43 protein-coding genes, 1 tRNA gene and 1 riboswitch (2 of these 45 cut by a window edge) are annotated in these 57671 nt (G+C 41.5%); of the genes, 33 read left to right on the forward strand and 11 right to left on the reverse strand.

Annotated features, from left to right (window positions below; translation table 11 throughout):
- The 4 genes from HFD85_RS01695 to HFD85_RS01710 all read left to right on the forward strand — a co-directional run.
- Window positions 1-290, forward strand: partial view of a DEAD/DEAH box helicase gene (locus tag HFD85_RS01695; RefSeq protein ID WP_167604872.1) — the final stretch only. The gene continues 1381 nt to the left of window position 1, outside the view; 290 of the gene's 1671 nt are visible here — the last part of the coding sequence; its start codon lies off the left edge, out of view; the stop codon is at window positions 288-290.
- Window positions 291-592: 302 nt separating this feature from the next.
- Window positions 593-1411, forward strand: a complete 819-nt coding sequence (locus HFD85_RS01700) for a hypothetical protein (protein WP_167604873.1) — start codon at window positions 593-595, stop codon at window positions 1409-1411.
- Between the two features lie 125 nt (window positions 1412-1536).
- Complete coding sequence (locus HFD85_RS01705; RefSeq protein ID WP_167604874.1) at window positions 1537-2604, forward strand: sensor histidine kinase; 1068 nt, start codon at window positions 1537-1539, stop codon at window positions 2602-2604.
- The gene (locus HFD85_RS01710; protein WP_167604875.1) at window positions 2585-3334 is read left to right on the forward strand and encodes a LytR/AlgR family response regulator transcription factor; all 750 of its coding nucleotides are present in this window, start codon (window positions 2585-2587) and stop codon (window positions 3332-3334) included. The genes HFD85_RS01705 and HFD85_RS01710 overlap by 20 nt, the downstream gene beginning before the upstream one ends.
- A 271-nt stretch (window positions 3335-3605) precedes the next feature.
- Here HFD85_RS01710 and HFD85_RS01715 read toward each other — a convergent pair whose 3' ends face one another.
- Window positions 3606-4031, reverse strand: coding sequence for an OsmC family peroxiredoxin (locus HFD85_RS01715; protein ID WP_167604876.1), 426 nt, complete (start codon window positions 4029-4031; stop codon window positions 3606-3608).
- A 12-nt stretch (window positions 4032-4043) separates the two neighbouring features.
- Entirely contained in the window at window positions 4044-4577 is a 534-nt protein-coding gene (locus tag HFD85_RS01720) for a peroxiredoxin (protein ID WP_167604877.1), read from the reverse strand.
- A 310-nt stretch (window positions 4578-4887) separates the two neighbouring features.
- Between HFD85_RS01720 and HFD85_RS01725 the strand changes: the two genes are divergently transcribed.
- Both HFD85_RS01725 and HFD85_RS01730 read left to right on the forward strand, forming a co-directional pair.
- On the forward strand, window positions 4888-6384 hold the full coding sequence (locus HFD85_RS01725) for a Gfo/Idh/MocA family oxidoreductase (RefSeq protein WP_167604878.1): 1497 nt from the start codon (window positions 4888-4890) through the stop codon (window positions 6382-6384).
- 274 nt (window positions 6385-6658) lie between these two features.
- Window positions 6659-6732 (forward strand) — tRNA-Ile (locus HFD85_RS01730).
- 690 nt (window positions 6733-7422) lie between these two features.
- On the opposite strand, the gene HFD85_RS01735 is transcribed toward HFD85_RS01730, so the two are convergent.
- On the reverse strand, window positions 7423-8130 hold the full coding sequence (locus tag HFD85_RS01735; RefSeq protein WP_167604880.1) for a FadR/GntR family transcriptional regulator: 708 nt from the start codon (window positions 8128-8130) through the stop codon (window positions 7423-7425).
- A 124-nt stretch (window positions 8131-8254) separates the two neighbouring features.
- Here HFD85_RS01735 and HFD85_RS01740 point away from each other — a divergent pair, with 124 nt between their 5' ends.
- From HFD85_RS01740 to HFD85_RS01785, 10 genes are all read left to right on the forward strand, one after another.
- Window positions 8255-11491 carry a SusC/RagA family TonB-linked outer membrane protein gene (locus HFD85_RS01740; RefSeq protein WP_167604882.1) on the forward strand — a complete coding sequence of 1079 codons (3237 nt, stop codon included), beginning with the start codon at window positions 8255-8257 and terminating at the stop codon, window positions 11489-11491.
- Window positions 11492-11504: 13 nt separating this feature from the next.
- Window positions 11505-12989 carry a RagB/SusD family nutrient uptake outer membrane protein gene (locus HFD85_RS01745; RefSeq protein WP_167604883.1) on the forward strand — a complete coding sequence of 495 codons (1485 nt, stop codon included), beginning with the start codon at window positions 11505-11507 and terminating at the stop codon, window positions 12987-12989.
- Between the two features lie 251 nt (window positions 12990-13240).
- The gene (locus tag HFD85_RS01750) at window positions 13241-14368 is read left to right on the forward strand and encodes a sialidase family protein (protein ID WP_167604885.1); all 1128 of its coding nucleotides are present in this window, start codon (window positions 13241-13243) and stop codon (window positions 14366-14368) included.
- 200 nt (window positions 14369-14568) lie between these two features.
- Window positions 14569-16395: a family 20 glycosylhydrolase gene (locus HFD85_RS01755; RefSeq protein ID WP_167604886.1), complete on the forward strand. Its 1827-nt coding sequence runs from the start codon at window positions 14569-14571 to the stop codon at window positions 16393-16395.
- A gap of 1 nt (window position 16396) precedes the next feature.
- Complete coding sequence (locus tag HFD85_RS01760) at window positions 16397-17314, forward strand: dihydrodipicolinate synthase family protein (protein ID WP_240924997.1); 918 nt, start codon at window positions 16397-16399, stop codon at window positions 17312-17314.
- A 79-nt stretch (window positions 17315-17393) separates the two neighbouring features.
- Window positions 17394-18482, forward strand: coding sequence for a Kelch repeat-containing protein (locus tag HFD85_RS01765; RefSeq protein ID WP_167604888.1), 1089 nt, complete (start codon window positions 17394-17396; stop codon window positions 18480-18482).
- 24 nt (window positions 18483-18506) lie between these two features.
- Window positions 18507-19676 (forward strand): n-acyl-d-glucosamine 2-epimerase, encoded by a 1170-nt coding sequence (locus tag HFD85_RS01770; RefSeq protein WP_167604890.1) that lies wholly within the window; start codon window positions 18507-18509, stop codon window positions 19674-19676.
- Between the two features lie 29 nt (window positions 19677-19705).
- Window positions 19706-20965: an MFS transporter gene (locus tag HFD85_RS01775; RefSeq protein WP_167604892.1), complete on the forward strand. Its 1260-nt coding sequence runs from the start codon at window positions 19706-19708 to the stop codon at window positions 20963-20965.
- A 51-nt stretch (window positions 20966-21016) separates the two neighbouring features.
- Window positions 21017-21679: a GDSL-type esterase/lipase family protein gene (locus HFD85_RS01780; protein WP_167604894.1), complete on the forward strand. Its 663-nt coding sequence runs from the start codon at window positions 21017-21019 to the stop codon at window positions 21677-21679.
- A 306-nt stretch (window positions 21680-21985) separates the two neighbouring features.
- Window positions 21986-23251: a DUF4861 domain-containing protein gene (locus tag HFD85_RS01785; protein ID WP_167604896.1), complete on the forward strand. Its 1266-nt coding sequence runs from the start codon at window positions 21986-21988 to the stop codon at window positions 23249-23251.
- A gap of 13 nt (window positions 23252-23264) precedes the next feature.
- Here the strand turns inward: HFD85_RS01785 and HFD85_RS01790 are convergent, their stop codons facing one another.
- Window positions 23265-23537 (reverse strand): DUF493 family protein, encoded by a 273-nt coding sequence (locus HFD85_RS01790; protein WP_167604898.1) that lies wholly within the window; start codon window positions 23535-23537, stop codon window positions 23265-23267.
- A 198-nt stretch (window positions 23538-23735) separates the two neighbouring features.
- Between HFD85_RS01790 and HFD85_RS01795 the strand changes: the two genes are divergently transcribed.
- From HFD85_RS01795 to metF, 15 genes are all read left to right on the forward strand, one after another.
- The gene (locus HFD85_RS01795) at window positions 23736-26603 is read left to right on the forward strand and encodes a ligand-binding sensor domain-containing protein (RefSeq protein ID WP_167604900.1); all 2868 of its coding nucleotides are present in this window, start codon (window positions 23736-23738) and stop codon (window positions 26601-26603) included.
- Between the two features lie 416 nt (window positions 26604-27019).
- Window positions 27020-30250, forward strand: coding sequence for a SusC/RagA family TonB-linked outer membrane protein (locus HFD85_RS01800; protein WP_240924998.1), 3231 nt, complete (start codon window positions 27020-27022; stop codon window positions 30248-30250).
- 18 nt (window positions 30251-30268) lie between these two features.
- Window positions 30269-31981 (forward strand): RagB/SusD family nutrient uptake outer membrane protein, encoded by a 1713-nt coding sequence (locus tag HFD85_RS01805; RefSeq protein WP_167604902.1) that lies wholly within the window; start codon window positions 30269-30271, stop codon window positions 31979-31981.
- Between the two features lie 26 nt (window positions 31982-32007).
- Window positions 32008-32796, forward strand: coding sequence for a hypothetical protein (locus HFD85_RS01810; RefSeq protein ID WP_167604903.1), 789 nt, complete (start codon window positions 32008-32010; stop codon window positions 32794-32796).
- Between the two features lie 208 nt (window positions 32797-33004).
- Window positions 33005-34291: a T9SS type A sorting domain-containing protein gene (locus tag HFD85_RS01815; RefSeq protein ID WP_206081832.1), complete on the forward strand. Its 1287-nt coding sequence runs from the start codon at window positions 33005-33007 to the stop codon at window positions 34289-34291.
- 154 nt (window positions 34292-34445) lie between these two features.
- Window positions 34446-35774, forward strand: a complete 1329-nt coding sequence (locus tag HFD85_RS01820; RefSeq protein WP_206081833.1) for a family 16 glycosylhydrolase — start codon at window positions 34446-34448, stop codon at window positions 35772-35774.
- 19 nt (window positions 35775-35793) lie between these two features.
- Window positions 35794-38034 carry a glycoside hydrolase family 3 N-terminal domain-containing protein gene (locus HFD85_RS01825; protein WP_167604904.1) on the forward strand — a complete coding sequence of 747 codons (2241 nt, stop codon included), beginning with the start codon at window positions 35794-35796 and terminating at the stop codon, window positions 38032-38034.
- Window positions 38035-38260: 226 nt separating this feature from the next.
- Window positions 38261-38371, forward strand: a riboswitch (SAM riboswitch).
- A 205-nt stretch (window positions 38372-38576) separates the two neighbouring features.
- The gene (locus tag HFD85_RS01830) at window positions 38577-39740 is read left to right on the forward strand and encodes a homocysteine biosynthesis protein (protein ID WP_167604905.1); all 1164 of its coding nucleotides are present in this window, start codon (window positions 38577-38579) and stop codon (window positions 39738-39740) included.
- A complete protein-coding gene (locus HFD85_RS01835) occupies window positions 39733-40143 on the forward strand; it encodes an NIL domain-containing protein (protein ID WP_167604906.1) in 411 nt (136 codons plus the stop codon). Before HFD85_RS01830 ends, HFD85_RS01835 begins: the two co-directional genes overlap by 8 nt.
- Entirely contained in the window at window positions 40143-40895 is a 753-nt protein-coding gene (locus HFD85_RS01840) for a UPF0280 family protein (protein ID WP_167604907.1), read from the forward strand. The genes HFD85_RS01835 and HFD85_RS01840 overlap by 1 nt, the downstream gene beginning before the upstream one ends.
- A 64-nt stretch (window positions 40896-40959) precedes the next feature.
- Window positions 40960-41370: an endonuclease domain-containing protein gene (locus tag HFD85_RS01845; RefSeq protein WP_206081834.1), complete on the forward strand. Its 411-nt coding sequence runs from the start codon at window positions 40960-40962 to the stop codon at window positions 41368-41370.
- 58 nt (window positions 41371-41428) lie between these two features.
- A complete protein-coding gene (gene metH, locus HFD85_RS01850; protein WP_167604908.1) occupies window positions 41429-45097 on the forward strand; it encodes a methionine synthase in 3669 nt (1222 codons plus the stop codon).
- Between the two features lie 179 nt (window positions 45098-45276).
- Window positions 45277-46485, forward strand: coding sequence for an MFS transporter (locus HFD85_RS01855; protein ID WP_167604909.1), 1209 nt, complete (start codon window positions 45277-45279; stop codon window positions 46483-46485).
- A 232-nt stretch (window positions 46486-46717) separates the two neighbouring features.
- Complete coding sequence (locus HFD85_RS01860) at window positions 46718-47020, forward strand: hypothetical protein (protein WP_167604910.1); 303 nt, start codon at window positions 46718-46720, stop codon at window positions 47018-47020.
- Between the two features lie 142 nt (window positions 47021-47162).
- Window positions 47163-48116: a methylenetetrahydrofolate reductase [NAD(P)H] gene (gene metF / locus HFD85_RS01865; RefSeq protein ID WP_167604911.1), complete on the forward strand. Its 954-nt coding sequence runs from the start codon at window positions 47163-47165 to the stop codon at window positions 48114-48116.
- A gap of 84 nt (window positions 48117-48200) precedes the next feature.
- On the opposite strand, the gene HFD85_RS01870 is transcribed toward metF, so the two are convergent.
- The 5 genes from HFD85_RS01870 to HFD85_RS01890 form a co-directional block, all read right to left on the reverse strand.
- A complete protein-coding gene (locus HFD85_RS01870) occupies window positions 48201-49253 on the reverse strand; it encodes a DUF4837 family protein (RefSeq protein ID WP_167604912.1) in 1053 nt (350 codons plus the stop codon).
- Window positions 49254-49514: 261 nt separating this feature from the next.
- Window positions 49515-49715 (reverse strand): twin-arginine translocase TatA/TatE family subunit, encoded by a 201-nt coding sequence (gene tatA, locus HFD85_RS01875; protein WP_167604913.1) that lies wholly within the window; start codon window positions 49713-49715, stop codon window positions 49515-49517.
- Window positions 49716-49756: 41 nt separating this feature from the next.
- Window positions 49757-51094: an RIP metalloprotease RseP gene (gene rseP, locus HFD85_RS01880; protein WP_167604914.1), complete on the reverse strand. Its 1338-nt coding sequence runs from the start codon at window positions 51092-51094 to the stop codon at window positions 49757-49759.
- 15 nt (window positions 51095-51109) lie between these two features.
- A complete protein-coding gene (locus tag HFD85_RS01885) occupies window positions 51110-52270 on the reverse strand; it encodes a 1-deoxy-D-xylulose-5-phosphate reductoisomerase (protein WP_167604915.1) in 1161 nt (386 codons plus the stop codon).
- Between the two features lie 33 nt (window positions 52271-52303).
- A complete protein-coding gene (locus HFD85_RS01890; RefSeq protein WP_206081835.1) occupies window positions 52304-53155 on the reverse strand; it encodes a M23 family metallopeptidase in 852 nt (283 codons plus the stop codon).
- A gap of 220 nt (window positions 53156-53375) precedes the next feature.
- Here HFD85_RS01890 and pepE point away from each other — a divergent pair, with 220 nt between their 5' ends.
- On the forward strand, window positions 53376-54083 hold the full coding sequence (gene pepE, locus HFD85_RS01895) for a dipeptidase PepE (protein WP_167604916.1): 708 nt from the start codon (window positions 53376-53378) through the stop codon (window positions 54081-54083).
- Window positions 54084-54120: 37 nt separating this feature from the next.
- Here the strand turns inward: pepE and HFD85_RS01900 are convergent, their stop codons facing one another.
- Both HFD85_RS01900 and HFD85_RS01905 read right to left on the reverse strand, forming a co-directional pair.
- Window positions 54121-54603 carry a thioredoxin family protein gene (locus tag HFD85_RS01900; RefSeq protein WP_167604917.1) on the reverse strand — a complete coding sequence of 161 codons (483 nt, stop codon included), beginning with the start codon at window positions 54601-54603 and terminating at the stop codon, window positions 54121-54123.
- Window positions 54604-54669: 66 nt separating this feature from the next.
- Complete coding sequence (locus tag HFD85_RS01905; RefSeq protein ID WP_167604918.1) at window positions 54670-56115, reverse strand: glycoside hydrolase family 32 protein; 1446 nt, start codon at window positions 56113-56115, stop codon at window positions 54670-54672.
- A 594-nt stretch (window positions 56116-56709) separates the two neighbouring features.
- Here HFD85_RS01905 and HFD85_RS01910 point away from each other — a divergent pair.
- Window positions 56710-57671 carry the start of a T9SS type A sorting domain-containing protein gene (locus HFD85_RS01910; protein ID WP_167604919.1) on the forward strand. 1480 nt of this gene lie beyond the right edge of the window, so 962 of the gene's 2442 nt are visible here — the first part of the coding sequence; the start codon lies at window positions 56710-56712; its stop codon lies beyond the right edge, outside the window.

Raw genomic sequence — 57671 nt, forward strand, 5'->3', positions numbered from 1 at the left:
AAGATCGCATGCGTGGCGACCGTGGCAGAGGAAGAGGTGGCAACTACAATTACTCACGTTTTTTCTTTAGCCTGGGCAAGAAAAATGGTGTGAGCAAGCGTACCATCATCGACCTTATCAATCAGAACATGCCTGGTAAAAGTGTGGAAATCGGAAGCATCGAGGTGTTGAAAGGGTTTTCATTCTTTGAAGTCGATCAGCGTTACGAGAAGGAGCTGACAAAGGCATTTAAAAATGCCCGCTACAAGGGACAACGCGTTGGTATTGAATTAGCCAATAAGAAAAAGTAAAATACTTCAAAAAGCTGTCTGAGATTTCAGGCAGCTTTTTTTTTGCTTTCAGCTTTTCCAAAGTTCCACACTTTGGAAAAGTTCCCGATTCGAAGAACTCATTTCCCACTCGTACCCCAAAACATCCCACTCAGCAAATCTTTCTTTTTAATGTTTTTGTGAATTTGGAAATTTGGATCAGTATTCAATCCAAAAAAGAAGAAATCATGAAATGAGCATGAGGATGGAATTCGTATCAAGCAAGAATGATTGAATATCATGCGAATTCCATACGATGCCGTAAAACAAACAATTTTAATCGTATGAAAACAATTTATCTGTTCATCGCAATGCTAGTAGCAACAAATGTAAGTGCACAGCAAAGAGCGAAGTTTGATATTCCAGTAAAATTGCCTCAAAGCCTTGAATTGAACGACGAAATCCAGCACTTTCAGGTGACGACCACACATTATAATGGCGATATTTTTGGGAACTTTTACAACAAACAGCAGGTTTGTGGCGAATACACCCGCGGCCTTCCGGGTGGTAAAGTCAAATGGAACAATGTAAGTTTTGCACAATCGAATTCAAACAATCGAAACGCTGAATTTCCAAAAGCAACTCCTGTTTACTACATGGAAGATTTTACATATCAGCCGAACGAAGAAATGCTAAAAGCCGAAAAATTCGAAACGTTTACCGAGTATGCCGATTTCACCAAAAACCTGGTTTGGGACATGCTCGGAATTGAAGGATTTGCCTGGGCTTATTTCGACAAGCTGCAACTGAATGTTCCATATGCAGTTGAAGAAATGAACGGTAAAGTGGATCTTGCCGGACAGGGTTATTTCGAGAACAAAGACATTCAACTTACCTGGACAGGAATTTCGGAGCAAAACAATGAAAACTGTGCAGTTATTGAATACCGTACAATGAATAATCCATTGGAGGTAAAGTCGGAAGTAGTTGAAATGAAAGGGCGCAGCCACTATTGGGGAACCATTTGGGTATCGCTTGAAGACAAACAGATTGAACACGCGGTATTATTCGAAGATGTAATGATGGAATTATTATTCCCGGGGGCCACTCAAAAACAACTAATGGATGCTACACGTGAAATTACGTATAAGCGCATTTTCTAAATAGAGTTGATATTAGATTTGGGTGTCGGCGGATCGTCGCCGGCACTCGTTTTACGGCCGGTCAAATATTCTGCATTGCCTTAACGGCAGAAACAATTAGTTTTAGTATTTTCAAAAACGAAATCATGAAACATCCAACCGCAAATAAAACCCTTCGGCAAAAGGTAGTCTGGCACCTGCTGATTTTAGCCGGCGCCGTAGTTATCAGTTCCTTGTTCAGCCTGGCAATAGCCCAAAAACTCATTCACCCGGGAACGCTAAGTATGCTCGTTCTTACTTTCCTTCAACTGGAATTGTTTTTATGGATCGGTTATTTATTCTTTTATGGCGTAAAACCCGATGCGCCCGGAGTTGTAAAGAGCACTTTAATAAGATTCGTACTTTTTTACTTGTCTGTAATGGTTATTGCCGTGATCGTATTTTTGGCACTTTTTACATACCATTTCTCGCGCACAGGAGCCGGTTTTTCTGAATTTATTCCCAGTCTTATTCACTCCGATTTTAAATCGTTTTTAACGGCTGCCGGTATTGGTTTTGCCATTGGAGCTTTGTTTTTCTTCTATACTCAGTGGTACGATGCCGTAAAACGCACGCAAAAACTAAAACAGGAAAAGCTCATTTTTCAGTACGAAACTTTAAAGAGCCAGGTAAATCCGCATTTTCTTTTTAACAGTTTGAATACGCTCTCGTCGTTAATTCGAAAGGATGTTGAGCTGTCAGAGCAATTCATTCTGAAATTATCGTCGGTTTATCGTTACGTACTCGAAAATCAGGATAAAGACCTGGTGCCTGTTGAAAATGAACTGGCATTTGTAAAAGATTTTTTTTCCCTGCAGCAGGTAAGAGATCAGGAAAAGATCGAACTTCAAATTGATTCAAACGGGGCAGGTTCAGAAAAGATCATTCCTGTTTCGTTGCAAATGCTGGTCGAAAATGCGCTCAAACACAACAAAGCTTCACGGAACGAACCACTTCGGATTACCATTCATTACGAAGGTTTGGATAAAATGGTCGTTCGTAATAATTTACAGGAGAAAGATCAATTAGGGCCTAAATCGGGAATTGGTTTGAAGAATCTCGATGAGCGTTGTAAACTCATACTAGACAGGGGGATCGAGCTAATGAAAAACGAAGACGAATTTGTAGTGAAATTACCTGTTCAAGCTGAAAAAAATGAAGATAGTAATTGTTGAAGACGAACAACTGGCTGCCGAAAAACTGGCAGATCAATTGACAAGGATTACTGCCGATATTGAAGTGGTGAAAGTTCTTGAGTCGGTTGAGTCGGCTGTTAACTGGTTTAGCCTTAATCCGTCACCTGACCTGGTTTTTATGGATATTCAGCTGGAAGACGGAATATCATTCGAGATTTTTGATGCCATCAAACTTCATGCTCCGGTGATTTTTACAACAGCATACGACGAATATGCTATTCGTGCTTTTAAAGTAAACAGTGTTGATTATCTTCTGAAACCGATCGGTGAAAATGATCTGAAACAGGCGCTGCAAAAGTTCAGAAAAATATTCGACGAATCGGATTTTGCCAGCAAAGTTACCCGGGTTATTGAGCAGGTTTCCAAAAGGTACAAAACAAGGTTTTTTATGAAAGTCGGTACACGTTTCCAATCGATAAAAGTGGCCGATATTTGTTGCTTTTTTGTTGAGGAGCGAAATACTTTCCTAAAAACCACCGGAGGAAAAACCTACGATATCGATCACTCGCTCGATCAGTTGCAGGGGATGGTCGATCCGGAGCAGTTTTTCAGAATAAACCGAAATTACCTCGTAAACATTAATTGCATTTCTGAAATTATAAGTTATTCAACCACACGTTTAAAGCTGAAATTGGAAGTGAATTTCCAGGAGGACCTGATCGTCAGCCGCGACCGGGTTACCGAATTCAAACACTGGATGGATAAATGAAACAGACATGATCCCCGACAATCACCAACGGTAATGAAAGTAAAGAAATAGACTCCTGTCTGGGATTAGTTTTAATTTTAAAGTCAGAATAATCAATACACAATTTCGAATATCCAATTTCCTGCTTTTGTTGGATATTTTACATTCAAAATTGAGTATTGAATATTTTTACGTTACATAAAAAAAGGAGCCCGAAAGCTCCTTTATTCCTCTTCTAACAAGTTAATTACATTAACTTTTCCCTTCTCTCACTCACTATTTTGTGTGAACCTTAAACCAGTGTGGCGTCAAGTTCAATTGTTGCTGTTCCTCCGGCATACAGTCTCGAAATCGGACATTTTACTTTGGCGGCCTGCGCGAGTTCTTCAAATTTTTCTTGCGACAAACCTTCACATTTTACTACACTGGTCAGTTTAATGTTGGTAATAGCCGGGCCACCGTCGAGTTCACCCAGTGTAACTGCAGCTTCTGTTTCAATGCTTTCAGGAGTAAGCTCTTCTCCGCTTATCAGAGCTGACAGAAACATGGAATAACATCCGGCTTGTGCTGCGCCAACAAGTTCTTCCGGGTTTGTTCCTTTTCCGTTTTCAAAACGCGACGCAAATGTAAACGGGCCGGTGTAGCCTGTAATATTCATTTCGCCTGTACCTCCTTTCAAGGTTCCGTTCCATACCGATTTTACTTTTCTTACTGTCATAATTTCAATTTTTTAGTTTACTGATATTAAAGTGTCGCCGGGCTGCCAGTCACATCCGGTTAATCCCGGGTTTTGAGTGGCTTCTAAAGCTCTCAGAACTTCCTGTACGTTTCGTCCGGTTGTATCATTATTACAATTAACCCACTGAATTGTTCCTTCCGGATCGACAATAAAAGTAGCTCGGTAGGCAACACTTCCTGGTTGTAAGATACCTAATTTCTTACACAATGACTTGGAAGTATCTTCAATTAATGGGAACCTCAGATTCGATAAACGCGGATCGTTTGCTTTCCATGCCAGGTGTACTTCCTGTGTGTCGGTTGATACTCCGTACAGGGTGGCATTTAAGGCATTAAACTTGTCGAAGTTATTGTTAAACTCAACAATTTCGGTCGGGCAAACAAAAGTAAAGTCTTTTGGATAGAAAAAAATGACCATCCATTTTCCTTCTTTTTTATGATCTTCATTCGTAATAGTATCAAACTGATTGTTGGCCAGTACTGCCTCCTTTTTAAACTTGGGAAACTTTTCTCCTACTGATTTCATGATTTTTTGTTTTTATAAGATGTTAAATAGTTCGCATTTTTAATGTCACAAAAGTAGATTGAAAAATTTCCTGCATCAAATCGATTTTTTTTAAGGAGAATAGACGAAAATTATATCGTTGTATCTAATGTGTTGATAGCTAGAATTAAATTCTAATTGTGAAATTCACAGTAACAATTGGGGGATTTAGCTTATGATATCGACCAACATTAGTTTAACAACATTTGATGCTGTTTTGCGCGTCAATATCATTATATTTATGAGCTTTTTAGCAAATTGTAAATACCTATCCGATTAAACAAATATTAGTATGGAGAAAAAATCAAACAAAAGTACAGTATCAAGAAGAGCATTTATTGGTACTTCGGCAGCTGTTGCTGCCGGAATCACAATTGTACCCAGTCATGCGGTCGCAGGTTTGGGACATAAGGCGCCCAGCGATAAACTCAACATTGCAGGTGTTGGGGTTGGTGGAATGGGATTCGCTAACCTGAAGAACCTGAAGTCGGAAAACATTATTGGTCTTTGTGATGTGGATTGGAAATACACCGGAGGTAATGGTGTTTTCGATGCTTTCCCCAATGCCAGAAAGTATAAAGACTGGCGCCGTATGTACGATGAAATTGGTAAAGAAATTGACGGGGTAGTTGTGGCAACTGCCGACCATACCCACGCGATTGTCGCAGCCACTGCAATGACAATGGGTAAACACGTTTATGTGCAGAAACCTTTGACTCACTCGGTATACGAGTCACGCCTGTTAACCAAACTTGCCAAAAAGTACAACGTGGCTACTCAAATGGGTAACCAGGGGTCTTCGGGTGAAGGGGTAAATCTTACCTGCGAGTGGTTAGCAAATGGCGAAATTGGTGACGTTACAAAAGTAGAAGCTTTTACCGACCGTCCGATTTGGCCTCAAGGTTTAAATACGCCGGAACAGGGACAGTGGGTTCCTGAAACCCTGGATTGGGATTTATTCATTGGTCCTGCAAAAATGCGTCCGTATAACGAAATTTACCACCCATGGAACTGGCGTGGCTGGTGGGATTACGGTACAGGAGCTCTTGGCGATATGGCTTGTCATATTCTTCACCCGGTATTCGTTGGCCTTGAATTAGGTTATCCGACTCATGCACAGGGTAATTCAAGCTTATTGCTGAATGATTGCGCACCTGTATCACAATCTGTAAAATTGACTTTCCCTGAAAGGAAGGCCAAGAAAAAAATGAAAATGAAACTTCCTGAAGTGGATGTTCACTGGTACGATGGTGGTATAAAACCTATGTTGCCGGAAGGTTGGCCAGATGGAAGAGATCCAAATGATGCTGGTGGTGGTGTATTGTTCCACGGAACCAAAGATACCTTAGTTTGCGGATGTTATGGAAAAGATCCATGGTTGCTTTCAGGTCGCACACCAAATGCACCTAAATTCCGCCGCCGTGTAGAAACCAGCCACGAAATGGATTGGGTTCGCGCATGTAAGGAAAATCCTGAAAACCGTATTCCTACTGCATCTGATTTTAGTGAAGCCGGTCCTTTCAACGAAATGGTAGTAATGGGCGTTCTTGCTGTTCGTTTGCAGTCGTTGAATAAAGTACTGGATTGGGACGGAGAAAACATGCAGTTCACCAACCTCACAGATGATGAAACGATCAAAACTGTTGTAAGAGATGGTTTCAAAATCCACGATGGTCACCCAACATTTGCCAAAACCTGGACAGATCCAATTTCTGCCAAGGAATTTGCAGCTGAACTGATTAAGCATACCTACCGTAAACCATGGAGTTTACCTGATATGCCTGCATAATCAGCATAAAATATATGATAAAGGGTGTCGCGGAGTGGCACCCTTTTTTTTGTGCTTAGCGAAAACAAGTTAAATATACCGATTGGAAGTTGTAATAAGCCTTTGGAGCGTGCGCCCTCAAAGCCTTTTCAATTTGCTGCCGGCATTAACGATTGTAATCTCAAAGTTTCGCATAATGCTTACTTTGAAAAACAATTCGTATTACTTGCGTAATTTCATTCAAATTCGTAAACTTGCACGCCGAAAATCATAATTATGTATTGATTTTCATCCCGGGCCTATAGCTCAGTTGGTTAGAGCACCTGACTCATAATCAGGGGGTCCCTGGTTCAAGCCCAGGTGGGCCCACGGATTTAAAATGAAGCACTTAGATATATTCTTTAAGTTGCTTCATTTTTTTTATTTGCACACAATTTGCACACAGAATTTGGATGTGATCGCTCTTGAGAGTGGAAATGGAATTCTAAAGTATCGGGCTGTGCTTAAACCAAGAGAATGACATTCTTCTATTTACGGCTGGATTCTTCTGAAGTTCCGAGACAATAACTTCATAAACTGACGTTTGCCTGGCTGTTATTTTGTATTGCTTGCGGCGGGGCTTATAACTTGTTTTTTGTCTAAGAATATCTAGTTTATCTATTATTTGACATCTCAATTCCCTCTTATTTAACACTCTAGCGACTCAAGAATATCTAAGTCTATCTAAAAGTTTATCTAAATCTATCTTGCATTTTCATTTTTAGATAAACTTAAGATCCAAATCGGATAACGATTTGTCCCAATATTGATTATGGTTTTATCTTTCTTTGACATTGCATATAGAATGTTCCTTCCTTTATTCTCTTTTTGTTTAACTTCCAATACTGAGGGGAAGATATCAAGGACCAAATTATCATTGTCCTTTTTAGTGGCTTCCGAGCGTTTTATACGTATCCTATATTCAAGGATTTTTTGGAAACAAGAGCATAATACAGTACTACCTTTCCAATGCATTTGTATTAAAGCAGGACGTTTTCTGTAGGTTTATAATGCGATGGGTTATTCGTACAATCGATTAAAATGATTTTCGAGATGCTTACGCATACCTTCCCTGAATTTTTTTGCACTACCGTTTTTTAATATTTGAACAAGCTCTTTATGCGAAACATGTTTCTTCTTCTTGATCGGCTTGTTTATTAAACCACTGTCGTAGGCAAAGTTAAATACCGGAAGCAGGATGGTTTGAAAATTCTTGAGTGTATTATTCCTTGTTATTTCATAAAGTTTACCGTGAAACTGTATTTCATGTTCAATGTCGAAAAGAACATTACCGGTCGATTCGGGTTCAGAATTGACAATATTTTCCAGTTCTGCAATGTCGTCATCAGTAATGTGTTGAAATATGGAATCGGCCATTCCTATCTCGAGGATTAGTCGAATTTCAAATATATTTCTTAGTGTTTCGTCATCAAGGACTTTAGGAATCATTGATTTCTGAAGAATCTGTGCCAGGTTTGGACTCGTGAGCACCGTTCCTTTGTGTTTAATGGAGTCTACTAATCCCATTGCCTTCAACCTGGTAAGTGACTCCCGAATCACAGTTCGGCTTACGCCCATGGCGCTGGCCAATTCCAGTTCTTTAGGTATTGTATCACCGGTCTTCAATCCTTTATTAATAAAAATCTCCAGCAACTGCATTTCTACGCGATCAACTAAACTGCTTGTGTCGATTGTAGATATCTGATTTAACAAGTTATTTTCTGCCATATTGTAAGTATAACACTATAAAAATTAAAAACATACAAATTTTAAAAAACATTTTGAATTAAAAAACTAATCCCTATATTTGTCGCATTATGTCATACATAAAACATTAATTAATATCAAATTTATGGAAAAAGTTCTAACTAAAAAAGCTATCATTTTACTTTTCCTACTCTTTATGGGCATAGTAAATGGTATGTCACAAATTGTGATAGAGGGCAAAGTCTTGGATGCCTCGCAAAATACCCCGCTGCCCGGTGTTAACGTAATTCTTCTTGGCACCACAACTGGTGTTTCTACAGATGTTGACGGAGCATTCTCTATTGAAGTACCTTCTGAAGAATCACAGTTGATGTTCTCTATGATCGGTTTCACATCGCGAACGATCACGGTTGGTACATCACGGTATTTCGATGTAGTATTAGAGGTTGAAACCACGGCTTTGGATGAAGTAGTTGTCACAGGTTATTCAACGCAATCTCGTGCAGAGATGACTACATCAATTTCGAAACTTGATACAAAAGTATTGCAAAGTGTTCCCCGTTCGAATGCGGCGACAGCCTTGCAGGGAACCATTGCAGGTTTGAAAGTTACACAAACAACAGGTCAGCCTGGAACTACTCCTTCTCTGGTGGTTCGTGGAGGTACAAGCTTCGATGGAAGCGGTTCTCCGCTGATTCTTGTGGATGGAGTCCCCAGTTCGTTTTATGCACTCAATTCCGACGACATAGAGTCGATGGAAGTGCTGAAAGATGCAGCCTCGACTGCTATTTACGGAGCAAGGGCAGCCAATGGTGTTATTCTTATTACCACGAAAAAAGGAAAGGTTGGAAAATCAAACATCAATTTCAGGGCGAAATTTACTTCAAATCAAAAACGCGATGATCCTATGGAATATTTAGGGGCAGCCGATTACGTAAAATATAATCGTTTGGGTGTGCGTGCAGCACAGGATGTTATGGGGTATCCGTGGCTTGATGTGTTTTTAACAGGCGGTCATGCAGCAGCGACAGGTAATAATACCACCAATTCAATATACACCACTATGGTTCTCACTGATGAGAACAAGTATTTGTTGAATTACGATGGATGGCAAACTATTGAAGATCCCATCAATCCCGGAACAACACTGATTTTCATGGAAAATCAAATGAACGAATTGTTTTACCAGGAAAGCTATTCGCAGGATTACAGTTTGTCGTTCGACGGCGGAAACGATAAAGGAACTTATTACCTGGGATTGGGATACATGGATGACAATGGATTGGTATTCGGCTCATCGTTCACTCGTGTCTCAGGAACCTTTAACGGATCGTATAAGATTACCGAAAATTTCAAGGTCAGTTCAAATATTATTTTTGCACATTCAAGCCAGGATTTGCCTTATGATTCAGAATACAACCTGTTTCAACGAACTGCCGGCTTAGCTCCGACTTCACGGATTTACAATAATAATCCTGATGGCAGTTTGTCAGATGAATACCAGCCGGGAACCTACCTTGGATTTGGAAATCCATTGTATTACAAAGATAAATTTGTCCGAACAAATCTTGAAGAACGTTTTACCGGCTCAGTTCAGTTTGATTATAAATTTCTGAACGATTTTAATCTTACCGTTCGCGGAAGTCATTTTTCAATCAATAATACAAATGAATCGTTTGATAAAGCATACTTGAACTCAGGGTCTTTAAGAACGGAAAGAAAATCAGCAGCCTCTTACCGGAGGACTCTGCGCGATCAGATAACAGCAATGCTGAATTACAAAAAGTCTTTTGACGGGCACAATGTTACTGCTTTGTTAGGATCGGAATATTTCATGGAGAAGTATTTCACATTTAATGCAGCAACACGGCTTTCACCAACCGATTTAATTTACACGATGAACGTTGGTTCCGAAGCCAGTGGTGTCCCTTATTCCTATAAAACCGGATACGAAATAGCATCGCTTTTTGGTCAGGTAAACTATGATTTCGATTATAAATACCTCTTTGGATTTACGTTTAGATACGATGGTACATCTCGCTTAGGAAATAATAAATACGATTTCTTCCCGGGCGTTTCGGCAGGATGGAACATCCATAATGAAGACTTCTTCAGCAAATCAAAAATTAAATCTACCATCAGTAAAATCAAACCACGTTTGAGTTACGGGGTGAACGGAAACATCGACGTCTTGAGTAATTTTGGTGTATTTGGTACATACGCTCTCACCAGTGTTTACGATACTCAAACGGGTTATGCCAATACACAACTTCCTTTGCTCGATTTGAAATGGGAACGATCAACTACTTTCAATATGGGCTTGGATATTGGTTTCTTCAACGACAGGCTGACCTTGATTGGAGATTATTTCATACGTGATGTGAAGGATAAACTGGCAGGCTTGACTTTGCCGCTTTGGACCGGTTTCTCTTCCATTACAACCAATAATGGCACCTTGCAAAACCGTGGCCTGGAATTACAGGTGAATGCTGATGTTATTAAAACTGCCGATTTTAACTGGAATGTAGGACTTACCTATTATTCAGTTAAAAATTATGCCAAATCGCTTCCCGATAATGGAATTGAAAAGAATCGACAGGGAGGTACCGAAATCTATGATCCGGCAACTGATGGAACAAAATATGTTGGTGGTTTGCAGGAAGGTGAACGTGTTGGACTGGATTTGATTACTGCCTATGTATTCGACGGTGTTTACCAGACACAAGCCGAAATCGATGAACACGATGGAAGGATTGTGGATTTTGCCACTAAAAAAGATGTAAGATTTCTTGGTGACACCAGATGGAAAGATTTAAATGGAGACAACATCATTAATTATCTCGATCGGGTTGTAATAGGAAGGAGAACTCCCAAATTTACGGGGGGTTTTACAAATGAATTTAATTATAAAGGCTTTAGTTTATTTGTAAAATCAGACTTTGCCGTGGGCCATTATATCATTAATGGTCGCCGGGTAAAAGGTATTGCACAAACTCAAGGGAACCAGAATGGGCCGGCCGAAATTGCAGATTCCTGGACAACAGAAAATCCAACTTCGAATATACCAATCTTCACTTTAGTTGACCGCCAACGTAACCATCTTGCCGCTGGAGGAGACCAGGGATCAATGGATAACAGCAGCTCCCGTATGTGGGAGAAGGGTGATTACCTTGCTTTACGTGAACTAACCTTGAGTTATGATTTGGATGGAAAAATTGCAAAGAATATTTTCCAAAACGCAAGATTATATATCAGTGGTTCTAACCTGGCTTATTTCAATGGTTTTTCAGGCAGTTCTCCTGAAGAATCGTCATCAGGTCTTGATACCGGTAGATTTCCTCTGCCTCGGACCTATACACTCGGATTAAATGTAACTTTTTAAGCAATATCAGATTATGAAAAAGTATATCATATTATTTGTGTCAATCGTATTCCTGATTTCATGTGAGCTCGACATGAAACCGGAAAGTGATTTAACTTACAATGGATTCTGGGATACAGAGGAAGCAGCCAAAGCTGCACACGTTGGAATTTATGCTAATTTCCGAAACTATCACTCTACAATCTGGAGAATGGGAGAAGTTCGTGCGGATCTATGGGGTGGAGCAACTTTTGCAAATTCACCTTCTGATCTTGATTTGATAGAAAACAACATTAGTACTTCAATAGTGTACTTTTCGAACTGGGCGAACTTTTATGGTTTGCTGCATTACATCAACGACTTCATAAAAAATGCACCTGAGGTTGAGTTTTCAAATGAACAGGATTTAAATCACATGCTGGGACAGGTATACGGACTACGTGCATTTGTATATTACACTATGGTAAAAGCCTGGGGTGACGTACCGATTAGTACTGAACCACTTTTAGAGGTAGATCTGGAAACATTGAAGAAACCACGCGCTCCAAAAACAGAAGTGATGAATCAAATTAAAAGCGACATTGCTAAATCGCTTGAATATTTTGGTAATGACAATAGTTTGTGGCTGGGGAAAACAATATACTGGTCGAAGGCTGCTACATTAGCTTTAAAAGGTGATGCATTCATTTGGTCAGGAAAAGTGCTTGGAGGCGGTAATGCAGATTTTAACGAGGCCAAATCGGCACTGGAGCAGATGACAGAATTCGAATTGGAGTCATACTCCAATCTTTGGGGACAGGTAAACGAAAATAACTTAGAGTTTATATTTACGGTTGATTATCAGAAGGACCAGGCCAGTAATTTTTATGGAAGCTGGACTACAACAAGAGCCGTTGATCTGGTTAATTTGACAGATGAACACGGAAACCCGATGGACAATTTTGTAGTGAATGGTCTGAGCCGTTACGGTGTTTCTGAGAAAGTTCTTCTAATGATGGATGATACCCTCGATCAACGACGGAATACTTTTCTACGTGTGTATGATGATGGAAGTGTTCATGTGCCGTTTCAGGCAGGAGATCCCAGTTATCAGGGGTCCATCCTTAATAAATTTTTAGGTGTAATAGGTGATGACGGAACACGTTGGGATTATAATAATGTTCCATTATACCGATATGCCGATGTATTACTCTTGCTGGCAGAGGCGAAGAATAACCTGAATGAAGATCCGTCAGAGTTGATCAATCTGGTCCGTGCAAGGGCTTATGGCGACAACTTTACCGGACATGAATATATCAATGGTACAAAAGCCGAGAATACACAAGCGATACTCGACGAAAGATTAAAAGAATTTTTCGCTGAAGGCAAACGCTGGTGGGATTTGGTTAGAGCAGGTGATAACTATGTTTTCGAAGAGGTGGCAACACTGGATGCTGACGAAGCATATAAAATTTACTACTCAATATCTGAGTCGATGCTCGCTAACGATCCGGAATTAAAACAGACCGATGGCTATTAATCAGGATGTTCGCATAGATTTAGTTTGGTTAGATTCATTAGAGGAGAGTCGTGTACTGCGACTCTCCTTGAATTAAATCTATTCGAATATAATTTTTCTGTTATTACGAAGCGTTTTGTTACCTTGTTAACGGTACTCATTAAGTAGTACCGGCAATTTTAAAAGAATAGTTTAAAGTTAGGAAGGAACAGCTAGCGTAATGCATTTTTGAAACTTACCCGACTACAGATTAGATATAAAATAGTTAAGAAATGAAGATTACGGTTTTAAATATTATTGTTTTACTTTTTGCATTAGCAGCTTGTGCTCAGGAAGATTTGCTTCAGAAAACGGAGAACGATCTGCTTTTACAAGATTTGTTTGATGCAGGAAATAATGACGCAGTTTCATGTTATCGAATCCCTGCAATCGTAACAGCTCCGAATGGAGATCTGGTTGCTGCAATTGATGAACGTGTTCCGTCGTGTGGCGATCTGAAATGGAGCAAAGACATCAACATTGTAATCCGGCGCAGTACCGACTTGGGCAAAACATGGACAGAAATTGAAAGAGTAGTCGATTTTCCGTTCGGACAATCTGCTTCCGATCCATCGATGATTGTTGATGAAGAAACGAAGGAGATTTTCCTGTTCTATAATTTTATGGACCTCGAAAAGGAAAAAGATGTGTATTACCTTCATTACACCAAAAGTGCCGACAACGGAAAAACCTGGAGTGATCCGGTTGATATTACAGCTCAAATTACAAAGCCGGAATGGGACACCGGTTTTAAATTTATTACATCGGGCCGCGGGATTTATACCAGCACCGGAAAAATGTTGCATTGCATGGTTAACCTTAGCTACGGAGTAAATGTGTTTGGCAGCAACGATCATGGGAAAACCTGGTATTTTATCGATACGCCGATTTCGCCAGCTGACGAATCAAAGATTGTAGAGCTCGAAGATGGCAGCTGGATGATAAACAGTCGTGTTAACGGGAAAGGAATGCGATATGTGCACATTTCAACAGACGAAGGGAAATCGTGGCAAACACGACCGGAATCGCATCTGATAGATCCGGGTTGCAATGCAAGTATAATTCGATATACTTCCGTAAAGGATGGCGACGACAAAAACCGTCTTCTTTTTTCAAATGCAAAAATGAAAGATGCCCGGGTGAACATGACGGTTCGTATTAGTTACGACGAGGGTGAAACATGGTCGGAAGGAAAAACGATTTATGCCGGGAGTTCGGCTTATTCATCGCTGACAGTTCTTGACAACGGTGACATTGGATTATTCTTCGAAAAAGATGAGTATTCTAAAAATACCTTCGTCAGCTTTTCTTTAGAATGGCTAACTGACGGTGAAGATGGTTTAAGAAAATCAAAAAATTGAAACAAAAAACCAATAGAACCAAATAAACAAACAGGAATATGCACAAATTCAACTTAAATCGGGGTTGGAGACAATTCATTAAATTGAATCTGCTGATACTATCAGTCCTGTTTTTCTTTGCGTGTAAAAAGCAGCACATTGAAAAGCCTGCGCTTATTCCCATGCCACAAAAGTTGGAATGGAACGGGGAGGTTTTTAAAATGACAGACAGTAGTGCATGTTTTGTGCAGCATATTGTTCCACGCATCGCTGAAGTCCCTTTTCACCAGCAAGAAGCCTACAGACTGCATATTACAGCTGATTCTGTAATTCTTGAAGCAACAACTGCAAAAGGTTTATACTGGGGACAACAAACCATTCGGCAAATCAAGCAAACGATTAACGGTAAGAAAGTTCTTCAGGGATGCGAAATCATTGACTGGCCGGCGTTTTCCGTGCGTGGATTTATGCAGGATGTAGGAAGAAATTATCAGTCGATTCAGATGCTGAAAGAGCAAATCGACGTGCTCTCGGCGTATAAGATGAACACCTTTCACTTACATCTCACCGATAATCCGGGGTGGAGGCTGGAAAGTAAAATATATTCGCAGTTGAAGAATCCCGAGACCATGAGTCGTTGGCCGGGAAAATACTATTCACAAGAACAGTTTGTAGAATTGTCAAATTACTGTGCAGGCAAAAATATTACCTTGATTCCGGAATTTGATGTACCGGGCCATAGTCAGGCTTTCCGCGAAGCATTCGAGTTGGACAGCATGAGCGATCCGAGCGTAAGAGCGATTTTGTTAGGTTTGATAGACGAACTTTGCAGTCTCCTGCCCCCGGAACAAATGCCTTTTATTCATATTGGAACCGATGAAGTTTGGCATGCCTACGAAAAACCTGATCCACAATTGTTATCAGATCTCATCGACCGAATTCAAAGCCACGGCAGGGAGGTCATTGTTTGGCGTCCTGGTATCGAGATACAAAGAGATACGGTTTCCATCACACAACTTTGGTCTTCAAATGGTCATCCAAAACCCGGGCATCGCTTCCTTGATTCGCGTTTGAATTACCTTAATCATCTTGATCCTCTGGCCGGAGTTACACAGTTATTTTTTGAACGTATTGGTGGCGCGGCTCATGGCGATTCCATTCGCCTGGGAGGAATTTTGTGTTGCTGGAACGATAACAACGTAAACGACGAATACGACATTATTAAACAGAATCCGGTTTACCCGGGAATACTCACCTACGCCGAAACTTCGTGGACAGGACAGGAAAACGAATTTGGCGAAACCTATCTTGCTAAACTGCCCGAAAAAGGAAGCGAGCTGTTTAACGAATTCAGTGCTTTTGAGGACAGGATGATTCAGCACCGCGATAAATATTTTACCGAAAAACCTTTCCCTTACATCAAACAAGCAAATATTGAATGGAAAATTTTAGGACCGATAGCAAATGATAGCGATGTTGATGCTAAGTTCCCGGTTGAAAATACTTTACAGGAAAATTACCAGATCGACACGACAAATTATACCTGGCAAGGACCTTTTTATGGAGGGACGATTCATTTGACTCACTTTTTTGGCTACCCGTCTAATTTTCCAAAAGAAGAGGGAACTTACTACGCATACACGAAAATTTGGTCACCCAAAGAACAAACTGCTGGGGCATGGATCGGTTTTCACGACTGGTCGCGTTCGGGTGGCAGAAGAGGAGGACCGTTTCCGAAAGAAGGAGAATGGCACAATACACAACCGAAAGTTTGGTTGAATGGTAAGCTTGTTGATGCTCCTAAATGGAATAATCCCGGGGTGGCAAGTAGTACGGAAGAAATTCCATTCTCTGACGAAAATTATTTTTTCAGAAAGCCGAGTTCCATTCACCTGAATAAAGGTTGGAACGAAGTGCTGCTGAAAATTCCAGTGAAAAAAGATACCTGGAAAAGAATGTTCACGTTCATTCCTGTTCAAATCGAAAACGAGAATGTAAAGGAAGTGCCAGGTTTAAAATATAATTCAGAAATAAATTTTAAAAATTAAGATGAATAAAATAAAAGGCCTTATCACAGCACCGTTCACCCCAATGGATGAAAAAGGAGAAATTGTTTTTGGGAAAATTCCCGATTACGTCAGGCTATTGTTGAAGAATAAGGTGGTTGGTGCATTTATAAATGGTTCAACAGGTGAGGGAGTTTCTCTTTCGCAAAAAGAAAGAATGCAATTGACAGAGCATTGGATAAAAGCTGCTTCTGGTACAAAGGAATTAAAAATCATTAACCTGGTTGGCGGGACATCATATAAGGAATCTATAGAAAATGCACAGCACTCGAGGGAGTGTGGGGTAGATGCAATTGCGTTGCTTGCACCGTATTATTTTAAGCCCGCGAATGCTGGTTTGTTAGCAGAGTTCTGCGCGAAAGTAGCCGAAGCTGTTCCGGATATACCTTTCTACTTCTACCACATACCGGTGCTATCGGGGTGTTATGTTTCCATGTATGATTTTCTTCAGGAAGCGGACTCGATGATTCCGAACCTTGCTGGTATAAAATACACTCATGAAGATTTTATGGATTTCCAAAGCTGTTTGAATTTTATGGACAGAAAATACGACATGCTTTGGGGGCGCGATGAGAACCTGTTATCTGCATTGGTATTAGGAGCCCGCGGAGGAGTTGGAAGTACGTTTAACTATGCTGCTCCTCTCTACTATCAACTTATTGATGCATTTGACAATGGTGATCTCGATAAAGCACGAAAATTACAACATCAGTCAATCGACATGATTCGCCTGCTTGGAAAATACGGTGGAATTGCGACCGGCAAAGCCTATATGCGATACATTGGTTTTGAATGCGGAGAATTCCGTTTACCTGTGAAGAATATGAGCGACGATGCTTACAAAGAGTTTGAAAAAGATGTTCATGATTTACAAATGCAGGAACTTTTCAGTTCGCTTTAAGCAAAAACTAAGATTGGTTTCATTTATCCTTTTAGGGGGAATTGTACTTCAATGCTCTCCCGATGATAAAATAACAGCAATGAAAATCAAATGGGGGAGTCTACCGGATCTACCACCGGTAAGTGACCAACTGGAACAAAAAGGACTTGCAGGTGCTCTGATTGGAGTATCTTCAGAAATGCTTATTGTTGCAGGAGGTTCCAATTTTCCGGATTCTTTGCCCTGGCGGGGAGGAACTAAAACCTATTACGACGATATTTATTTCGTTAACCTGAAGGGAAAAGGTGCTACATGGCACCTTGCTAAAGAAAAACTTCCGGAACCATTGGCCTATTCGAGCTGTGTATCGGTAGGTGACAAAATTATTTGTATTGGTGGCGAAAATCCGAATGGACCGCTACCAGGCGTTTTACAATTGAAGTATATTAACAATGAGGTGCTAATCAACAAGCTGACTGATTTTCCTGTACCCATTTCGAATAGCGGGGCAGCAGCCGTTGGTACCATGGTTTATGGTGTCGGAGGTATAGGTCCGAAAGGCAATCTATCATCGTTTTATTGTGCTGATGTGCAAAAAGCTGATTTCGAATGGGAAAAACTCCCCGACTTGCCACGAGAGGTATCCAATGCAGTAGTTGTAAGTCAGTGGGATGGGGTAGAGGATTGTGTTTATGTTTTAGGAGGTCGCAATAAGGAGGCGGCATTAAGCAATTTTTACAACACGGTTTGGAAATATACGCCGTCGAAGAAAGTGTGGCATCTTGTCGGTGAAATAAACAATGACCAAAATGAACCATTAACACTGGCTGCTGGAACAGGAGTTGCTGTAGGGAAAAACCATATCCTGCTTTTTGGTGGTGACAACGGTCAATTATACAACAAAACTGAAGCGTTTATCAATGCTGCTGCTGAAGCTGAAACACTCGGGCAAAAAACGGAAATAAACAGTAAGAAAATAAAGCATTTGGAAAGCCATCCTGGATTCAGTAAACAGGTGCTTTTATACAACACGCTTACTAACGAATGTGTGGAGATAACAACACTCCCGTTTCCGGCCCAGGTAACTACCAGCTCTGTAAAGTACGGTAATAAAATATTTATACCGAGTGGAGAAATCAGGCCGGGTGTGCGTACCCCAAAAGTAAATATTGCCGAAATATCAGAATAATTGGAAGTAGTAAAACAGGAAGAAATGGATTTCAAAATTTTATCGGAAAAATATAAAAGCGAACTATTTGATAAGGTGATTCCTTTTTGGGAAGAGCATTCGGTCGATCAGGAATATGGAGGATATTTCACGTGCTTAGACCGTGAAGGGAAGATTTTTGATACCGATAAATTTATATGGCTACAAGCCCGCCAGGTGTGGATGTTCTCAAAATTATACAATGAAGTAGAACAGAAGCCGGAATGGTTAGAGATTGCTTTAAACGGTGCAGCTTTTCTGCAACAGTATGGACATGACGGGAACCTGAATTGGTATTTTTCGCTTACCCGCGAGGGCGAGCCGTTGGTTCAGCCGTACAATGTTTTTTCCGATTGTTTTGCAACAATGGCCTTTGGGCAACTAAGCAAAGCTACCGGCAGCGATGAGTTCGCGACCATTGCAAAAGATACTTTTCAGAATATTTTAAAACGAAGCGATAATCCTAAGGGAGCATTCAACAAGTTAATGCCTGGCACACGTCCGTTAAAGGGATTTTCACTGCCCATGATTATGTGTAACCTGGCGCTCGAAATTGAGCATCTGCTGGCGCCTGAGTTGGTCTACAACACAGTCGAAAGAGTATTGCACGAAGTGATGGATGTTTTTTATCAGCCGGATTCCGGATTGATTTTGGAAAATGTTCATCCCGATGGTAGTTTTTCCGACTCTTTTGAAGGTCGCTTATTAAATCCGGGGCACGCCATCGAAGCCATGTGGTTCATATTAGACTTGTCTGAACGACTTCAAAAGCCTGAACTGGCGCAAAAGGCAGTAACCATTGCTCTGCGCACATTAAAATACGGATGGGATGAAGAATACGGTGGTATTTATTATTTCCTCGATATAAAAGGAAATCCGCCTCAGCAATTGGAATGGGACCAGAAACTCTGGTGGGTACATATCGAGACATTAATAACGCTGATAAAAGGATACACACTTACTGGAAACAAGGAATGTTTGAGCTGGTTTGAAAAAGTTCATGATTATACCTGGTCGCATTTTACCGACCCGGAATATGGTGAATGGTTTGGATACCTAAACCGGCAGGGCGATGTGTTGCTGAATCTGAAAGGCGGCAAATGGAAAGGTTGTTTTCATGTACCACGCGGTTTATTTCAGGTATGGAAAACATTGGAGAAAATAAACAACAGATAAACGGTAAAAAAGAATCAAATCAAACATATATGAATCAAAGCAAAGTAAAATCAATATATCCCTGGGTCGTAGTTGGACTTTTATGGGTGGTGGCTTTGTTAAATTACATGGATCGCCAGATGTTATCGACGATGAAAGTCTCGATGATGATCGATATAAAGGAGCTTGAAACAGCCGAAAATTTTGGTCGCTTAATGGCAGTTTTTCTTTGGATTTACGGTTTCATGAGCCCGGTGGCCGGATTGATTGCCGACCGTGTTAACCGTAAGTGGCTTATTGTCGGCAGTCTGGCTGTTTGGTCTGGGGTAACATTGTCAATGGGGTATTCAACAAACTTTCATGTTCTTTACATCCTACGTGCTATTATGGGGATTAGCGAAGCGCTATACATCCCTGCGGCCCTTGCATTAATTGCCGATTACCATAAGGAAGGAACACGCTCTCTGGCCATAGGAATACACATGACCGGATTATATTTTGGACAGGCTATTGGTGGTTTTGGAGCGACCGTGGCACACGAATTTTCGTGGCAAACTACATTTCATTCATTTGGACTTATCGGGATCGCTTACAGTATTGTCCTAATCTTTTTTCTGCGTGAAAAAAAGGATCGTTTTGCATCGAAACAAATCGAAACAAGTGGAGGTATTAAAATTCGAGGGTTTAAATCGATATCTCAAAGTCTTGGAATGTTACTGGGAACTGTAAGTTTCTGGGTGATCCTGTTTTATTTTGCAGCTCCCAGTTTTCCCGGATGGGCTACAAAAAACTGGCTGCCTACACTATTCTCAGAAAGTCTCGGAATGGACATGTCTAAAGCGGGTCCACTGGCAACCATTACCATTGCTGCTTCTTCGTTCATCGGTGTAATATTTGGAGGTATTCTGGCTGACCGTTGGATTATGAAGAACCTGCGTGGAAGGATTTACACGGGAGCCATTGGTTTGAGTTTGCTTATTCCTTCTTTGATACTACTCGGGTTTGGCCATGGATTAATAGGAATTCTTGGTGGTGGTGTATTGTTTGGGATTGGCTTTGGGATGTTTGATGCGAACAACATGCCCATATTGTGTCAGTTTGTTTCGCCGAGGCACCGTGCAGCAGGTTACGGATTAATGAACCTCACCGGTGTTTTTGCCGGTGCTTTTGTAACTGAATTACTCGGGAAATCTACCGATTCAGGTCATTTGGGAAGAGACATGGCATTGCTTGCTATTCCGGTTGCTTTGGCCGTTGTGCTCCAGCTACTGGTTTTGAAGCCAAAAGTGGCCAACAAGGAAGAGGATTAATCTGTAAAATTCTAATTTGTATACATAAATTGAATAAGCCATAATGGAGTTATGAAGAAGATTATTTTGAACCTTGTATTGCTGTTCTCTCTGTTCATCGTTTCGGCTCAGGAAAACGAGTTTGGCACCTATTATAACCAACGGTTGAGCCTTTTTATAAGTCTGCCTGATGAACCAAATGAGATAATAATGCTGGGTAACAGCATCACCGATGGCGGGGAATGGAGTGAGTTACTTCCTGGGTATAATGTAAAAAATCGTGGAATTAGCGGAGATGTTACCGCAGGTGTTTTGTACCGACTTAACGAGGTGACGAGCGCAAAACCCGCAAAAGTATTTCTGTTGATCGGGATCAACGATCTGGCAAGGGGAATTCCTGCAGACACAGTTTTCAAAAATATTTGTTTGATTGCGGAAAAGATCAGGGCGACAACTCCCGAAACTGAAGTTTATATTCAGAGTATCCTGCCGGTAAATCCTTCATTTAAGAAGTTCGCCGGACATGTTGACAAAACAAATGCTGTTAAGCAGATCAACCAAAAATTGAACGACTGGTGCAGCGAAAATGATGTTGAGTTTGTTAATCTGTTTGATGCTTTTATCGAAAGTGATTCTGACTATTTGGATCCTGAATTTACTAACGATGGTTTACATCTTACAGCGAAAGGGTATTTGACCTGGATCAAAATAATCTATCCATTCATCAAAAGTTAATTCAATAATTTAAACGCAAATACTACATTAAACACTTGAAGTGTAATGATATACGTAATAAGAGGCGTATAAATCGGGAGTAGACGATTTTCGACTTTTGTAATATGCTGATAACGAAATTCATAATAAAGAGTTCAAGCCCAGATGGGCCCACTTCTGGAAATTTAAGTTTGTGAAACGCTCGTTATAAATAACGGGCGTTTTTTATTGTGAATAAGATCAACTTGAATATCCAGTTTCTTTTGCAGATGCTTGAATAAAGGCTATTTTTATTCCCTGTCAATTTAAAACCAAATTCAGCTAAATATGAAACACCGGATCATTTTATTTATCCTGATTAGCTTCTCTCTTTACTCATGTAAAAACATAAATACAATTCAGCTTGTCAATCCGCTTTCAGAAGATCGTACCGATGAAGTGGTAGTAATTTCCCGTGCGGAAATAGAGCAACAAATTTCTTTGGAAAAAGGCAATGTTCCGGTTTTTAAAACAGGGGAAAATCTTGTTCCTTACCAGTTAGATGATATGAATGGTGACGGAAATTGGGATGAAGCAGCACTACTTCTCGACTTCGCAGCTAACGAAAGCAAGAACATTACGATTGGTCAGGCTGCCGAAGACGAAGCTCCAAAATTTGAAAAACGTACCAACCTTCGACTTGGCATTCACCAGGAAGAAGGTGGTTATAAAGAGGTGGATTATTATGAAGCTTTGCCATGTACTTCCGATTTCAAAATTATCGCTCAGGGTGAAAGCGTAAGTTGGGAGAATGATAAGATTGCCTTCCGGGTGTATTTCGATTGTAGAAACGTGAAAGATTTATTTGGTAAGCTAAAGCCCGAAATGATCATCGATAAGATTCATACACCTGCCATTCCGAATTACCACGATCTGAATGACTGGGGAATGGATATCCTTCACTGTGGAAGTTCGCTGGGATCGGGAGGAATTGCCTTGTTAAAGAATGACTCGCTTTACCGTCTTGGATCGACCGATGTTTACGAGTATCACAAAATCACGGAAGGACCGGTTCGTTCGGTTTTCGACCTGGTTTACAAAGGCTGGCATGTTGATGGTGATGATCTGGAGGCAACTGAAAGAATTTCAATCTATCCGGGAAAGTATTGGTTTCAGTCGGATGTTACGGTAAAAGGTGCGCCTGAAGGGTCGCAGATTGTTACCGGAATAGTAACCAGCATGTTGAAACGCGAACCATTTTCTTTCGAAGCTCACAGATTTCAATGCATTGGAACACAGGATGTTCAATCGCTGAACAACGATGAACTGGGAATGGCAGTGATGGTGCCACAAGATGAACTCGGAAAGATTGGTCGCAGCAGTGATACCAATTTCTATAAACTGGGTTATAAAACGGTTCCTGCGAAATCATTCAGCAACATTATTTCTGAAACCTATTACATCAGCCAAAACTTTAAGAATGAGGTGCCTGCCCGACATTACTTTTTTTCGGTTTGGGGGCTTGAAAAAAATCAGTGGAAAACAGAAGAAGGATTTAGGGCCTATCTTAGCGATGAAGCATTCCTGCTAAATTCGCCGATTAACACAAAGTAGCTCGATTTACCATTTACAGCACAATTACGCCTTCTATTTTATCTGCCTGTTCGGTGATCTCAACAATCTGATCGGCGGAGTCCATCAGTGCTATACAGGTTACCGAAACATGTTTCAAATTGGAAGTATGCTTGAATGTTGTTTTACCGCTGTTAGGCAGTAAAGCTTTTATTTGATCCACTTTCCCATCGTGGTTCGGGGTTATAAACTTGAACATGTATTTCAATGGCCAGTTATTATTTTCCATTAGGCGGTAACGCAGGTTTTTATATTTATCTATATCCATAAAATTCATCTTCTGTTAGTAATACATCTGATAGCTCTTTTTCGTTCACCATTTCAAGAAGAAAATTCAGTTTTTCTTTTGCAGGGAGACTTTGAACTGCGCATCAAATATTAGATTTTTCGGCTAATTTCACAACTTGACATTTAAATTGTATTTTAGAAACCATTAAATATTCTGTAAGCTGTACCAGATAAAGATTTGAAAAAGATTCTATACATACTGTTCGTTTTAATTCCGTTTTTTGGATTTACCCAGGTGAAAAAAATTGGGGTTCCAAATATATTAAACTACCCCAAAAAAGAATACAAAGCCGGAACACAAAACTGGAATATAGCGCAGGATCCTGATGGCTTCATGTATTTTGCCAATAACGACGGTTTGCTTCGTTTCGATGGACTAAACTGGGATTTGTTCAGAGTTTCGATATCGCCTGTTAGGTCGGTATGCATTGATGATGAGGGAATTATTTATATTGGCCTTGATGACGATTTTGGAATATTTAATCCAAATTCGCAAAATGGTCCCGAATTTATCAGTTTGCTCAATAAATTACCTGAAGATATTGATGAAGTAGATATTATTTGGAAAATATATGACACGCAGTACGGCATAGTTTTTCAGTCGTATCAATACATATTTATTTATCGCGATGAGAAAATCTGGACGATCAAACCGGAGAGAGCCTTTTTCTATTCCTTTTATGTAAACAAGCGCTTATTTTTTCACGAACCGGGAGTTGGTTTATTTGAATTCATAAATGGCTTTGTAAATAAAGTTCCATGGGCAGAACCTTTAAAAGATACCGAGATTCTTTCTATCATTAGTTTTTATGAAAATCAACTGTTGATTGGAACAGGGCAGGATGGTTGGTTTGAATATAAGAACGGAAGATTGGGGAAATGGGATGTGCCTGCCAACAGGCAGGTTGAAAAGGATATTTTGTTTAGCGCCCTCAAACTCGACGGAAATAATGTGGCCATCGGAACCATTCTGAACGGATTGATAATAGCCAATTCTGATGGTGCGATCATTCAGCAATTAAACCGTTCAAAGGGGCTTCAGAACAATACCATATTGAGCCTCTTTAAAGATCACTCGGGAAATTTATGGCTGGGACTCGATAACGGGATTGATTACATTGAGCTGAACTCTCCACTGAGCTACATATCCAGTTCAGAAGGTATTAGCACTGGGTATTGTTGCGTTATTCATAATGATATGCTTTACCTGGGCACAAACCAGGGGCTTTTTACAAGATCCTTTGCTTCACCTTCGCAAGATAACAGCGACAAGTTTGAACTGGTTCCGGGAACTGAGGGGCAGGTTTGGAGTTTAAAGGTAATTAACAACGAATTGTTATGCGGACACCACATGGGTACCTTCGTTGTGAAAGACAAAAAGGCATTTCAAATCAGCGATGAGCCAGGAGGGTGGACTTTTATTCAAAAGGATGAAAATCCAGCAATGGCAATTGGCGGAAATTATACGGGATTGTCGATTTATGATTATAAAGACAACACCTGGAAATTTCGGAATAAGGTGAAAGGATTCAGCGAATCGAGTAGATTTATTACTGAAGATAAAAACGGAAATATATGGGTGAGCCATGGAACAAGGGGAGTTTTTCGTGTTCGCTTGAATAATGAAAGTGATTCTGCAGTTCAGGTAAAACTGTACGGAAAAAATGAAGGGTTGCCTTCCGATAAACTCAATGTATTACTTTCGGTTGATGATTCGTGGTACATTTCTGCAATCGACGGCATTTATACCTACAATGAAAGTGTCGATTTTTTCGTAAAAGATGAACGTATGAATTCCTTGTTCGATTTGAATGAGCGCTTAAAATATGTTCAAAAAGATAATGAGGGTAATTATTGGTATATAACGGAAACAGGAGCCGGAGTTTTTCACCTGAACGACGACGGCACTTATACAAACATTACAACTCCATTTAAGCAATTGAGCAATAAATTGGTACAGGAGTGGGAGTTTTTATATGTTTACGGAACCGACAATGTATTTATTGCTACCGAAGATGGTTTTGCTCATTACTCTTCACGAATAGTAGCTACCTACAACCAGCCTTTCAGAAGTTACATTACCAAGGTTGATGTTCCATATTTAGATACAGCTATTTATCCTGATATTCAGCAGGAAATGCCGGAATTGCCATTTAAAAAGAATGCTTTCCGATTCTATTTTTCTGCTCCTTTTTACCAGAATCCGGAGCAGTTGGAATTTTCTTATTTTATTGAGAATTACTCGGATAAGTGGTCGTCGTGGTCGCACGATAATTATCGCGATTTAACCAATCTACCCGAAAACGAATATGTATTTCGTGTGAAAGCAAAAAACAGCTTCGATATTGAGAGTGAAGAAGCCAGCTTTTCATTTTTGATAGATCCACCCTGGTATCGTTCGAAAATGGCCATGTACATCTATATATTTGTCGTTATTCTGATCGGTTTATTGGTTGTTCGGCTTGTTAACAAACGCTTTGAGAGATCGAAACAAAAAGAACGTAAAAAACACGAAAAAGAGCTCAGAAAAAAGGAGAAAGAGTTCGAACAGCAGTCGGTATTGGCCGAGAAGGAAATTATACGCCTGAAAAATGAAAAACTGGAAGCCGAAAAACTTTCTCTGGATAAAGAGCTGGCCAATCAAACGTTGAGCATTGTAAATAAAAACAAGTTCCTGATGAAAATTAACCAGGAACTAAAACGTGTTTCCGAAGAAACCAGCGACGGCGCAGTGGCATCAAAAATGGCTATTCTTAAAAAGCGGATCGATAAGGAAATCGATAATCAGCATCAAAAGAAAATATTTGAAAGTTATTTTGAAGAAGTGCACGCCGATTTCTTCGTTAGAATGAAAGAACAATTCCCTCAGCTATCTCCAAATGATTTAAGGTTGTGTGCGTATATCCGCATGAACATGTCGACCAAGGAAATTGCAACCCTGCAAAATATTACTGAAAGGGGAGTTGAAATCAGTCGTTACCGCCTTCGTAAAAAGCTCGATATTTCTCGCGAAATCAATCTGTCAACCTACCTGCTTAATTTCTGATAATCGTCTTCTGTTGTACAACATACTTTCAAAAGAGGTAGTAATATTATGTGTTGTTGATTTTTAAATATCAAAAAATCAGCATCATAGAATATTTGTGATGTATTTTTGATGTATTGTCTTATGGGTCGAGATGTGTTTTTGTAGAGCCGGTTTATTCTTTTTTTAGCATTTGAACTCCCAAATTCGTAATGTGAAATTTTGTTAATAACAATAAGTTTAATTAAGATTGTATCGTTATTGTACATATTACAATAAACTGAACTAATCTAATTTAAAACTATGGAATTGAAAACATCATACATTGGACCCCAAAGAGTATTTATCATTTTGAAAAAATCGTTTTACTGGATTCTTGCATGTTGAACGTGATGTTCTAACATGAACTATTTTATACTAATATCAAAATTAGATCTATGAAAGAAAAACTATTGATGAGAAAAATTCTCATGTTGCTTTTAGGTACATTTTTTACCTGGGGCGTATTCGCTCAGGAAATTGTACTAAAAGGTGTGGTAACTTCAGCCGAAGATGGTCAGCCAATTCCCGGAGTCACCCTGGTGGTTAAAGGAACGGCGAATGGTACTATTACCAACATCGACGGAGAATATCAATTAAATGTGTCTTCCGACGATGTTCTTGTTTTTTCATTTGTAGGAATGAAAACCCAGGAAGTAGCTGTTGAAGGACGTTCTGAAATTAATGTTGAGATGTCAGCAGAATTGTTTAATGTTGACGAAGTGGTTGTTGTGGGTTATGGTGTTCAGAAAAAAGCCTTAACAACTGGTGCTAATTTAAATGTTAAAGGTGAAGATATTGCCGAGCTTAACACCGGTTCTGCAATGGAAGCCCTACAAGGGGTGGCAGCCGGTATAAGCATTACCAGGAATAATGGTGCTCCCGGAGCAGGGACCAGAGTAACCATCCGTGGTTTAGGAACCATTGGTAACTCTAACCCATTGTACATTGTTGATGGTGTAGCGGTTGGTAATATCGATTATTTGAACCCTTCGGATATCGAAAGCATTGATGTATTAAAGGATGCGGCATCAGCTGCTATTTACGGTTCGAGGGCTGCTAACGGAGTTGTTCTGGTAACTACTGTAAAGGGTAGCCAGGACCGCCCAGCCAAAATTACTTACGATGCTTATTATGGTGTTCAGAATATCTACAAAAACCTGGATCCGCTAACAGCTCAGGAGTACATGTACATTATGGACGAAGGCAGAGTGAACGATGGCCTTCAGCCATGGGACTGGGAATCGAAGATAAAGGACAACGACTGGCTTAGCAATAATTTCGGTAGCGAAATAGGCGGCCAATTGGGGCAGGAAGTATGGGATGCACTTCAAAATGGTTGGGAAGGAACCAACTGGATTGATGAAATGACCAGTAAAAATGTTCCGATCCAAAGTCATGCTTTAAACATCACAGGTGGAAGCAAAGACATAACTTACTCGCTTGGTGTATCGTATTTCGATCAGAAAAGTATCATTGGCAGCGAAATAACCGATGCCGGCTACAAAAGAATGACGGCAAGGTTGAATACGCAAATGATATTAAAGAAAAACAGCCGACACAATATCCTTACAGTTGGTGAAAATATTACTTATACGAACAGTGAGAACAGGAGTGCCCGTACAGGAAACATTTACTGGAACGACTTGCATAATGCGCTGGTTCAGCATCCGTTAATGCCTGCTTACTGGCAGCCAGCTATCGATAATAATATCAATCAATTCGGTTTTACTCCAACCATGGATGGTATCAATCAGGCTACAAATCCAATTGCATCGATGTACTATGCAACCAACTACAACTATGGCAAAGGAAACAATGTTGTTGGTAATGTATTCGCTGAGTTGGAGCCAATCAAAAACCTGAAACTAAGATCGTCGTACGGTATCGATGCATGGTTTGGCTGGGGCAGATCTATGAATCCTACATATGCCTTAGGAACCTTGTATACCGACAATGTTGATGGAGCTCAGCAAAGCCAGTATTTAGGAAATAACTGGACCTGGACTACCACGCTTTCTTACGATTATGAATTGGGTGATCATGCAATTTCGGCGCTGGTGGGTTACGAGTTGTTGCAAAACCACATTAATACCGAAGTTGGTGGATCGAGAACCAATTTATTATTCCCTGGTGATCCTAAATATGCGTACGTAAATAACACGCAAAGTCCGGAATCGATTAGTGATATCAATACCTGGGGTGCCGACTGGGCCGCTGGTGGTGGTGGCTTGATGTCGTACATGGCCAGGGCACAATACAATTACCTCGAGAAATACCTGCTTTCTGTAACTATGCGTGCTGATGGTTCGTCCAACTTTGCCAAAGGTAATCGTTGGGGATATTTCCCATCGGTTTCAGCAGGTTGGGTATTTACCAGTGAAGATTTTATGGAAAGCGCTTCGAGCATAGTTAACTTTGGTAAATTGAGGGTAAGCTGGGGACAGAACGGTAACCAGTCTATCGACAACTTTATCTACTCTTCTCAAATTACTTATGCTTTCCCCGGATATTTCTTTGGAGATACAAAACCGGTATCCGGAACCACGGCATATCCGGCAAAAGTTCCAAACCCGGATGTTACCTGGGAAACTTCAGAACAGTTAAATATTGGTGTTGATACGCGCATGCTCGATTCGAGACTGGGAGTAACACTCGACTGGTATAAGAAAACTACAAAAGACTGGTTGCTGGTAGCACCGATTTTGGGTACATCAGGCGCCGGTGCCCCATTTATTAATGGTGGCGATATTGAGAACACCGGATTTGAAATGGTTGTTAACTGGAACGACAGGGTAGGCGATTTTAAATATACCGTTTCGTTAAGCGGAGCGCACAACAAAAACGAGGTAACAAGAATTGCTAACACCGATGGTATTATTCATGGACCTTCACATGTGTTATCGCAAGGTACTGCCGAAGTATCAAGGGTGGAAGTTGGATACCCGATCGGTTATTTCTATGGTTACAAAACCGCCGGAATTTTGCAGAACCAGGACGAGGTTGAAGCTTATGTTGGTCCCGATGGATCTCCATATTTCAACGATCAGCGCCCGGGTGATGTTCGCTTTGTTGATCAAAACCTGGATGGAGTAATTGATGAAAATGATAAGGTTTATCTGGGAAATCCAAATCCTGATTTCGAACTGGGTATTCAGATTAACCTCGAATACAAAGGAGTTTATTTGAACACAACTTTGGCCGGGAAATTCGGTATGCAGGTTATGCAATCGTATCGTTCGTTCGCCGACAGTCCAACGCAAAACTATACCTCAACCGTATTTGATCGCTGGCATGGTGAAGGAACCTCAACCAAGATGCCGCGTTTGTCGAATGTTTCAAACAGAAATCAGCAATACGTTTCCGATATTTATATGCACAACGCAGATTATGTGAGAGTTAACAACTTGACCATTGGGTACGATTTCGGAAAAATGCTTTCAAATTTCGAAGCCATTTCATCTTTGAAAGTGTATGCAGCAGTAAATAACCTGCACACGTTTACAAAATATGATGGTATGGATCCTGAAGTTCGTTTTGGTCATGATGCTGGTTGGGCGTCGGGAATCGACCTCGGATTATATCCGTTGCCAAGAACAGTGATGTTTGGACTAAATGTTGCATTTTAATTCTAAAAAATAATGAAGATGAAGAAACTAATATATATAGCATTCATTGCAGGCTTGGTTTTTGCAACGAGCTGTAGTCAGGATTATCTGGATACAGATAATATCTATGGAAAAAGTCTGGAGACCTTTTACAGCACTCCGACTGATATTAATGAGGCAATGGCAGGGGTTTACAATGCCATTTATACGCCCAATGTACACAGTAACGAATCGGTTGCTGCGAGTTTAATGTCAGACCTGATGCTGGGAGGCGGTGGTGCTGATGATAAATCGGCAAAATGGGTTGACAATTTCGAAGACCCTGCTGAAGATACTTACCGCGATACGTGGGTGCAAAGTTACAACGGTATTTCAAGGGCAGCCGCTATTATCGACAATACGGCAGAAGCAGATTTCTCGCCATACTTTAGTAGCCCTGAAGAAGCCGAGGCTTTCAAAAATCAGTCGATTGGAGAAGCACTTTTTATGCGTGCCTTCTATTATTTCCGATTGGGGAAATTCTTCGGCGGTGTTCCTTTAATTATAAAATTCGACGACCCAAGGGATGTAGCAAGATCGACCTATACCGAGACTTTTGCACAAATTGCAAGCGATTTGGTTCAGGCCATCGAAATGTTGCCATCTACTCCTTTCTCCGAAATTCCGGAATCGCGTTACGGTCATGCAAACAAATGGGTGGCCGAAGCTTATTTGGCCAGGGTATATTTACATTATACCGGTTATATGACCAATATTGAAGGTCAGGCTACCACCGAATTACCATTGGTTGAAGGTGGATCGTTGTCAGCTTCCGATGTTAAAACGTATTTGGAAGATTGTATCAATAACAGCGGTTATGGACTTGTAAGCGATTTCAGAAACTTGTGGCCTTACTCGTATGTGAATATTGCTTCAGGCGATACTACTCTCTTACCTTGGGCTCATGCTGAAGGTTTATCGTGGGTAGGCCAGGATGGTCATACTCCTACTTTCGGAACAGGAAATAACGAAACCATGTTTGTTCAACGCTTCTCTTTCGGAGACTGGGGATGGTCAAACGGAAATATTTACACCAACCGGTTGGCTTTGTTCACAGGCCTTCGCGATAATTCTCTGGTACCATTCGGACAAGGATGGGGATGGTGTACCATTAATCCAAAACTGTTTACAGGTTGGAGCGATGACGATCCCCGAAAACTTGGTTCTATTCTTCAGGTTGGTCAGGCCGATCAGGGAACCGGTGATTACAAGGGTGATAAAGGTGACCACGAAACAGGTTTCTTTAACAAAAAATATACTGCGCTTCAATACAACGATGGAACCGGAGCTAATGTAGGGATGTTTGTTCAACTCTATAACTGGGGAAATACCGATATGCAGTTAATGCACGCACAGGATTTTATTTTTATGCGTTTTGCCGATGTACTGTTAATGCATTCTGAAATTACCGGAACTGCTGATGGAATGAATGCTGTAAGAGCACGTGCCGGTTTGGATCCTGTTGCTTATTCCTTGGAAGCACTTAAAGAAGAGCGTATGCACGAATTGGCATTCGAAGGATTGCGTTGGTTCGACCTGGTACGCTGGGGCGATGTAAACAACGCTTTCAACGATGTAATTGACGTAAGAAATTCAGGTTCCAGTGCCAAGTATAAAGTAACTTATCGCCCGGAAATAAAAGGCTTGATGCCAATTCCTGAAACAGAAATGAGACTCTCTAACGGCGTTTACGAGCAAAACCCTGGGTGGTAATGTTTAATTTTTAACACTGAAGAAAAATGAAAAGAAATAAAATTATATACAGTCTTTTTATTGGATTAATGATGCTGATGATTGGCTCATGCGATTCAATTGTAGACGAACAATACCTGGAAAACAGCACGGATGTTGCAGGTGTTGAACTGGTGGCCAAGCAAAATGATGCCAAAGGTAACCTGATTGAACTGAGCATGAATACTCCCGGAGTTACCGGGTACTGGGACTACAACCTGGGTAAAGCACTTACAAATAAAGTAGAAATAGTGTATCCAATTCCCGGAACATCGACTTTTACTTTTACAGGTACCCTGGGAGCCGAGTTTTTTGAAAAAACCATTGATGTTACTATCGATGTGCTTGATACGCCACTGGAGCAGGATTGGTACGATTTGGTAAGCGAAGCTACCTCGGCAGGAAAAACCTGGGTTTTCGACGGAGGTCCTGCATCTGATGGCAGATTGTGGTGGTTCATGTCCGATCCAAATAATGCGTGGGCAGTATGGTGGAATGCAGCAGGCGATTGCTGCCCTCCCGCTGATGCCGCCGGAAAAATGAAATTCGACCTGGATGGAGCTGCCAATTATTCCTATTACAGTGGTCCCGATGCAACACCGGTGAAAGGAAGTTTTGTTTTGGATGTAGAAAACCAAACATTGACACTTACCGGTGCAAGCCTGCTGGGTTCAATGGACGGCGGTGGCAATGCCGGTGTATTTAGGATAATGGAACTTACCGAAGATAAAATGGTGTTGTTTGTTCCCGATGCAGCCTGGGCAACAGGTTGGACCTGGATATTTCGACCCGAATAAGAAAACGCTCGATTGTTTGATAAATAGAGCTTAGTTTAGAAATGGACATAAGGGGAGGAAAGACCTCCCCTTATAGACCCTTTTTTGTGCTGAAATTGTCAGTATTTAGGGAAGTTATGCCTGTAAAAATTGAAGTAAACCTGAAAGTTAAGGCTAATATTCCATCGACAGAATCCCAATACCAATAATAGAGAATGCATCATTTCACGTGAAAACTTACTGGTCCATACTTGTATTTTGCTTGTTTAGCCGTAGTGCACTTGCGCAGGTAGGTGATTTATTGTGGGAAGACAATTTTAATGATGGCCAACTCAATACCGAATATTGGAACATTGAAACCGGCACCGGTGTAAATGGCGATTTTGGAACAGGACAGGTGGATCGTGCCACCGATCGTGCAAAAAATATAAGTTTTCAGAATAACATTGAAGGGGCGGATGATGGCTGTCTGGTAATTACTACTCAAAAGGAATTTTACATCGATAGAAATTATACCAGTGGCCGTATAAACACAGCAGCTAAAAAATCCTGGGGACCTGGTCACCGTATAGTTGCAAAAATCTATCCCAGGAATGTAAAACACCCGGGACAAGGTTTCGCATTCTGGATGATGCCCGATGAATTACCTGCCGGATGGGACTATATCATGTGGCCGCAGGGAGGCGAAATTGACATTATGGAATATGTTGGAGCTATCCCGTATCATAACCTCGGAAGTGTGCACTATGCCTGGTTCTGGCAAAATAATGAATGGGCCGATTGGAATCATGGCCACCAGGGAGCTTATTACAGTTATGAAACCCGGGAGGTACCTAATCCGAAGGAACCCGGATACGGAAATTATCCACCTCCGGCAAACGATCCAAATGCCGGAAGCGCAGGTTTTCATGAATATGGAATTGATTGGTATGCCGATCGGATGGAGTTTTTTATCGACGACCATGTATACCACATTCACTACCTGAACGATGGTGGTGCTTATTCAAAAGATGGCGAAGATCAGTCTGCAGTTCAGTACATCGATGGACGAAGAGTAAACATTTCGGAATATTCCAATCATTTTTCCGAGTGGCATCCTTTCGAACATAAAATGTATGTGATTTTAAGCGCAGGAGTTGGAGGCAGAGATTATTCCTATGGAGGTGCAATTGTTCCTGAAGCTGAATTTCCGTGTTCGGTTTATATCGATTGGGTACGTGTTTATCAACTCGATGTAAATGTTGGAATTAATCAGCCGGAGAAAACCGACAAGTTCGAAATTTATCCCAACCCGGTAGACGACAGACTGGTAGTGAGTTTACCTGGCAATGAAAAAGGATTTAAAAAACTGGGTATTGCAAATATGCAGGGACTTGAAATTCAAGAATTATTAACTGAAGGCAGCGAACAAATTAGTATCGATGTAAGTGCATTTGCCGAAGGCATGTATGTGGTTTACGAGAAAGGAAACAAGGAAGCAACAATTAAAAAATTTATCGTGGCAAAACACGAGTAAAGAGAAAAGAACATTGGTTAAGAATACCTGAAATCATAAACGAAATCAGGGGCCAAAACAAAAATTGATTACTAATATTTTGAATTTTACAATAAGTACAGTTTAAAAGCAAATATACGCTGCCCAAAATAAGAACTGAAGAAGAACTATAACGATGAAGAAATTGCATTTTATAAATAAATGGACTGCCTTGCTGATATTGATAAGTCTGAGCCTTCCATTTGCCGGTTGTGGCGAGGAAGATAATCCGGCTGATGCATTTTCGGTCGACTTTTCATACACATTTATCGATGATAATAATGTTCGCTTCAGCAACACATCCGAAGGCGAATATCACATCATGAACTGGGATTTTGGAAACGGACGTACCGAATCAACTACCTCAAAAAGTAAAACCTACGACGTGTATTACCCCGAAGCCGGCGACTACGATGTTGAATTACTTGTTGTTGGTCTGCAGGGTGACAAAAAATCGGCGGCAAAAACTGTTAACATTTCCAAAACCGATTTTGCACTGAGTTTTACAGCAACAGTTAACACTTCCAATCCGAACACTGTCAACCTCGTTAATACTTCAGAAGGTACTTTTGGTGCGTTCAGCTGGTCGTTTCGAAATAAAGTAATCGAGAATGAAACGAATGCCGTAGCCTATTTCCCATACGCCGGAACATACGAAATTGAATTGCAGGTTGAAAAAGATGGCGAAACTTATTCTTCTGTTCAGTCGGTGAGTATCGCTGCAAACGATCCCGATTATTTCTCGAAACTGGAGCTGGTTTGGTCGGACGAATTTGACGGAACTGGAGTTAATACTGATAACTGGACTTTTGAAACCGGCTCGGGAGGTTGGGGCAACAACGAACTTCAGAATTATACCAGTGGTAACAACTCCGAAATTCAGGATGGTATTTTAACCATTACGGCTAAAAAGGTAAACGACGATCAGCTTGCCGGATCTTACACTTCGAGCCGGATGATCACAAGCGGCAAAAAAGAATTCACTTATGGCCGAATGGAAATTCGTGCCAAGCTTCCGTCGGGAAGAGGAATTTGGCCTGCAATCTGGATGTTGGGAGCCGACATCGGATCGACCGGTTGGCCGGCTTGCGGCGAAATCGATATCATGGAGTATGTGGGCTACCAGCCAAATACCGTCCATGCAACCGTTCACACATCGGCTGGTTATGGCGGTAATGGCAGCGGAAGCAGCAAATCTTTCGAAACCGCCGAAGAAGAATTTCATATTTACGGATTATTCTGGACCGAAAAGGAACTGGTTTTTTATACCGATTCCCCAGAAAATGTGACACACCGCTATGCCCCGGCCAGCAAAACCATTGAAAACTGGCCATTTGATAAACCACAGTTTTTTATTCTGAATGTAGCTGTTGGCGGCAATTGGGGAGGTGCCCAAGGAATTGATAATAGCATTTTCCCGCAATCTATGCAAGTGGACTACGTTCGCGTTTACCAGGAAAAATAAATTCAAAAAAATAAAAGAAATGAAAATCAGAATTTTATTATCGATCGTTGGACTTGGGTTTCTGGCTGCGTGCTCGGCTGGCTCCGGGAATAACCTGGATACACAGGAAGAAAAGATCCGGCAGATGATTAGTGAGATGACGTTGGAGGAGAAGATTGGTCAGATGCAACAGGTTAACGACGGATTTTTTGGAGATGATGAGGCAACAAAACAGGCCATTAGAGAAGGGAAAGTTGGATCGTTTCTGAATATGATTGAACCGGATCGTATAGCTGAATTTCAGAAGGTAGCCATCGAAGAGAGCAAACACGGAATTCCGCTTTTGTTTGGCCGTGATGTGATTCACGGATTCCGAACAATCTTTCCTATTCCATTAGGAATGGCTTCGTCGTGGGAGCCTGAACTGGCAGAAAAAGCCATGCGTATTGCAGCCATCGAAGCATCGTCGATGGGAATTAACTGGACTTTTGCCCCCATGATGGATGTAAGCTGGGACCCGCGTTGGGGACGCATTGCCGAAGGTTGTGGCGAAGATCCTTTGCTGACCTCCGAATTCGCAGTTGCCATGGTCAAAGGGTTTCAGGGCGACCTGAACGACCCTACTGCAGTGGCAGCCTGTGCCAAGCATTATGTGGGTTACGGCATGTCGGAAGCCGGCCGCGATTATAATACTACTTACATTCCCGAACCGCTGTTGCGAAATGTACATTTACGTCCGTTTAAAGCGGCGGCTGATGCGGGAGCTCTGACTTTCATGTCGGCTTTTAACGATTTGAATGGTGTGCCAACATCGGGTAACGAATTTACCCTTAAAACCATTTTGCGCGACGAGTGGGGCTACAAAGGAATGGTAGTCAGCGATTGGGGCTCGATTGAAGAAATGATTAACCACGGTTTTGCAGCCGATAAAAAACAAGCTGCCGGGATCGCAGTAAAAGCGGGAGTCGACATGGAAATGGCAACCACTTGTTATGCTGATAATCTGGCGCAACTAATCAAAGACGGTGCGATTTCGGAAGAACAGATAAACGATCGTGTTGCTAATATAATTCGGGTAAAAATGGAAATGGGATTATTTAAAAAACCGTATAATTCCTTTGTTTCTGCCGATACCATTCTGGCGCCCTCGCACCTCGAAATGTCACGGGAAGTGGCACGAAAAAGTATGGTTTTGCTGAAAAACAACAACTCAACTCTTCCACTCTCGAAGAACATCCGTTCATTGGCCGTGATTGGTCCTTTAGCCGATGCAGGCCGCGATCAGCTCGGAACCTGGATTTTTGATGGTAACGGCGATGATTCCACAACACCAAAACAAGCTTTTGGCGAAATCCTGGGATCGAGGATGAACTACGTAGACGGACTGGAATACAGCCGTGATAAATCGACCAAAGGTTTTGCCCAGGCCATTGCAGCCGCTAAAAATTCGGATGCCGTTCTGTTCTTTGCAGGCGAAGAATCCATTCTTTCGGGCGAAGCTAATGCTCGTGGTATAATCGATTTGCCGGGTATCCAAACCGAACTGATCGCCGAACTTAAAAAAACAGGTAAACCTTTGATTTTGGTTGTTATGGCAGGAAGACCACTTGGTATAGGTGCCGAAATGGATATGGCCGACGCGGTGCTTTATGCCTGGCATCCGGGAACAATGGCCGGACCTGCAGTGGCCGACCTTATTTTTGGTGACTTTTCGCCATCGGGAAAACTACCGGTAACCTTTGTTAAAGGAGCCGGCCAGATTCCGTTTTACTATTATCGTAAAAATACGGGGCGCCCGGCTACTGAAAACGACGTGGTTTATATCGACGACATTCCACGCGACTCGAAGCAGCTTTCGCTTGGTTTTAAATCCATGCACATCGATTACGGTGTAACGCCACTACTCCCGTTTGGTTTTGGCTTGAGTTACACCGAATTTAAGTACGAAAACCTGAAACTTTCTTCCGGAGAAATGTCGAAAGATGGATCAATTACGCTTTCAGCCGATATTAGAAACGTTGGTAATTTCGAAGCTGAGGAAATCGTACAACTTTACGTGCACGATAAAGTTGGAAGCATAACCCGACCGATAAAAGAATTAAAAGGTTTTAAAAAGATCAATCTGAAACCGGGAGATAAAACAACTGTGAATTTTGATCTGAATGCCAAAGATCTGCAGTTTTTTAATGGCGATGCTTACGTGATTGAACCTGGTGATTTCGAAGTTTGGATAGGGCCAAATTCGGATGAAGGTTTAAAAGGAACTTTTGTATTGAAATAAAACCAGATAGAGTAAAAATTGAAGAAGGTACTTTCAGCGATGAAAGTGCCTTTTTTGTTTTCAAATTCAGCAATCAAAGTCATCCTCTTATTTTTTTCTTTGTAATCAACCGATGTCTTTGTATTCAACAATTTTTTAACTTTTTGCAGAAAATTTTTAGCTAAAGCTACATTTGCTAAAATTCATATAACTTTGTCTCACGTCAAATATTCTTCAACAGGGTGTTTGATTATAAAGAAGAGTGGAGAGATCGGGCTCTGAGAAACTCTGGCAACCTTGTCAGCCGGCTGGCTGATTAAAAGGTGCCAATACCCGGCCGGAAACGGAATTATAATGAAAACACGATCGATGAAGCTACTGCACTACAAATTATTTTTTACAAGCTACATGCACGGGGCCAATATGTGTATGCGCCAGCGGTTTTAACCGCTTCAGTGAATACGGATTTTGTTCCAGAACTAAAGATTTTTCAACCTGAAGTTAGCAAGAGTGGTCGAAAATTTATTTTCGACTTTCATCTGACTGCTTCTAACTAAATAAATATGTCAACAGTAAAAACCTACGAAAAGATGAACCGCAAACTCAAATCGGGTAAGGCAGTGGTTCTAACCGCCGAAGAAGTGTCGGAAATGGCCAAAACGCTTTCGCCTGAAGAAATTGTTGAGAAAGTTGATGTGGTAACTACTGCCACTTTTGGTGCCATGTGCTCGTCGGGCGCCATTATAAATTTTGGTCATGCCAATCCGCCAATCCGCATGGAAAAGATTCGGTTGAACGGAGTTCCCTGCTACGAAGGACTGGCTGCCGTAGATTCTTACATCGGAGCAACTGCCTGCGATCCTGAACGTCCGGAATATGGCGGTGCTCATGTTATCCAGGATCTTCTGGAAGGAAAAGATGTTGAACTTGAAGCCTGGGCTAAAGGAACGGACTGTTACCCGCGGAAGCACATCAAAACGAAAATCAACATCAACACGATCAATGAATTTACGCTTTTCAATCCGCGGAATGCTTACCAGAATTACAATGTTGCAGTGAACACCACTTCGAACATAAAACATACCTACATGGGTACTTTGTTGCCCAACCTGCGTAATGCCACGTATTCCACTTCCGGTGAATTGAGTCCGCTGATAAACGATCCGGAATTCAAAACCATTGGTCTTGGAACGCGTATTTTCCTGGGTGGAACGCAGGGTTTTGTGGTTTGGCCGGGAACACAATTTCATACTACCAGGCCGAAAAACGAATTTGGAGTGCCTGTTACCAACGCGGCCACTATTGCTGTTATGGGTAATTTAAAAGAAATGTCGGCAGAATACCTGCAAGCCGCTTACTACGAAAAATACGGCGTGAGCTTGTTTGTGGGTATTGGAATTCCAATTCCGGTGCTGAATGCTGATATTGCCAAACGTGTATCGATCAACAATAGCCAGATTGAAACGTCGGTACTCGATTATGGTACGGTTGGTACGCCCAAACTGGGGCAGGTTACTTATGAAGAGCTGCAATCGGGATCAATAAAAGTGAAAGGGAAAAAGATAAGAACCGCACCGGTTTCCAGTTTGTCGAAAGCCCGAAAAATCGCCGATGAACTAAAAAAGTGGTTATTGGATGGTGCATTCGAAGTGAGCCAGCCTGTTCAAATGTTTCCGCAAAACACCTCGTTAAACGGATTAAAAGAAACGGAGGCCGACAATGATTAAAAAACGATACATCCTTAATTTTCCGCCCGATAGTGGCGACAAAGCATTTACTTATCACCTGGTAAAAGATTACGATATCCGCATCAATATTCTGAAAGCTGAAGTTTTTCCGGGGAAAAGCGGAAGCCTTTTGCTTGAATTGCAGGGGAAGAAAGAGAACATTGAAAAAGGGGTGGAGTACATTCAAAGTCACAAAATTGTTTGCGAATCACTCGATAAACGTATCCATTTTCAAAGCGAAAAATGTATCGATTGCGGCAATTGTACGGCAGTTTGTTTTGCCGGCGCACTTACGATGGATAAACAGTCGTGGAACCTCAACTTCAACAAAGAAAAATGTGTGGTTTGCGAACTTTGCATTCCTGCCTGTCCGTTAAAATTATTTAGAATCGATTTTCAATAATGAACCTGTTTGAAGAACGAACATATCGTACGCAGTTCAATACCGAACGCTTTCAAGGCTTCGAGGTGAAGCACCTTGAAACGGATCTTTGGATCGGTGTTGACCCGGTTTCCTTTGATGAGAAAATGAAAGAAGTGGCTTTGGAGAAAGTCAGAAGTCTGCGCGAAATTTTCGATAAATACATTGAAAAGGAGCCATTTTTCAGGAAGAGTTTAAAGCCTTTTCAACCCAGTGAAATTGCACCTGCAGAGGCGCTGGAGATGGCACTTGCAGCCGAAAAAGCAGGTATCGGCCCCATGTCGGCAGTTGCGGGTTTGTTTGCCCGTGAAGTGGGGGAGGAAATTCGTAAGAACTTTTCGGTAAAGGAACTGTTAATTGAAAACGGCGGCGACATCTACCTGATTTTACAGGATGAGTTGGTGTTGTCGGTTTTTGCGGGCGAATCGATTCTTTCGGAGCGGATCGGGCTGGTTATTCCGGCGGCTGAAGGTGCTTTTGGCATTTGTACTTCGGCCGGAACTGTAGGTCCATCGCTGAGTTATGGAAAAGCCGATGCTGTAGTGGTAGTTTGCGAAGATATATTGATGGCTGATGCGCTTGCAACCGCACTTGGCAACCTGGTAAAATCGCCCGATCATGTGCAGAAGGTGATCAACAAAGCCGACAACTATCCCGATATTCAGTCGCTGCTGATAATTTGCGAAGACAAGATTGGAATAAAAGGGGAGAACGAAATACGCATTTTGAAATAGAACAAATACCACTAAATATTAATAGGTTTATTAAGTCAAATCCCCCTTAGAAGGGGGCAGGGGGATGAGCGGAATCTTAAAACTTTATATGACTTCTGCGGAAACAAATAATGAATACAACAAAAATCTGAAAGAGAAAGCAAGAGCGCTCAGAACGAACTCAACACTTGCTGAGGTACTTCTATGGGATAAAGTATTAAGGAAAAAACAACTAAGAGGCTATCAATTTCTGCGTCAAAGACCGATAAAAAACTATATAGTTGATTTCTTTTGCAAAAAATTGATGTTGATAATTGAATTGGATGGTGAAATTCATCGATTTCAAAAAAGTAAAGACAATAAACGAGAAGCTGATTTAAGAAAATCAGGCTATATAATTGTTCGATTTAAAAACAGGGAAATTTTGGATAACTTGTACAATGTCCAAAAGACTTTGGAATATTTGATCGATAATTTAGAAAATGATTTAAACTAGAAAAATCACCCCTGTGGTCCTCTCAAGGGGACATTTGAAGAAAATTATTTACAGACAGATGACTACAAAAAAAGACATAAGAGAAGAACTCAAAACCCGGGTATTGGTAATGGACGGTGCAATGGGATCGTTGATTCAGGAATATAAACTGACCGAAGCCGATTATCATGGGGAGCGATTAAAAGATCACCCGAATGATCAGAAAGGGAACAACGACATATTGTCGATTACGCATCCCGAGATCATAAAGGAAATTCATACGAAATACCTGGAGGCAGGCGCCGATATTTTGCTGACCAATACCTTTAACGCCACGCGCATTTCTCAGGCCGATTATGGTACTGAAGCTTTGGTGTACGAAATGAACAAGGCATCGGCAGAGCTGGCTTCAAAAATTGCAAATGAATTTACGGCAAAGAATCCCGACAAGCCGCGCTATGTTGCAGGTTCTCTGGGACCAACAAATAAAACGTTATCCCTGTCGCCCGATGTTAACGATCCCGGTTACCGGGCAGTTACTTTCGACGATGTAAAATCAGCTTACCGCGAGCAGGTTGAAGGCCTTTTGGATGGTGGTGTGGACTTGTTGCTGATTGAAACCATTTTTGACACGCTGAACGGGAAAGCCGCTATTTTCGCCATTGAAGATGCACTGGAAGCTCGCGGGATCAATCTCCCGCTGATGGTTTCTGGTACGATTACTGATGCCAGTGGACGTACGCTTTCAGGACAAACACTTGAAGCCTTTTTGAATTCGGTTTCGCATGTCGATTTGTTGAGTATTGGTTTGAACTGTTCACTTGGTGCCAGCGATCTGCGCCCTTATGTTAAGGAACTTTCAAAGAAAGCGCCGTTCCACATCAGTGCGCACCCAAATGCCGGGCTGCCGAACCAGTTTGGGGCTTACGATGAAACGCCTGAAATTATGGCCGGCTACATCAAAGATTACCTCGATAATAATTTTGTGAACATCATTGGTGGATGTTGCGGCACCACCCCTGATCATATTCATGCTTTTGCGGAATTGGCTGCAAAAGCAGAACCACATCATTTGGCGCCGTCGACAAATAACACCAAACTCAGCGGACTGGAACCGGTAACCATTACCGAGAACACCAACTTTGTAAATATTGGAGAACGCTGTAATGTTGCCGGATCGAAGAAATTTGCGCGCCTGATCAGTGAAGGGAAGTACGAAGAAGCGCTTTCGATTGCACGATCGCAGGTTGAAAACGGGGCACAGGTAATCGATGTAAACATGGATGATGCCATGTTGGACGCCGAAAAAGAAATGGTGACTTTCCTGAACCTGATCATGTCGGAACCGGATATTGCCAAACTTCCTATTATGATCGATTCATCGAAATGGAAGGTGATCGAGGCCGGGCTGAAGTGTTTGCAGGGGAAAGCCATTGTAAACTCCATCAGCCTGAAAGAAGGCGAAGAAGTATTCGTTCAGCAGGCTAAAACAATAAAACGATACGGTGCGGCCGTAATTGTGATGGCTTTCGATGAAAAAGGACAGGCCGATAATACCGAACGCCGTAAGGAAATTTGTACACGCGCTTATAAAATACTTACCGAAAAAGTACATTTCCCGCCACAGGATATCATTTTCGACCCGAACGTACTCACCATCGGTACAGGGATTGAAGAGCACAACAATTACGCAGTGTCGTTTATTGAATCGGTAAAATGGATCAAGGAGAACTTGCCATTTGCCAAGGTGAGCGCCGGTGTAAGTAACGTTTCGTTTTCGTTTCGTGGAAACAATGTGGTGCGCGAAGCCATGCATTCGGTGTTTCTGTTTTACGCCATAAAGGCCGGGCTCGATATGGGAATTGTGAATCCGGGCATGTTGCAGATTTACGACGAGATTCCAAAAGATCTGCTTGAAAAGATTGAGGATATAGTACTGAACCGCCGGCCGGATGCGACAGAACGTTTACTGGAATTTGCTGAAACACTCAAGGATCCGGGTAAAAGGGAAGAGAAGAAAGACGAATGGCGCGAATTACCGCTGGAAAAAAGAATCGAACATTCGCTGGTGAAAGGACTGCCCGAATATGTTGACGAAGACATGGCGGAAGCGCTTCAGAAATATTCGCCTACGCTGGATATTATTGAAGGGCCGTTGATGGACGGAATGAACGTGGTTGGCGATCTGTTTGGCTCTGGTAAAATGTTTCTTCCGCAGGTAATCAAATCGGCGCGGGTAATGAAAAAGGCCGTCGCCATTTTGTTGCCGTACATCGAGGCGGATAAGGCGAAATATAAAAATTCAACAGCGCAGAAAAAAGTGTTGATGGCCACCGTGAAAGGCGATGTACACGATATTGGTAAAAACATTGTTGGTGTGGTACTGGGCTGTAACAACTACGAGATCATTGATCTTGGCGTGATGGTGCCCACCGAAAAAATACTGGATGAAGCCGTCAAAAATAATGTAGATGTGATTGGTTTGAGCGGATTGATCACACCGTCATTGGAAATGATGGTAGACATTGCTAAAGAAATGGAACGCCGCAAAATGGATATTCCTGTTTTGATTGGTGGAGCAACCACTTCAAAAATTCATACGGCGGTTAAAATCGAACCGGAATATTCAAATCCGGTGGTGCATGTAAAGGATGCTTCTCTGGCGGTGAATGTGGTTTCGAACCTGATTGCCAAAAATCAGAAATACATTGATGCGGTAAAAGCCGATTACGTAAATATTCGCCAGTTTCAGGGACAGCGAAAGGCAAAAGAATACCTCAGTTTGGAGGAAGCCCGAGCGAATCGTTATGTTTCCGACTGGGATAAAACACCGATCTACAAGCCTAATTTTATTGGGGTAAAACACCTGATCGATTTCCCGTTGGAAGAACTGCGAAATTATATCGACTGGACTTTCTTCTTCATCACCTGGGGACTGAAAGGCCATTATCCGGCCATTTTTGCTGATGCAGAACAAGGCGAGGAAGCCAAAAAACTGTATCAGGAAGCGAATGAGTTTCTGGATGAGATCATCGAAAAGAACATGTTGCAGGCCAATGCAGCATTTGGTATCTGGCCGGCAAATGCCGACATGGACGATGTAGTATTGTATTCCGACGAACAACGCTCGGAAGAAATTGGCAGGTTTTACAACTTGCGTCAGCAGGAAAAGAAAAAAGGCAACAGCCCGAACCTGAACTTGTCGGACTTTGTGGCTCCAATCGAGTCGGGTAAAATTGATTACTGTGGAGGTTTTGCCACTACTGCCGGAATTGGCATTGAAAAGTGGAAAGATGAATACCGCAAAGATCACAACGATTATAAAGCCATTATGCTTGAGGCGCTTGCCGACCGTTTGAGTGAGGCATTTGCCGAGTTGCTGCACCTCGAAGTTCGTAAAAACTACTGGGGTTATGCACCCGACGAAAACCTGTCGATGGATGATATCCTGAAAGTAAAATACCAGGGAATTCGTCCGGCGCTTGGTTACCCGGCCTGTCCTGAACATTCTGAGAAAAGCAATCTTTTTAAGCTGATCAGGGCCGAAGAAGTTGGAATAAAGCTGACCGAGCATTTTGCGATGTATCCGAATGCATCGGTTTCGGGCGAGTATTTTGTGCATCCGGAGTCGCGGTATTTCAGCCTCGAAAAAGTAGGGAAAGACCAGGTTGAGGATTACGCACGCAGAAAAGGCGAAAGTGTTGAGTTTATCGAAAAATTTCTGCCAACAAATCTGAATTATAAGTAGAGCGTTTGAGAGTGGAATCCGGAAGCGGACCACCCTGAAAATAGATAGTCGAATGTTAGCATTTCAATGTAAATGCTAACATTCGTTGTTTTAGAAATCGTCTTAGCTCGAGTTCTTTAAAAAGCGATAGCAAAGAAATTCAGATTTTATTCCCATTTTAGCGATAAACTAACCAGAGCATGAAAGAAAGCAAGATCCGTGTTTATCCTTATCGCTGGACGATCCTACTACTTTATTTCCTGATCACTGTAATTATTGAAATTCAATGGCTGACTTTTGCATCCATTTCAACGGTTGCCCAGGAATTTTACGGCACGTCGGCACTCCGCATCGATTTTCTGTCGATAATTTTTATGATCGTTTTTATTGTAATGAGCATTCCCGCATCGTACGTTCTGGATACCTGGGGCTTGAAAAAAGGTTTGATGATTGGCGCGGTTCTCACCGGTATTTTTGGCGTTGTAAAATCGATCGGAGCCAACAATCTGCTGGTAGTTACCCTGGCACAAACAGGACTTGCCGTTGCACAGCCTTTTATTCTGAATGCGGTGACAAAGGTAGGAGCAAAATGGTTTCCGGTACAGGAACGAGCTACGGTAGCAGGATTGGGCTCGCTGGCACAATACGTCGGGATAATTATTGCACTCGCCGTAACTCCTTTGTTAATATCAGAAGCTAGTGAAGCTGGTTTCGGAATCAGCAGAATGCTTTGGATTTATGGAATCGCGTCGGTTTTGGGAGCCATTTTAGTGCTTTTGTTTATGAAGGAAGAACCGCCAACGCCACCTTCCGATGAAGAATTTACGGCAAGAATAAGCCCGATCGCGGGAATCAAAGATATTTTCAGCAAACGCGACATGAAGTTTTTACTGCTACTCTTTTTTATCGGACTTGGAATTTTTAATGCGGTAAGTACCTGTATCGACCAGATTTGCAAAGACCTTACCGTGGAAGAAACCGGCCTGGTTGGCGGTGTGATGCTGATTGGTGGTGTTTTGGGAGCCTTGATTCTACCTGCTTTGTCGGATAAGATGAGAAAGAGAAAACCCTTCATTGTACTGTGCATGATCCTGATGCTGCCGGGATTGATTGGATTAACCTTATTTTCAGCCTTTGTGCCGATGATGATCTCTGCCTTTATTTTTGGCTTTTTTATCATGAGTGCCGGACCAATCGGATTTCAATACGGAGCCGAGAAAAGCTACCCGGCCCCGGAGTCAACTTCGCAGGGCATAATTTTGCTGATGGGGCAGGTGTCGGGCATCCTGTTTGTTTTTGGCCTGAACAAAACCGGCGTGTTTGTCGCCATGCTTTCCTTTGTACTTCTAACGGTTTTCAATGTTTTTGTAAGCACCCGGTTAAGGGAATCGATTAGTAAATTTTTGTAGTTTCGATTAAACAGTATCTCTTAAAAAACGACGAAATTTGCAGAATTAGTCCATTTTTCCTGCTGGAAGCCCTCATTTTTGTATTGACACAAAAACGAAGCACGAGGAAGGCATTTCCGAGCTCAAGGCTGCTTTTTATCTTCACCTCTCATCTTCCTTTTAACTAAGTTCGGACGGGTGATTTCCTTCCCGAGTACTCGGGAGAACTTCCCGTTCTCACTAAGCTAAAACTTTGATTCAAGGATCGATAAAAGGAGGCCAGCTTTCGTCTGAAGTTTTCCAAACAAAAGTTAATGTTTGCAGCCCGTTCCTTCCGCCTACAGGAAAATGCGTTAAGAAATCAAAATCATGGAGCGTTAAAAAAGAAAAGCTGTTTGACACTGACCGAGGGAAACGAGAGTCAGGGGAGTTCTTTTCTTTTAGCGGAATGAGTTTGATTTTAGCAATTTTCATGTCAGCGGCGGCATTTTTGCTGACTTTTTTTGCTGAAGAAAAAAGTCAGTCGCAGCGAAGCGAGAAAACCTTACCGTTATAATTTGGGAATAGTTATTTCTACAACAATTTTACACCTATCCATTAAATCGTCGGTTAAATAAAAATAATTTTCGATTCTTAGCCGTCCGTGAAATCAGACTGACAGGTATGATTTATTAACTTTGTACAAAGAATACATTTCAATGAAAGTTATAGACAGCATAAATGCAGCAAAAAGCACCGTTTTTTCATTCGAGCTGCTTCCACCTTTAAAAGGTAACGATGTTTCAAAATTGTACCGGACCATCGAAAGTCTGACCGAGTTCGATCCAAAATACATCAACATCACCACGCATCGCGATGAGGAGGAGTTTAAGGAACTGGAAGATGGAAGCATTGTAAAACGGACAGTCAGGAAACGTCCGGGAACAGTAGCCATTGCTGCTGCCATTCAACATAAATACGGCATTCCGGTAGTTCCACATATTTTGTGCGGAGGTTTTACAAAAAGTGAAACCGAACACGTGCTTATCGATCTGAATTTCCTTGGAATAAACAACGTTCTGGCGCTTCGCGGTGATGGCATTAAAGGCCAGCATGTTTTCAAGCCTACTGAAAACGGAAATGCCAATGCCAACGAGTTGGTTGAACAGATCGTTAACCTTGGAAAAGGCAAGTACCTGCAGGGAGATCTGAAAAACAGCGCTGCTCTTGATTTTTGCATTGGTGTTGCCGGTTATCCCGAGAAGCATTTTGAAGCTCCGAATATGGAAACCGACATGGCTTACCTGAAACAAAAAGTTGATGCCGGTGCCGATTACATCGTTACTCAGATGTTTTTCGATAATAAGGTTTATTACAACTTTGTCGACAAATGCCGGGCTGCCGGAATTACTGTTCCGATTATTCCGGGAATCAAACCGATCAACCTTAAAAACCAGTTGACGGTGCTGCCAAAGATTTTCAATATCGATCTTCCGCAGGAACTGTCGAACGAACTGGCAAAGTGTAAAAACAACGATGACGCACGAAAAGTGGGGACAGAATGGGCGATTTATCAGTCGAAAGATTTAGTGACAAATAAAGTACCTTCGCTGCATGTTTATACTTACGGTGTTTCGGATAACGTACGCGAAATTGTAAAAGCAGTTTTCTAAACAGAGAAGATATTTGAAGTAAAAAAGAGCGGTGAAAATTCAATTTTCACCGCTCTTTTTATAGTTGCTAACTTCGAAAGATTATTAACCTTCAACATTAATTTCAAGTTCTTCCTGCTTATTCAATTTGTCGTTATCACTCTGATTATTCAATTTAATTGAATAAATCATCGATTCAACCTGACGCAACAAATTACGTTTGTCTTTGCTAGGTGCATAAACAAATCCGAAAGCGTTAATAACGCGCTGATTTGCTACGTCAAGCTCCGAAAGGGCAACATATGGTCCGCCCATGAAATCGTTCTCTACGCGCCACAAACCACGCATTTCGGTAGCATAATTCCCGTTATGGCGTTTTACATTAAATACCTGGTCGAGTCTTTTTTCGGTCGACATATAACTTCCGTCTGTCGGGCCTTCAACCTGTGCTTTTAAAATACTGTCGCGGATGGGCAACTGGTAATTAACAGTGAAAGCACTATCGGAACGAAAGGGATAAGTATAAATTACAATGCCCTGAAAAATATCGGGAGTATCGTATTGTATCCACAGAAAATCCTTGGCTTTTTTTACGATTCTGAAACCCGGAGGTACTTTCATGGTGAACCCGAAATCCTTGTCAAGTGTGTTGAAAACGGCCTTTTCGTATATCCGGTTGTAATTAAGTGTGTTGCGTTCCTTTTCGGCTGACAGAAAATACGAAAGTATCTTTTCTTTATTATCATTAAACAGCTCTACAAATTTCTCAGGTGTTTTGGCGGATATCTGGACTGTTGCCTGCGGAAAAGCCCAAACATCGTCGGTATACGACACGCCTTCTTTATCAACATTGGGCGAAATGCTTGTTTGTATGATGTTGCGGGTGGTCTTGAAAATTTGTTTGAATCCGTTGTGTGGCACGTCAATCAGGTCGAAAAGCGGTTCTTCCTGTGGCAACATTGCCTGTGGTTGAGCCAGGTATTCGCGGAGAACATTTCCGGGAGCACCCTCCCACGAGTCTTTTGAAATAACCACCACCAGTTCGCCGGCGTTTCCGGTAATATTTTTGCGCATGGGAGTGCTTTCACTTCCTCCGCACGACAGCAGAAATGCGGTTAAAACAATAAAAGAAAACAGCTGATAGATTTTGAATTTCATGTGTTTATAATTTTAAGTTTTTAGGTAACACATGTAATTCGCATGAGAATATAAATTCATTATAAGGTATAAATATTTATTCTCATACTCATTTCATAGTGTTGAGCTTTAAAATAGTTTTGTAGCTAAACTTACAAAAACCTTACCACTTTTAGTGTGTAATACTATTTTACCGGCTGGCTTTGAAAAAGTTACCGTGTGTCGGTAACAAAAAATCCCGTTCATAATGAACGGGATTGGTAATATCTATTTCGATATTAATTACTTTTCAATTTTATCAGGATCGGCTTTTTTATCATCATCGTCCTCTTTCGTGGCATTCTTGAATTCTTTCATTCCCTTGCCTAATCCTTTCATCAACTCCGGAATTTTACGGCCACCAAACAGAAGCAATACTATAATCAGAATGATAATGATCTCCTGCGGTCCAATGAATCCTGCTATTATAAATAAGTTCATCATACTTTGTTAATTGGTTCGACAACAAAAATAGAAATATTTTGCTAAAATGTTCCGTTAATCATTTTTATTATATCATTTGCATTGGCGTAAAGAACAAGCCCCAGCAAAAGTATCATTCCGGCAATTTGTGCATACTCCAGAAACTTCTCTCCCGGCTTGCGTCCGGTAATGATCTCGCCCATCAGGAACATAACGTGTCCACCGTCGAGTGCAGGAATTGGCAGCAGGTTCATAATGGCCAGAATTATTGAAATAAAGGCAGTCATGGTCCAGAAATGAGCCCAATCCCAGGTAGGTGCAAAAATGCTTCCAATGGTCGCAAAACCTCCCAGCGATTCATAAGCCTTCGTTTCTTTTTTGAAGAACAGCTTAAATTGCTTCAGGTAGTTTTCTGTGGTTTGAATACCACGATTAATACCCGCCGGAATCGATTCAAGGAAGCCGTATTTTATAGTTTTGAATTCGAATACATTCGGATTGTTAAACGCCGGATTAAAACCTAGCTTTCCTTCTTCGTTAACTGTAACCGTTTTGGTCATTGGCTGACCATTGCGGGTGATATTTATTTCAATTTGCGAACCGGCTTTTGATTCCAGGTAATTGGTGAACTGGTCGTAAAACCTGAATGACTTACCGTCGATATTCCCCAAAACATCGCCAACTTGAAGACCTGCTTTTTGTGCCGGGAAATCTTTGGCCATTTTACCAATATTGATGTCGTAAGGAATACGTTCTTCCCAAATACCTTTACTTTTCAATAACAATGCGAGGTCTTCGCCCGTGATTGGCACATCAATTTTTTGTCCGTCGCGCTCTACCTGAACGGTTTTGGCTCCATCCAATACAACGGTGGGGATGATCTTGTCAAAATTTTCAATGTGCTGATTATCTACCGTTAGAATTTTATCGCCGGTTTTAAAGCCGATTTTTTCACCGGTTTCGTTTACAACCACACCATATTTTACATTATCGGTTGGCAGGTACTGTTCGCCCCATGCATACAATACGCCAATATAAATAACCATTGCAAACAGAAAATTCATCAGTACACCGCCCACCATAATTAGCAGACGCTGCCATGCCGGTTTCGAACGAAATTCCCAGGGTTTTGGAGGCTGTTTCATGGCTTCCTTGTCCATCGATTCGTCGATCATTCCCGAAATTTTCACATAGCCACCAAGTGGTACCCAGCCAATTCCGTATTCAGTATCGCCTTTTTTAACTTTGAAAAGCGAAAACCACGGATCGAAAAACAGGTAAAATTTCTCAACGCGGGTTTTAAATAAACGGGCAAACATAAAGTGTCCCGCTTCGTGCAATACCACCAATATGGATAAGCTTAAAAGTAACTGTGTGGTTTTTATTAGTATCGATTCCATTAAATAACGTTTCTCCTAAATTTTGTCTTCTGTTAACAACTCTGTTACCCTTCTTGTTTCAATGTTGGTTTGAATTAAATCGTCAAGTCCCGGATTTTTTACAAAAGCAACAGTATTCATAGCCTTTTCAATGATCTCCGGTATTTGCAAAAACTTAATTCGCTGAGCTAAAAAAGCTTCAACAACTACTTCGTTGGCCGCATTCAGGATGCAGGGCATATTTCCACCCATTTCCATGGCTTCAAAAGCAAGTGCAAGGTTACGAAAAATTTTTGTATTGGGCGTCTCAAATTCCAGGGTCGGGTAATCCAGGAAGTTAAAGCGCGGAAACTTATTGGCAATCCGTTTAGGAAATCCCATGGCATACTGAATCGGGAGTTTCATATCGGGCAATCCCATTTGTGCTTTCATCGATCCGTCTTCAAACTGAACAATGGAATGGATGATGGACTGCGGATGAACGATAACATCGATTTTTTCGGCCGGCAAGCCAAACAACCAGTGCGCTTCTATTACCTCAAAACCTTTGTTCATCAGCGTGGCGGAATCGATGGTAATTTTGGCACCCATATCCCAGTTGGGGTGGGCCAGTGCGTGTTCAACGCTCACATCCTTTAGCTCGTCGAAAGTTTTTCCACGGAACGGACCACCCGAACATGTGAGGTAAATTTTCTCGATCGGATTCATGAATTCACCCACCAGGCATTGGAAAATTGCCGAATGTTCTGAATCAACGGGCAGCAAATCGACCTGTTTTTCGCGGGCCTTTTTTGTGATGATCTCACCGGCAACAACCAGTGTTTCCTTGTTGGCCAGGGCAATGTTTTTACCCGCATTCACCGCGTTGTAGGTTGGGATTAATCCCGAGTAGCCCACCATGGCAGTCAACACCAGGTCGATGGTATCCATATCCACTACCTGTGCAATGGCCTCATCGCCGGCGTACACTTTTATATCCTCGTCGGCCAAGGCGCCTGCTAAATAAGGGTACTTATCTTTATTGGCAATTACCACCACGTTTGGTTGGTATTTAATTGCCTGTTGAATAAGCAAATCAACATTATTATTTGCCGTCAGTACTTCAACTTCAAAATCATCCGGATTTTGGTCGATCACTTCTAGCGACTGTGTTCCGATTGAACCGGTGGATCCCAGGATTGCAATCCTTTTCTTCATCTTTTAAATTTTGTTCTGAATGTTTTGAGAATGCTAAAAATCGATAAACTTTTCCGGATCAAGCGCTGTCCCGTCGTGCCAGAGTTCGAAATGCAAATGTGCGCCACTCGACAATTCGCCGGTGTTTCCAATGATGGCAATAGCCTCGCCGGCCTTTACTTTTTCACCGGTTTTTTTAAGAAGTTCGGCATTGTGTTTATAAACCGAAACCAGGTCAGATTCGTGCTGAATATAAATGACGTACCCGGTGTTTAGCGTCCATCCCGAGAAAATTACCGTGCCATCGAGTACTGCTGATATTCTGGCATTTGCTTCACTTACGAGGTCAATTCCATAATGGTCGGGTTCTGCTTTAAAATGTTCGGTAACAACGCCCCTCACCGGAATAAAAAAATGCATCTGGTTCAAACTCGTTGCATTGCTGTTATCGTTTTTTAGCGATAAACTAAGCTGTTCGGCCAGCAATTCATCCTGGAAAACGGAATCGTGGTTGTATTCCTGAAATTCGATATTAGTAGTAGGAGCCTCGGCCTGCATGGTTTGTTCATCTTCAGGCACTTCTCCGGCCATTATCGACTGAATGCCCTTGAAAAACTGATCGCGCTTTTGGAGTTCCATTTCCAGCGAATCGACTATGAGTGCATTTCGAACCAGCATTTGGCGGTATTCGGCTTTCGGATAACCCGGAATGTATTCGCGTAATCCGGTTGTTGCAATCAAAAGAATAACAAGAACAACTATAATTGCAGACAACAGACTGGTAACGGTGAACACTTTCAATCGCGAGAGTTTCATGCTCCATACCGATTGAAAGGTAGTGTCGTTATAAATGATCAGCCTGTACTGGTTTTTTAATTTCGAATAAAACTTTTTCTTTTCTTCCACCCTGAAATATTTATGCCTGCAAATTTAGAAAGAAATGGAAAAATGCACTGATTATTAGCTTTTTTTAATATTTGAAGCTGCCTCTTTCCGCGAGGCAAATCTGTTTCGTGCTTATTTGGCTTGGAAAACAAACAATTATCATTTCTGATATTTATTTTTATGCAGTTATTGTGCCCTGAAAACAATACAATAAAAACACGCATAAAACAGAGTATTTAAAATGAAACTACTGCTCATTAGTAACTCAACAATGCCGGGTGAGCCCTATCTGGATTACCCAAAACATGAAATCAAAAAATTTCTGGGTGAAGAATCACTGACTGCAGTTTTTATCCCTTATGCCGCAGTGACATTTTCGTTTGATGAATACACGCAGAAAGTAGAAGAGCGATTTGCCGAATTAGGTCATCATGTGGTGGGCATTCATACTTTTGCCGATCCAATAAAAGCTATTGAACAGGCTGAAGCAATTGTAGTGGGTGGTGGAAATACCTGGCAACTGGTGCGTATGCTGCACGAAAGAAAACTGGTGTATGCGATTCGGGAGAAAGCACATTACGGGACGCCTTATATTGGATGGAGCGCCGGTTCGAATGTAGCTTGTCCGACACTGCGAACTACTAACGACATGCCAATCATCGATCCGCTGGGCTTCGACTGTGCAGGCCTGATTCCGTTCCAGATTAACCCGCACTACCTCGATGCCAATCCTGAAGGACACGGTGGTGAAACACGAGAGCAGCGAATAGCAGAGTTTCTCGAAATAAATCCGAACACGTATGTTGCAGGTTTACGCGAAGGAACCATGTTTAAAGTTGAAGATGGCTCAATTGAACTGATTGGAGAACGCACATGCCGGATCTTCAAAAAAGGACAGGAACCTGTAGAACTTGCGGCAGGCGACGATTTTAATTTCTTATTGAAATAACTACTTCTTATACCAATTTCATAAATCCCGATTCCACCTATTTGTAGCTTTTAGGATCAAGGGCTGTTGGCGACCAGTTTTTGTAAAAACGTAAAACTCTGTCACGGTCGTATCCTTTGTCTTTTTCGAGAAAAGCAGAATTCTGGGTGTGGATCCGATTGCCCTTTCCATCCAGGATAACAAATACCGGGAATCCGAAACGTTGCGGGTATACTAAATCAGAAAGTACTTCTTCGTTTTTGTTTTTAGGATCGTAATTCACTTTAACTACTACGAAGTTGTTTTGTACAAACTCACTGATTTCGGCATCGTTTTCAACAAACTGGTGAAATTTGATACACCACGAACACCAGTTTCCGCCAATTTGCAGAAAAACATGTTTGCCCGATTCAGCTGCTTCTTTTACTGCGGCTTTTATGTCTGCTTTTGCATTTGCTTCGGGATTGTAAATTTTGATGTCCTGAGCTTGCAACAAGCCGGCACAGGTCAGTAAGATTAAAGTGAATAAAATATTTTTCATAAAAAATTTATAATAGATGTTTCTTCTGGTTAGTTAAAACTTACTTTAAGATTAGTTCTTTTGGGCCTAATCCCAGATAGATTTCAGCTTGTAAACATCAAGTTTAAGAATTTCCAGTTCACCTCCGTTGGTGAACAGTTCCATTTCTTCGGCTTTCGCGTCTGGCGTGAAGCAGTTTGAAACAACAGCCTGTCCGTCGTTGGCATATATTTCGATCGAAGTGCGGTCGATAAGAATCTCAAGCTTTATTTTATTGTCGATGGGCAGCAGCGGAACGGTAGATCCCAACACGGTAAGGACACCACGTTTCACATTGTAAAGAATTTCAGTTCCCGGATTCTTTATGCTGTGGCGTACCATAAAACCAAAGTTGTCGCAAGTTTTAAGGTCGAATTCTCCGCTAAGGAATATGCAATCGCCCGACACATTCTTCACTTTATTCTGCTTGATTCCCGGGATGATGTTTTTATTCTCCCACGACTGGTGTTTGTCGTACAATAATTCAATTTCTGAAATCGGACGACGAATCAACTTGTATCCGGATGGAAGTTTTGTTACCGTTAATTCCGATGGGAAGGTCATTTGTCCGTTGAAAGACATTTCGGGGTAGTTTCCGCCACGCATCCATGCAATCTGAATAATACGTCCGTCTTCTTTTGGAATATTGCTCCAGGTTTGTGTGGCATAATAATTTTTGCCCCAGTCGCTTTTTATTTTTCCTGAAGTTGGTTTGAAACTTTCGCCGTCGAAATCTCCAAGCAGGTAACTGCCATCGCCGTCAAACATCGCCCACACTTTTTCGTTGGGGCGGTTGCTAACCGTAAATTCAACCAGGTCGGGGCATTCATAAAAACCCGGCATGTGGCTTTTCCATTCCCAATCAACCAGGTTGCCGGAAGTGTATATTGAAACTCCTTTTGAATTATCGTTTGCGTTAAGTTTTCGGTACAGCACCATAACCCATTTTTGTGTAGGCTCGTGCCAAAACACTTTCGGGTCTCTGGCATCGTCAGTAGCATCATACGGAATAATCGGATTTGCTTCATACTTTTCCCAGGTTCTGCCTTTGTCGTTACTATAGGCAATTCGCTGTCCACAATGCTGGCTGGTATAAAAGGCTACCAAAGTTTTGTTGTCGCCGCTTTGTTTGCCTAAAAGGTTATGCTCGTCAACAATCGCCGAACCTGAAAAGGCTGTACATCGTTCCTTATCAGTCGAATTTTCATCCGGGAAAATAGCTATTGGCATATGTTCCCAATGTACCAGGTCTTTACTTACTGCATGGCCCCAGTGCATGTAGCCCCACTCTTTTCCATTCGGATTGTGCTGATAGAAAAGATGGTATTCGCCATCGTAATAAACCAGTCCGTTCGGGTCGTTCATCCAGTTCACCAAGGGCGTAAAATGATACTGTGGACGGTAAATTTCATCCTCTTTATTGGCCTCCGACTTATCAACACCGTTGGTAAGACTCATTAGCACAGCGAGTAAAACTGTTGATAAAATATTCATAAACGAACAGTTGAAATGTTTTTTGGATGGCTAAACATAAGAAAAAAATTTGCACAATTTAAAATTATTCCTACATTTACTCCCACAAACCCATAAATGTAAAACCGTTCTTTGATTGACGCTATCGAATTTCAAGTAATTTAAATTCACTTTGAGCTGTACTGATGTTGATCGGTATGCTTAGAATTTTTGTTCAAAACGATCAGGATTAAACCCAATAAACTGATTCGTCCCGGAAAAAATTTCATCGACGCGAAATTTTTTCTGATTGATCTTTGGGGCTTTTATGCCCTGATTTTCAGCAATAAAAATTCTGGAGTTAATCAAAGAATAGGAAACTTTGTGATGTGAAAATTGAGTTGGATAAAAGATAACACAAACCATAGATTACAGAGTTGCTTTCCGAAAGGAATTAAGTTCTTTTTTTTATTGAAGTATTGGAGATTAGCTTGATGAGTGTTACAAACCCACTGTTTTAAAATTACAAACCCGTTAAAACAGGTACACCGTTAAGACGATTTCCGAACCATGTTGGAAAACCTTTGCGCTATTGGTACCCGGCATGGCAAATTACAAACCCTAATTTAAATTGTAATGAGACGCTTTTTAATCATTGCCCTGGTGCTTGTTGACGCTTTGAGTACCATGGGCCAAAAGCATGAATTGGAAAGGATTTCCGCAGGAACCGCTCCGATTAACATCGCTTCTGAAGAGAGTAGAAAATCATTTATTGAACCCCTGGAGCTTAATCTGAAATCGGGCACAGTCCTGAAATCTGATTTCCAGGTTGAATTTGTAGATTTCCCCGAAAGTGCCAAATCAGCATTTTTGTACGCCATTTCCATCTACGAAAACCTGCTTGCATCGGACGTGCCGATCGTTGTGCAGGCTAAGTGGCAAAAACTGGGAACAAACGTACTGGCTCACAGTTCTCCAACAGCTTTCTATAAGAATTTTGACGGAGCCCGTGTTGCTAACGTTTATTATCCGGTTGCCCTGGTAGAAAAACTTTCAGGAAAAGAAATTAACGGATCCGAGCCGGACATCGTATGTACCTTTAATTCAAACATGGACTGGTACCTCGGAACAAACGGAAACGGACCCGACAAACAGTACGATTTTGTTACTGTTGCACTGCACGAACTGGTTCATGGTCTTGGTTTCTCAGGATTTTTCGACAGCGAAAATGGAGTTGGGAATCTTAAAAACGATCAACACCTGCCAAGTATTTACGACTGGTACGTTTACCAGAACAATCTTCAGGTTTGCGACCACGATCATTTCGACATGCCATCAGCAGCACTTGGCAATGCACTGCAGTCAGGTTCATTAAACCTAAAAAGCAACGATGGCAGCGATATCGAAAAAGTATATGCTCCAAAATCATGGAACGACGGATCAAGCATCTACCACTACAACGAAAGTGGTTTCGATAAAGGCGATGCCAACGCGTTGATGAGTCCATATATTTTTAAAGGTGAAGCCATCCATTATCCAGGCGAGAAAACATTGAAAGTATTGGCCGACCTTGGCTGGAAATCAATGACTGTTGATGG

It is taken from the genome of Maribellus sediminis, from assembly GCF_011799805.1.
GTDB classification, from domain to species: domain Bacteria; phylum Bacteroidota; class Bacteroidia; order Bacteroidales; family Prolixibacteraceae; genus Draconibacterium; species Draconibacterium sediminis_A.

Coding starts and splice junctions, on each gene's coding strand:
- HFD85_RS01745 (WP_167604883.1), top strand. CDS start 11,505: ATGAAAAAGTATATCATATTATTTGTGTCAATCGTATTCCTGATTTCA.
- tatA (WP_167604913.1), bottom strand. CDS start 49,715: ATGATGAACTTATTTATAATAGCAGGATTCATTGGACCGCAGGAGATC.
- HFD85_RS01855 (WP_167604909.1), top strand. CDS start 45,277: ATGAAAGAAAGCAAGATCCGTGTTTATCCTTATCGCTGGACGATCCTA.
- HFD85_RS01825 (WP_167604904.1), top strand. CDS start 35,794: ATGAAAATCAGAATTTTATTATCGATCGTTGGACTTGGGTTTCTGGCT.
- HFD85_RS01810 (WP_167604903.1), top strand. CDS start 32,008: ATGAAAAGAAATAAAATTATATACAGTCTTTTTATTGGATTAATGATG.
- metF (WP_167604911.1), top strand. CDS start 47,163: ATGAAAGTTATAGACAGCATAAATGCAGCAAAAAGCACCGTTTTTTCA.
- HFD85_RS01735 (WP_167604880.1), bottom strand. CDS start 8,130: ATGGCAGAAAATAACTTGTTAAATCAGATATCTACAATCGACACAAGC.
- HFD85_RS01750 (WP_167604885.1), top strand. CDS start 13,241: ATGAAGATTACGGTTTTAAATATTATTGTTTTACTTTTTGCATTAGCA.
- HFD85_RS01800 (WP_240924998.1), top strand. CDS start 27,020: ATGAAAGAAAAACTATTGATGAGAAAAATTCTCATGTTGCTTTTAGGT.
- HFD85_RS01870 (WP_167604912.1), bottom strand. CDS start 49,253: ATGAAATTCAAAATCTATCAGCTGTTTTCTTTTATTGTTTTAACCGCA.
- HFD85_RS01785 (WP_167604896.1), top strand. CDS start 21,986: ATGAAACACCGGATCATTTTATTTATCCTGATTAGCTTCTCTCTTTAC.
- HFD85_RS01770 (WP_167604890.1), top strand. CDS start 18,507: ATGGATTTCAAAATTTTATCGGAAAAATATAAAAGCGAACTATTTGAT.
- HFD85_RS01715 (WP_167604876.1), bottom strand. CDS start 4,031: ATGACAGTAAGAAAAGTAAAATCGGTATGGAACGGAACCTTGAAAGGA.
- HFD85_RS01725 (WP_167604878.1), top strand. CDS start 4,888: ATGGAGAAAAAATCAAACAAAAGTACAGTATCAAGAAGAGCATTTATT.
- HFD85_RS01740 (WP_167604882.1), top strand. CDS start 8,255: ATGGAAAAAGTTCTAACTAAAAAAGCTATCATTTTACTTTTCCTACTC.
- HFD85_RS01830 (WP_167604905.1), top strand. CDS start 38,577: ATGTCAACAGTAAAAACCTACGAAAAGATGAACCGCAAACTCAAATCG.
- HFD85_RS01760 (WP_240924997.1), top strand. CDS start 16,397: ATGAATAAAATAAAAGGCCTTATCACAGCACCGTTCACCCCAATGGAT.
- rseP (WP_167604914.1), bottom strand. CDS start 51,094: ATGGAATCGATACTAATAAAAACCACACAGTTACTTTTAAGCTTATCC.
- HFD85_RS01755 (WP_167604886.1), top strand. CDS start 14,569: ATGACAGACAGTAGTGCATGTTTTGTGCAGCATATTGTTCCACGCATC.
- HFD85_RS01845 (WP_206081834.1), top strand. CDS start 40,960: ATGAGCGGAATCTTAAAACTTTATATGACTTCTGCGGAAACAAATAAT.
- HFD85_RS01720 (WP_167604877.1), bottom strand. CDS start 4,577: ATGAAATCAGTAGGAGAAAAGTTTCCCAAGTTTAAAAAGGAGGCAGTA.
- HFD85_RS01900 (WP_167604917.1), bottom strand. CDS start 54,603: ATGAAAAATATTTTATTCACTTTAATCTTACTGACCTGTGCCGGCTTG.
- HFD85_RS01790 (WP_167604898.1), bottom strand. CDS start 23,537: ATGGATATAGATAAATATAAAAACCTGCGTTACCGCCTAATGGAAAAT.
- HFD85_RS01710 (WP_167604875.1), top strand. CDS start 2,585: ATGAAGATAGTAATTGTTGAAGACGAACAACTGGCTGCCGAAAAACTG.
- pepE (WP_167604916.1), top strand. CDS start 53,376: ATGAAACTACTGCTCATTAGTAACTCAACAATGCCGGGTGAGCCCTAT.
- HFD85_RS01905 (WP_167604918.1), bottom strand. CDS start 56,115: ATGAATATTTTATCAACAGTTTTACTCGCTGTGCTAATGAGTCTTACC.
- HFD85_RS01765 (WP_167604888.1), top strand. CDS start 17,394: ATGAAAATCAAATGGGGGAGTCTACCGGATCTACCACCGGTAAGTGAC.
- HFD85_RS01700 (WP_167604873.1), top strand. CDS start 593: ATGAAAACAATTTATCTGTTCATCGCAATGCTAGTAGCAACAAATGTA.
- HFD85_RS01840 (WP_167604907.1), top strand. CDS start 40,143: ATGAACCTGTTTGAAGAACGAACATATCGTACGCAGTTCAATACCGAA.
- HFD85_RS01775 (WP_167604892.1), top strand. CDS start 19,706: ATGAATCAAAGCAAAGTAAAATCAATATATCCCTGGGTCGTAGTTGGA.
- HFD85_RS01805 (WP_167604902.1), top strand. CDS start 30,269: ATGAAGAAACTAATATATATAGCATTCATTGCAGGCTTGGTTTTTGCA.
- HFD85_RS01835 (WP_167604906.1), top strand. CDS start 39,733: ATGATTAAAAAACGATACATCCTTAATTTTCCGCCCGATAGTGGCGAC.
- HFD85_RS01705 (WP_167604874.1), top strand. CDS start 1,537: ATGAAACATCCAACCGCAAATAAAACCCTTCGGCAAAAGGTAGTCTGG.
- HFD85_RS01885 (WP_167604915.1), bottom strand. CDS start 52,270: ATGAAGAAAAGGATTGCAATCCTGGGATCCACCGGTTCAATCGGAACA.
- HFD85_RS01780 (WP_167604894.1), top strand. CDS start 21,017: ATGAAGAAGATTATTTTGAACCTTGTATTGCTGTTCTCTCTGTTCATC.
- metH (WP_167604908.1), top strand. CDS start 41,429: ATGACTACAAAAAAAGACATAAGAGAAGAACTCAAAACCCGGGTATTG.
- HFD85_RS01820 (WP_206081833.1), top strand. CDS start 34,446: ATGAAGAAATTGCATTTTATAAATAAATGGACTGCCTTGCTGATATTG.